Below are 56,679 nucleotides of genomic sequence, written 5' to 3'. Positions count from 1 at the left end.
GCACCGACGGCACGACGACCGTGGACGACGAGGGAGGCCTGCGCGTCACCGGCGCCTCGCACGTCCTGCTCACCCTCGCCAGCTCCACCGCGGCCCACCGCGACTGGAGCGGGGCCCCGGCCGTGGACCGCTCCGCCCATCCGGCCGAGGCCGCCGAACTCGCGGCGCGGGCCCTCGCACAGGGCGCCGACCGTCTCCTCAAGGACCACGAGGCAGACGTACGGGCTCTGTTGGGCGGCACGTCCCTGCGTGTCGGGCCGCGCCGCTCCGGCACCTACGACGTCGCCCGCGACATCCTCGGCGGCGACGACGAACTCCTCACCGCCACCGTGCTGTTCCAGCTCGGCCGCCATCTCCTGGCCACCGCCTCCCGCCCGCACACCGGCCCCCCGGCCAACCTCCAGGGCATCTGGAACGCCGAGCTGCGCCCCGCCTGGTCGTCCAACTACACGATCAACATCAACACCCAGATGAACTACTGGGGCGCGGAGACGGTCGGGCTCAGCGCCTGTCACGCGCCCCTCTTCGACCTGCTGGACCGCATGGCCGTCCAAGGCACGCGTGTGGCACGGGAGTTGTACGGTGCGCGCGGCTGGGTGGCCCACCACAACACCGATCCGTGGGGATGGGCGCTGCCGGTCGGCATGGGGCACGGCAACACCTCGTGGGCGCTGTGGATGATGGGCGGCGCGTGGCTGTCCCAACACCTGTGGGACCACTACGAGTTCACCCGCAACCTCGTCTTTCTGCGGGAGCGTGCCTGGCCGTTGCTCAGTGGCTGCGCCGAGTTCCTTATCGACTGGCTGGTCGACGACGGCACGGGTTACCTCGACACCCTGCCGTCGACCTCCCCGGAGAACCTGTTCCTGGCCGACGGCGTCCCAAGGTCCCTGACCCGCTCCGCCGCCATGGACCTGGCGCTGATCCGGGCCACCTTCCAACGGGCCCTGCTGGCAGCCGAGTTGCTCGATCTGGACACCCCACTGACCGGCGAGATACGCGCGGCGTTGCCCCGGCTGCGCCCACTGCCCGTCTCGCCGGAGGGCCGGCTCCAGGAGTGGGCCGAGGACCTCACCGAGGCCGACCCGCACCACCGTCATCTCTCGCACCTGATCGCCGTACACCCGCTGGGTCTGATCGATCCCGACTCGACCCCCGAACTGGCCGACGCCGCAAGGAAGTCGATGGACCGGCGCGGGCCCGGGGCGATGGGCTGGTCCTGGTCCTGGAAGATCGCTCTGCGGGCGTGGCTGCGCGATGCCCCCACCGCGCGCTCGCTGTTCCTCGAAGCCGTACGGCCACTTGACGGCGACTCCGGAGTGAACGCCCCGGTGGACGGCTCGCGTTGGGGCGGGCTGCTGCCCAACCTGTTCTCCACGCATCCGCCGTTCCAGATCGACGGCAACTACGGGCTGATGGCCGGCCTCGCCGAGATGGTGGTCCAGAGCCACACCGGCACGCTCCATCTGCTGCCCGCGCTGCCCGCGCAGTGGGCCGAGGGCGAGGCCCGCGACCTGCGCTGCCGGGGCGGTCTGGCCGTCGACTTCGCCTGGAACGAGGGCGAGTTGACCGGTGCGACCGTGCGCAGGCACGCGGGTGACGCCGGTGAGCCGGTACGGATCCGGTATCGCGACCGGACGGCCGAGCTGCTGCTTCCGGCCGGTCACCAGGTCGAGTTGGACACCGATCTGCGGCCCCGAGGGGAGCCGGTGCCGTGCTGACCGAACAGGACGTACCCGAGCTGTTCGCCTATCGCAGCGCCTACCGGGAGCCCGCCGACTTCGACACCTTCTGGAAGGGCACCCTCGCCGAGACCCGCGCCGGACAGGAGGCCACCCTCCAACTGACCGAGGTCGCCACCGGGTTGGAGACGGTCGACGTCTTCGACGCCGTACTGCCCGGCTTCGGCGGGCACCCCGTCCGCGCCTGGCTGCGGATGCCCCGGCAGCGGGGCGGCACGCTGCCCGCCGTGGTCCAGTTCCATGGCTACGGCAGTGGGCGCGGTGCCCCGATCGACGACCTGCTGTGGGCGTCCGCCGAGTACGCGCATCTGCTGGTGGACGCGCGCGGTCAGGGCGGCGCGTGGGCGGGCGGGGGCGCGACCCCCGACCCGGTCGGCAGCGGCCCGGCGCATCCCGGATTCCTCACCCGGGGCATCGAGGACAAGGAAACCTACGTCTACCGGCGGGTGTTCACCGACGCCGTCCGGGCCGTGGACGCGCTGCGCGCCCGTACCGATCTCGTCGACCCGGAGCGGGTCGCCGTGGTCGGCCCCAGCCAGGGCGGCGGCATCGCCCTCGCGGTCGCCGGACTGGTGCCCGACCTCGCCGCCGCCCACTTCCAGTCGCCGTTCCTCTGCGACATCCGGCACGCCACCCGGCTCACCTCCGCCGAGCCCTACGCCGAGATCATCGGCTATCTGGCGGCCCGCCGGGACCTGGTGGAGCAGACCTTCGACACCCTCGGCTACTTCGACGGACTCGCCTTCGCCCGCCGCGCGAACGCCCCGGCCTGGTTCTCCGCCGGGCTGCGCGACGAGGTGTGCCCGGCCGTCACCGCGATCGCCGCCTACCACGCCTACGCCGGCCCAAAGGAGCTGCGGCTCTGGGAGTTCAACGGCCACGACGCCGGCGGGCCCGAGGACCTGGCCATCGCACTGGGCGCCTTCGGCGCCCTCCTCAAGACGTCGTCCCATCCGCTGGTGCAGCCGTCCCCCGCACCGACCGCGTCATCCCGAGAGAAGGAACAATGAGAAGAATCAAGGGAGTTCGGAAGACGGTCGCGCTGGGCGCCACGCTCACGCTGGCCGCGCTGCTCTCCGCGTGCTCCAACGGCTCCTCCTCCGCCGGTGGTTCGAAGACCGTCAACTGGTGGACCTGGGACGACAAGCAGGCCGCCGCGTACAAGGTGTGCGCCACGGACTTCGAGAAGGCCAACCCCGGCACCAAGGTGAAGATCACGCAGTACAACGTGAACGACTACTTCACCAAGCTGACCGCCGGATTCGTGGCCGGCAACGCGCCCGACGCCTTCCAGAACAGCGTCCAGTTCTTCCAGGCGTACGCCTCCCAGCACCAACTGCTGGCGATGGACGACTACATCAAGAAGGACAACTTCGACCTGTCCCGGTTCTCGGTCGGCGTGGACGCCTGGAAGTTCACCGACGGCAAGCAGTACGCCCTGCCCCTGGACTGGGCGGCGTCCGGCGTCTACTTCAACGAGGACGCCATCAAGAAGGCCGGGTACACCGACCAGGACGTCAAGTCGCTGAACTGGAACCCCGACAACGGCGGCACGCTGGGCAAGATGATCGCCCACCTGACGATCGACACCAAGGGCCGGCGCGGCGATGCGAAGGGCTTCGACAAGTCGCACATCAAGACGTACGGCTACGGGGAGATCGCGTCGAAGGACTTCATCGGCCAGTTCACCTGGAACCCGCTGGTCAGCACCACGGGCTGGCGGCTGGGCGACAAGACCACCTGGCCGACGGTGTTCAACTACGCCGACCCGCGGTTCGTGAAGACCATGGACTGGATCCGCTCCCTGACCGACAAGGGCTACGCGCCGAAGATCGGGCAGTTCAACGACAGCGTCAGCGACGTCGACCTGCTGTCCTCCGGCAAGGTCGCGATGGAGACCGGTGGTTCGTGGGAGGCCTCGACCTTCGTGAAGATCCCCGGCGTCAAGGTCGGGATCGCCCCCACTCCCTACGGCCCCGACGGCAAGACCAGGTCCGTGCTGAGCAACTCCAACGGCAACAACATCTGGGCCGGCACCAAGAACCCCGACCTGGCCTGGAAGTGGGTCTCGTACATGGGCAGTGAGGCCTGCCAGTCCAAGGCCTCCCTGACGGGCACCTTCTTCCCGTCGATCCCGGCCTCCATGGACGCCTCGGCCGCGGCGCTGGCCAAGACGGGCGTCGACCTGTCCGTCTTCACGGACATGATCAAGGACAAGGTGCTCTACCCGTCCCCGGTCTACGGCAACGGCGCGGCGCTCCAGGACGCGTTCCAGCCCCTGTTCCAGGCCTACTTCGCCGGTCAGAAGAGCGACTCCGTCTTCACGGACATGCAGAACCAGAGCAAGCAGCTGCTCGCCAAGAAGTGACCCCACCCCTCCTCCGCACTCCCTGTCCGGCCGCCGGACGGGCCCACTGAGCCGGGCCCGTCCGGTGGCACCGGGCGCTCGGAAAGGACTGTTCATGCCGGACACCACGGCGCGGATCCACATCCTGCGCGCGGCGGGCACCGCCCTCGTCGTGGAGCTCACCGAGCCGGTGCCCAGGGTGCTGCACTGGGGGGCCGACCTGGGCGACCTCACGCAGGACGCCCTGGCCGCGCTCGCCCTGACCGGCGAACCCGCCGTGCTCAACAACTCCGTCGACATCCCGCGCCGGTTCACCGTCTGGCCCACCGAGGCCGACGCCTGGTCCGGCACCCCCGCCCAGGAGGGCCATGCCGCCGGCGCGTTCGCCGCGCCCCGCCTGACCCTGACCGACAGTTCGTACCAACCACGTTCTACGGGCGGGGAGTTGACCCTTCACCTTACCGACCCCGGCACCGGACTCGACGTCACGCTCTCCTACCGCCTGGAGCCCTCGGGGGTACTGGGCGCACGGACCACGCTCACCCGCCGGCCTGACGCCGACCCGGCGCCGTACGACCTGGCGGGCGTCACGACGCTGCTGCCGCTGCCGCGCCGGGCGTCCGAGGTCCTCGACTTCACCGGCAAGTGGAGCCGGGAGCGGTCACCTCAGCGGCGGCCGCTGGGCTTCGGCACCCATGCCCGTGAGGTGCGGCGGGGCAAGCCGGGAGTGGACTCGCCGTACGTCATGGCGGTGGGCGTGCCAGGATTCGGTTTCCGCGACGGGGAGATCTGGGCGGTCCATGTGGCCTGGAGCGGCGACCAGCGGTATCTGGCCGAGCAGTTGCCGGAGGGCGCGGGTGCCCATGCGGGGGTGCTCGGCGGCGGTGAACTCCTGCGGGCCGGGGAGATCCGGCTCGCGCCCGGTGAGTCGTACACCGCTCCGGTCTGTCACTTCGCCTGGTCCGAGCAGGGCCTGGACGGGCTCGCCGACCGCTTCCACACCCTCCTCCGGGCCCGCCCCACGCATCCGCGCGGCCCCCGCCCGGTGATCCTCAACAGCTGGGAGGCGGTGTACTTCGACCACGACCTGGAGCGGCTGCTACGGCTCGCCGACCGGGCCGCCGAGGTCGGTGTCGAGCGGTTCGTGCTGGACGACGGCTGGTTCCGGGGCCGTCGTTCGGACGACGCCGGCCTTGGCGACTGGACCGTCGACCCGGTGGTGTGGCCCGAGGGGCTGACCCCGCTGGTGGACCATGTGCGCTCGCTCGGCATGGAGTTCGGGTTGTGGGTGGAGCCAGAGATGATCAACCTGGACTCCGACCTGGCCCGCGAGCATCCCGACTGGGTGCTGGGCCCCGCCCGCGGGGTCGGCCCGGCGGCCCGCCACCAGCATGTGCTGGACCTGGTCAACCCGGATGCCTGGCAGTACCTGTTGGACGCGCTGGACGCACTCGTGGAGAAGTACGCCATCGCGTATCTCAAGTGGGACCACAACCGGGAACTCCACGAGACCGTGCACTCCGCCGCCGACCGTCCCGTGGCGCACGCCCAGGTGGTGGCCCTCTACCGGCTGATGGACGCCCTCAGGGAGCGCCACCCCGCCCTGGAGATCGAGAGCTGCGCCGCCGGTGGCGGACGGATCGACCTGGGCATCCTGGAGCGGACCGACCGGGTCTGGGCCTCGGACTGCAACGACCCGGTGGAACGCCAGACCATCCAGCGCTGGACCGCGCAACTACTGCCCCCGGAACTGGTCGGCACCCACGTGGGCCCGCGCACCAGCCACACCACGAACCGCGTCAGCTCCGACCAACTCCGCCTGACCACGGCCTTGTTCGGCCATGCGGGGATCGAACAGGACCTGACTCGCTGCTCCTCCGAGGAACTGGCCCGCCTCACCGCCTGGACCGCCCTCCACCGCGAACTCCGCCCCCTGCTCCACGGCGGCCGCACGATCCGCGCCGACCTCACCGACGAGTCGACCCTGCTCCACGGAGTCGTGGCCCACGACGGCTCGGCCGCGCTGTACTGCTGGGCACGGCTCACCACGTCCCCCGAGGGCCAGTACGGGCGAGTACAGCTGCCCGGCCTCACCCCCGAGGCAACGTACCGGGTACGGGTACGCACCGAACTGGGCCTCCCGTCGTTCCACGAGATCACGGAACCGGCCTGGCTGTCCGCGGCCCTCGCCGACGGCCTGTCCCTCCCCGGCTCACTGCTCACCGTCGCGGGCCTGCCCCTGCCGAACCTCAACCCCGAGCAGGCCCTGCTTCTCGAACTCACGAGGACGGCCCGCTGACCGGACGCGGCGAGGCGGGCGGTCAGCGGGGCCGTCTGCCCGCGGTGAGCAGATGACCGCTGGTGCCGAGCAGGGTGGGCTCGCGCTCGATGTGGCGGCTGGCCACCAGGACGGCCTCGCGGCGGTCCGGGTCGTCCAGCCAGTCCTCGATGCCACCCATCAGCCAGGCGACGCCTTCGAGGCCGTACTGACCGTCGACGGTGAGTGCGGCCTCCTCGAACTCCTCGGGGGCCTCGTGGGGTTGGGCGAAGTAGGCGGTCGTGAAGTGGCCGCCGTCCTCGGAGTCGTGGCGTCCCTCTTCCATCTCTCGGTCGACCAGCGCGCGGTGCGGGTCGGTGAAGTACAGCTCCTGCCTGAGCATGTCGTGCAGTCCCGCGAACCGGTTGATGGTCGCCGCGACCACCAGCCCACCCGGTCGCACGACACGACGCGCCTCCCCCAACGCCCGTACGCGGTCCGCCCGTTCGGGCAGGTGATAGAGCGGCCCGAGCAGCAGCACCACGTCGTACGACGCGTCTTCGGCGGGCAGCGCCCTGGCGTCCCCGGCACGGGCGGTGACCCCCGGCAGCCGGCCCGCCTGCTCCACATGGAGCGGTACGGGGTCGACGAGTTCGACCCCGTACCCGTCCCGTGCGAGCCACTCGGCGTGGATGCCGCTGCCGCCGCCGACGTCCAGCACCTTCGCGGGGGCATCGGGCAGCAGGCGCCGCAATACGTCCTGGGTCCGCCAGAACTCCAGCCGGTCGGAGCCCTGTCTGAGGCGGCCGTCCTCCTCGCCGCGGGCGTAGTAGGCGAGGATCTCCTCGCGGACGGCAGGGCCTTGTGCGCGTGTCGTCTCGGTCATCGCCCCAGACTGCGATCTGGTGTCTCCGCCCCGCAACGGGATTCCGTTGCGCGAGCCGTCACGAGGCCCGACTCGTAGGCGAACACGACGAGTTGGGCCCGGTCGCGGGCGCCGAGTTTGGTCATGGCTCGGCTGATGTGGGTCTTTGCCGTGAAGGGGCTGATGACCATGTGGGCGGCGATCTCCTCGTTGGTGAGGCCGCGGGCGGCCAGGGCGGTGACCTCGCGTTCGCGGCGGGTGAGGTGTTCGAGGCCGGTGGCGGTGGAGCGGTCGGGGGGCCGGGAGACGAACTCGCCGATGAGGGTGCGGGTGATCGACGGGGAGAGGAGGGCCTCGCCGGCGGCGACGATGTCGATCGCCTGGAGCAGGTCCGCGGGATCGGTGTCCTTCAGGAGGAAGCCGCTGGCGCCCGCGCGGAGCGCCTCGAAGACGTACTCGTCCAGGCCGTAGTTGGTGAGGATGACGACCCGGACCGCGGCGAGGGCGGGGTCGGCGGCGATGCGGCGGGTCGCCTCGATGCCCGTCATGACCGGCATCTGTACGTCTATGAGCGCGACGTCGGGCAGTTGCGCGCGGACGAGGGCCACGCCCTGTTCGCCGTCGGCCGCCTCGCCCACCACCTCGATGCCGTCCTCGGCTTCGAGGAGGGCGCGGAAGCCCGCGCGCATCAGTGCCTGGTCGTCGACGACCACGACCCGGATCATCCCGCCTCCCCCAGGGGCAGTTCGGCCCGGACCGCGAAGCCGCCCTCCGCGCGCGGGGCGGTGTGCAGGGTGCCGCCCAAGGCCGTGACGCGCTCGCGCATACCGGTGAGGCCGATGCCCGGCTTCGGCGGGCAGCCGGGGTCGGCCGCCCCGTCGTCCTCCACCCGTATCGTCAAGTCCTCGTCGCCGTAGTCGAGTTGGACGCTGACCTTGGCCGGGCCCGCGTGCCGGGCCGCGTTGGTCAGGGCCTCCTGGACGATGCGGTACACCGCGCGGTCGACCGTCGCCGCGAGGGGGCGCTCCTCGCCCGTCACCGCGAGTTCGACGGCGAGTCCGGCCGCGCAGGCCCGCTCGACGAGCAGCTCGGGGGTGCCGGTGGGCTCCTCGGTGGTGCGCAGGATCTCCAGGGTGGCCCGCAGTTCCCGCATCGCCTCGCCGCCCGCCTCCTGGATGGCGAGCAACGCGGGCGGCACCTCCTCGCCGCGCTTGCGGGCGAGGTGGACGGCGACGCCCGCCTGGAGCTTGACGATCGAGATGCTGTGGGTGAGGGAGTCGTGCAACTCCCGCGCTATGCGCAGGCGTTCCTCACCCGCGCGGCGCAACGCGACCTCCTCACGGGTGCGTTCGGCCTCCAGGGCGCGCTGTTCGGTCTGGCGCAGATACGCCTGCCAGTTGCGGTCGGCGAGGCCGGTGACCACCGCGCACAGGAACCAGCCGGCGATGAGCGCGGTCCGCTCGACCACCTGCTGGGTCGTGGGTCCCGTCGCGAAGTACGCGGCCAGGAACAGCCCGCCCGCCCCGGCCGCCCAGCCGCGGTGTCCCGCGCGGGCCGCCGTGTGCATGGCGGCGAGCACGGGCAGACCGGCGACCGGCCCCGGGTGGGCGTGCAGGACGTAGGCCGCCTCCGCCACCGTGGCCACGACGAGGACCGCGCGCGGAGCCGTCTGGTAGAACGCCAGGGCCGCCGAGGCCAGGGCGATCAGCGCGTAGTCGACGGCCGTGGTGTCCGCGTCGAAGGCGGCGAGGGTCATGACGAGGGCGCCGATCACGACCGCGAGGGAAGCGTCGGCGAGGCGCCTGCGTGGGGTCACATCGACCGGGTACCCGCTCATGACCGCACAGTAGACCGCCGCGCCGACACGGTCGTCAGCCCTGTGGACAACTCCTGGACTACTCCCCACGCAGTACTTTCCGGGTCCACGCCACCCGGCCGACGCAGCGTCAACTCCCTTCGACCGTACGACGACCGGAGGCACCCGGGCGGCGCACGCTACTGCCATGACCACACCCTTCCGCCACACCCGGCCCCCGTCGCCGAAGTCCGCCACCGGCCGCACCGCCGAGGTCTTCGACCAGATCGCCGTCGACTTCGGAATAGAGCGGCCCCCGACCTTCGTGGTCCTGTCCTCCGCGCCCGAACTCCTCGCGCCCGCCTGGGCGTTGATGCGGGAGTCCCTGATCGCGGGCGACGGCAGCCGTACCGGCAAGGAGCTGGCCGCCCTCGGTGTCTCGCTCGCCAACAAGTGCCCGTTCTGCGCGGACGCGCACACCGTCCTGCTGCACGCCACCGGCGACCACGCCCTCGCCGAGCACCTGGCGCGCGGCGGCACACCGGAGCACGAGGAGCACGCCCGTGTGCTCGACTGGGGCCGCCGCACCAGGATCCCGGGCGCCGCCCTGACGCCGTACCCGTTCCCGGCCGGGCAGGCGCCCGCCTACCTCGGCACCGCCCTCGCCTTCCACTTCATCAACCGCACCGTGTCGGCCCTGCTGACCGAGCAGCTCCTGCCGGGCAACGCCCAGCGGTTCCGGGCCGTACGGAGCCTGGCCGGCCGCAGCGTGGCCCGCACCGTGCGCCGCAGCGCCGTACCGGGAGCGGCACTCCCCCTCCTGGACACGCCGGGCCCCGGCCCGGACTGGGCGGCCGGAACCCCGGTGGGCCCGGCCTACGACGCCCTGCGCACGGCGGCGCTCGCGGGCGCGGACCTTCTCGACACGGACGACCTGACCCTCGTACGGGAGACGCTGTGGGCCTGGGACGGGGGACATCCGCCGGTCGTGCTGCGCGGCTTCCCGAACCGGCGGGAGCGGCCGGCGGCGCGGTTGGCGGTGCTGGCCGCGCTCGCGCCGTACCGGATAACGGAGGAGGACGTGGCCGCCTGGCGGGAGCCGTCGCGGAGTGACGCGAGTCTCGTGCGGCTCGTCGCGTACGGGGCGTTCGCCGCCGTCGAACGGATCGAGACGACGATGCGGGTGCCCGCCGCCCGCACCTGAGCGGTGGACATAAGAGGACACACAACGCGTCCACAGTCAGGCACTGTCACCGCACAGGCACGGAGCGAGTTCATACTTCCGCCTCACAGGGAGTCATGTGACACTGGCGTCCCCGTCCGCAGTGCGGACCCGCTCCGCACCCTTCCCCCACGAGAAGTGCGACTTGCGTTCTCTTCCTCTGCCGCTCGCTCTCACCGCGCGTCTGTCGCCGGTCGTCGTGCTCGCCGCGATGGGCTGGGCCCTGACGTCCGGTCCGTTCGCCGCGACGACGACCGCCGATCACAAGGCGACGCCCGAGTCCGACTCCTCGTCCGGGTCCTCGGCGCCTTCGACGGCGCCCGCGGTCAAGGCGTACTCCACGTCCCCCGCCCCGTGCGGGAGTGTGACGGCGGCGACGCTCAAGTCACTGGTGCCGGGCGCGAAGACGGCCGGCAAGGAGATCCCGTCGACGGACACGAAGGTGCGCCGCACCTGCTCGTGGAACGCGCTCAAGGGGTACGACTACCGCTGGCTCGACGTGTCGTACGAGATCACGGAATCGGACGAAGCGGCAAAAAAGTCGTACACCGAGACGACTACGGAGAAGAGCGGCGGCGGGGTGGTGCCCGGGCTCGGGGACGCGGCCTACTCCATCGTGAACCTCACCACAGAGGACAAGCAGCAGACGCGTGAGGGCACGGTCGTCGTCCGCGCGGGCAACGCGCTGGTGACCATCACGTACAACGGCAGCGACTTCGAGAACAAGAAGGCGCCGAGCACGGACGTCATCAACAAGGGCGCGATCAAGGCCGCGAAGGAAGCGGTGACCGCGCTGGAGGGCGCCAAGGCCAGTTAGCCCCGGCGCCCTCCGACCAGACGAGTCCTACGCCTCGACGGGCGTCGGCTCCTGCGGCGCCGGCTCCTTCCGGGTCAGCAGCGTCAGCCCCACATAGAGGACCATCGACGTGCCCAGGCCCACCGCCCAGCCGTAGTCGGCGAGGGAGGACAGGGCCGGGATGGGACGGCCGTCGATCAGCGGGTGGAAGTCGGCGCCGCCGACGGCGAGTACGCCACCGACCAGGAAGGCGACGACGGCCCGCCAGTTCCAGCCGCCGTCGTACCAGTAACGGCCGCCCGCCTTGTACAGGTCGGTGAGGTCGAGCTTGCCGCGGCGCAGGATCCAGTAGTCGGCGATGAGGATGCCGGCGACCGTGCCGAGCAGACCGCCGACCAGACCGAGCCAGGTGAAGATGTAGCCCTGCGGGTCGGAGTACAGCTTCCACGGGAAGATCAGCACGCCGAGGACGCTGGTGATCAGGGCGCCGGTGCGGAAGCTGATCTTCCGGGGCGCGATGTTGGAGAAGTCGAAGGCGGGCGAGACCAGGTTGGCCGCGATGTTCACGGAGAGGGTCGCCACCAGGACGGTCACCAGCGCGTAGAGCAGACCGACCACGTTGTCCGTCTTGGCGGCCAGCTGCACCGGGTCCCAGATCGCCTTGCCGTAGACGGCCTGCGAACCGGAGGTGACGAGCACCGACAGGAACGCGAACAGGGTCATGGTGGTCGGCAGACCAAGGGCCTGGCCCCAGGTCTGGGCCTTCTGGCTCTTGCCGTAGCGGGTGAAGTCGGGGATGTTCAGCGACAGCGTGGACCAGAAGCCGATCATGCCCATCAGCGAGGGCCAGAACAGCTTCCAGAAGCTGCCGCCCCAGCCGAGCTTGGAGGGCTGGTCGAAGAGCGGGCCGAGGCCGCCGGCCTTGCTGCTCATCCACCACAGCATCACGAACGCGCCGACGAGGACGAAGGGCGCCGCCCAGTTCTCGAAGCGGCGGATCGTCTCCATGCCCCGGTAGATGATGGCCACTTGGAGCGCCCAGAACAGCGCGAACGACAGCCACATCGTCCAGGCGTACCCGCCGATGTGCGAGGCGTTGGCCCAGCTGTCCCCGATCAGCTTGCCGGCGAGGAAGAAGATCGCCTCACCGCCGATCCAGGTCTGGATGCCGAACCAGCCGCAGGCCACCAACGCCCGTACGACAGCGGGGAGGTTGGCGCCGCGCACACCGAACGAGGCGCGCGCGAAGACCGGGAAGGGGATGCCGTACTTCGGTCCCGCGTGCCCGGTGAGCAGCATGGGCACGAGCACGATCAGGTTGGCCAGGGCGATGGTGAACACCGCCTGCTTCCAGTCCATGCCCACGGCGATGAGCCCCGAGGCCAGGGTCCAGGAAGCCGTGTTGTGGGCCATGCCGACCCACAGCGCGGAGAAGTTGTACGTGGTCCAGGTGCGCTTCTCGACGGGAACCGGGAGCAGATCGTCGTTGGCGTACGGCCCGCTGGGCTGCGGGGACCCGGGGGCGATCTCCACCCGCCCGTCGGCGAGGGTTACTTGAGCGGTCGGCTCTATGGCCGTGGGAGCGGTGTCGGTCATGGGCAGGCCAATCAATGAGGTGGGTCCGGAAAGGCCGTGCGGGGGCTTGGCGGGGCCGGGGAAGGGTGGGTGCGTGCTTGCCCTTCCCCGGCCCCGCCACCCCCTCCCCAGGACGGTGGGGAGGGGGAGAACTGGAGTGGGGGGACGGGGAGTTGAGCGGTGGCGCGGGTGTGCGTCAGGCGTTGACGGCCGGGATGATCGTCGCGCCGTATGCGTCGATCGTGGCCTCCTGCGCGTCGTGCATGTCGTAGACGGCGAACTGGTCGACGCCCAGCTCGCGCAGGGCGTTGAGCTTTTCGATCTGCTTCTCGGCCGATCCGATGATGCAGAACCGGTCGACGATCTCGTCGGGCACGAAGGCGGTGTCGGGGTTGTCGGCACGGCCGTGGTGCGAATAGTCGTACCCCTCACGGGCCTTGATGTAGTCCGTGAGTTCCTCGGGTACGGCGGCGGAGTGCTCGCCGTACTTGGAGACGAGGTCGGCGACGTGGTTGCCGACCATGCCGCCGAACCAGCGGCACTGGTCGCGCGCGTGGGCTAGCGCCTCCGGGGAGTCGTCCTCGGTGACATAGGCGGGCGCGGCGACGCAGATCTTGACCTCGGACGGGTCGCGTCCGACGGCGACGGCCGCGTCCTTGACCGCCTTCACCATGTACTCGGTGAGGTAGAGGTCGGAGAGCTGGAGGATGAAGCCGTCGGCCTCCTCGCCGGTCATCTTCAGGGCCTTGGGGCCGTACGCGGCCATCCAGACCGGGAGTTGGGCGTCCTCCTTGGCCCAGGGGAACTTGATGACCGTGCCGCCGAGGTCAGCCTCCCGGCCGGAGCCGAGCGCCCTGATGACCTTCATGGCCTCGCTGATCCGGGCCAGGGTGTTCGGGGTGCGGCCCGCGACGCGCATCGCGGAGTCGCCGCGGCCGATGCCGCAGACCGTGCGGTTGCCGAACATGTCGTTCAGGGTGGCGAAGGTGGAGGCGGTGACCTCCCAGGTGCGGGTGCCCGGGTTGGTGACCATCGGGCCGACCGTCAACTTCGTGGTGTTGGCCAGGATCTGACTGTAGATCACGAACGGCTCCTGCCACAGCACGGCGGAGTCGAAGGTCCAGCCGTAGGTGAAGCCGTTGCGCTCGGCGCGCTTCATCAGGCTGATGACCCGCGAGGCCGGCGGGTCGGTCTGCAGGACGAGTCCGAAGTCCATGTGCGCCACTCCTAGTTGAGGTACTGACTGGTGGAGCGCGGGGTGTAGACGCCGTGGCCCGCGTGCCCGGTGTACTCCCGCTCGGTGATGACGAGTTCGCCGCGCGAGAGGACGGTCTCGACGCGGCCGGTGAGGCGCTTGCCCTCGTAGGCCGAGTAGTCGACGTTCATGTGGTGGGTCTCGGCGGAGACGGTCTGCTCGGCGTGCGGGTCGTAGATGACGACGTCGGCGTCGGCGCCCGGGGCGATGGTGCCCTTCTTCGGGTAGAGGCCGAACATCCGCGCCGGGGAGGCGCAGGCGATCTCGATCCAGCGGCGGCGGCTGATGTGCCCGTCGACGACGCCCTGGTGGAGCAGGTCCATGCGGTTCTCGACGCCCGGCATGCCGTTGGGGATCTTCGAGAAGTCGCCCCGGCCCAGTTCCTTCTGGCCCACGAAGCAGAAGGGGCAGTGGTCGGTGGAGACCACCTGGAGGTCGTTGGTGCGCAGGCCCTGCCAGAGCTTGGCCTGGTGCTCCTTGGGGCGGAGCGGCGTGCTGCACACGTACTTCGCGCCCTCGAAGTCGGGCTCGGCGAGGTTGTCGGTGGAGAGGAACAGGTACTGCGGACAGGTCTCGCCGAAGACGGGCAGGCCCTCGTCGCGCGCCTTGGCCAACTCCGCGACCGCCTCCATCGCGGAGACGTGCACGACGTAGAGCGGGGCGCCGGCGACCTGCGCGAGCTTGATGGCGCGGTGGGTGGCCTCGGCTTCGAGGAGGGCCTTGCGGACCTCGCCGTGGTAGCGGGGGTCCCTCTCGCCGCGGGCCAGCGCCTGCTCGACCAGTACGTCGATGGCGATGCCGTTCTCGGCGTGCATCATGATCAACCCGCCGTTGTCGGCGGCGCGTTGCATGGCGCGCAGGATCTGGCCGTCGTCGCTGTAGAAGACGCCCGGGTAGGCCATGAACTGCTTGAAGGAGGTGACGCCCTCCTCGACCAGCAGGTCCATCTCCTTGAGGGTGTCCTCGTTGACGTCGGACACGATCATGTGGAAGCCGTAGTCGATGGCGCAGTTGCCCTCGGCCTTGGCGTGCCACGCGTCGAGGCCCTCGCGGAGGGCGCCGCCGACGCTCTGGATCGCGAAGTCCACGATGGTCGTCGTACCGCCCCAGGCGGCGGCCCGGGTGCCGGTCTCGAAGGTGTCGGCGGCCTTGGTGCCGCCGAACGGCATCTCCATGTGGGTGTGGGCGTCGACCCCGCCCGGGATGACGTACTTCCCGGTGGCGTCGATGACCCGGTCGGCGGTCCAGGCGTCGGCCGTCGGGGTGCCGGAGGTGGCCAGGGCTGCGATGCGGCCGTCTTCGATCAGGACGTCGGCGTGGAGTTCGTCGGACGCGGTGATTACTAGGCCGCCGCGGATGACGGTACGGGTGCTCATTTTGACTCCGCTGGGTTGTCGTCGGGTGCGGGTCGTTGGGTTGTCGGGTGCGGGTCCGTGGGGGCTGGTCGCGCAGTTCCCCGCGCCCCTCTGGAAGGGCTGCGCCCTCCAGAGGGGCGCGGGTTGCTTACGGTGCGGTCAGCGGGCCGTACGCGTCCGGGCGGCGGTCGCGGTAGAACTGCCAGCGGTCGCGGACTTCCCGCAGCTTGGCCAAGTCCAGGTCGCGGACGACCAGTTCGGGCTCCTTGTCGCTGGCCACCTCGCCGACGAACTGGGCCTCCGGGTCGACGAAGTAGGTCGTGCCGTAGAAGTCGTTGTCGCCGAGCTCCTCGACACCGACCCGGTTGATGGCGCCGACGAAGTACTCGTTGGCGGCGGCGGCAGCGGGCTGCTCCAGCTGCCACAGGTAGGCGGAGAGGCCGCGCGAGGTCGCCGACGGGTTGAAGACGATCTCCGCGCCCGCGAGGCCCAGCGCACGCCAGCCCTCCGGGAAGTGCCGGTCGTAGCAGATGTAGACACCGATCTTGCCGACCTTGGTGTCGAAGATCGGCCAGCCGCTGTTCCCCGGGCGGAAGTAGAACTTCTCCCAGAATCCGGGGACTTGGGGAATGTGGTGCTTGCGGTACTTGCCGAGGTAGGAGCCGTCCGCGTCGATCACGGCGGCCGTGTTGTAGAGGACGCCGGGCTGCTCCTCCTCGTACATCGGCAGGACCAGGACGATGCCGTGTTCCTTGGCGAGCGCCTGGAAGCGCTTGACGATCGGGCCGTCCGGGATCGCCTCGGCGTACTCGTAGAACGCCTTGTCCTGGACCTGGCAGAAGTACGGTCCGTAGAACAGCTCCTGGAAGCACAGGACTTGAGCACCCTGCGCGGCGGCGTCGCGCACCGCCTGCTCGTGGACCTGGATCATGGACTCCTTGTCGCCCGTCCAGGCTGTCTGGAACAGGGCGGCACGAATCACGGTGCTCATCGGGACCTCCGGTCGCTAGGTGTGCGAGGAGCCTAGGAAGTCCGGAACGTGTCTTTGAGTTGCACGGTGTCACGTCTGCGGGCGCGCGGCGTTCCACGGTGTCACCCTCGCTTGGCCGCATGTTTCACCGCCGTTTTCGCAGGTAGTCCCATGTTTCACCCCTGTTGCGCGTCGTGCGCGAGGAGCGCGATGTGCACCGACGCGGCCTGCTCGAAATCGTCGAGGTCCACCCCGAGCCGGCCCTCTATCGCCTCCAGCCGGCGGTACAGCGCGGGCCGTGAGACGTGGTGGAGCTGGGCCGTGCGCGACTTGTTGCGGCCGGTGGCCAGATATGTGCGCAGTACGGCGAGCAGGTCCTCGTCGGCCGTGCACAGCAGCCCGTCCAACTCCCGCTCGGCGAAGGACTGCACCTGCGGGTCGTCCCTGAGCAGCCTGATCAGGCCGCGCAGATGGACGTCCTTGAGGCGTACGACGGTGGGGAGTTCGAGGGCGTCGCTGGAGTCGGCCACGGCGTCGGCGACGTGCTGTGCCTCGCGCAGGCCGGCGGGCACGTCGTCCCAGACGGTGCGCTGCCCCGCGGCGGCCACGACCGCCTTCAACGCCCCGGACTCGGTGCGCAGCCGGCTCGCGAAGTGCGCGGCGAGGGCGTCCGCGTCCTGGTCGCGGGGCAGGCTGAGCAGCACGGCGGTGACGCCGTCGGCCAGTTCGGCGACGAGCCCGGGCAGGCCCAACAGCCTTAGCACCCGGTCCAGTTGGGCCGTGTCGCCGTCGCGTACGACCATCGGTACGAAGGTGCGCCGGTTGACCGGCAGGCCTGCGGCCCGCGCGCGGGGCAGGAGTTGGCGGGCCGGTACGACTCCGCTCGCCAGGTCGGTGAGCAGGCTCTGCGCGGACTGTTCCTCCCAGGTGTGGGAGGAACCGCCGAGCATGCGGTGCAGGACGAGGGCCTCGGCGGCGCGGTCGGCGAGGAGGCGGCCGGTGGCGGTGTCGCCGCGGTGGCCGCACAGCATGATCTGGCCCCAGCGCTCACCGCGTCCGCCCAGTTCGGCGCGGATCCAGCCGTCGCCCTCGCTGCCGCCGGCCTGGCGGGAGATGCGCTCCCAGTCGCGCAGCACGTCGTCCACCGCCGACCGCTCCCCCGCCGTGGCGAGGACGCGGTGGGCGAGGTTGGTGACGACCACGGGACAGGCGCTGTGCGCGGCGACCTCGTCGAGCAGGCTCTGCAGCGGGGCGCCGCCGGTGATGAGTGCGGTGAGCGCGGTCCGTACGGCCTCGGAGAGGCTGACGGCGGCGAACTTCCGCCGTACCAGGCGGGATTGGACCTCTTCCGTCAACTCCGCGAAGGGGAAGGGCCGGTGGAGCACCACCATGGGCAGCCCGCACCGCTCGGCCGCGCGGCGCATCACGTCCGGCGGGGCGGGGAAGGCGCGGCCGAGACCGAGTACGACGGCGGATGCCTCCGCGCGGTGGAGCGACTGGATGTACTCGGCCTGGGCGCCCTCGTCACCGGCGAGGAGCACTCCGGTGGTGAGGATCATCTCGCCGCCGCTGAGCATCACGCCGACGTCGGCGGCCTCGGCGACATGCACCCACCGCACGGCGCGGTCGAGCTGGCTCGCGCCGGCCACCACCTCGGGCTCCCCGGCCAGCACCCGTTCCAGGGCGAGGACCTGACGGACCGACAGAGCGGGTTCCAGGGGGTCGAGGGTGGTGGCCATAACGCGTTTCCCTTGCTCGTACTGCTGTTACTGCGTGCTCGCCAGAGCCCGTTCGAGGATGGCGGCGCCCTCTTCGGCCTCCGCGACGGTGAGGGACAGCGGCGGGGCGACGCGCAGGGCGCTGGTGTCGTGGCCACCGCCCTTGCCGAGCAGCAGCCCGCCCTCGCGGGCCGCTTCGAGCACGGCGGAGGCGGCCTGCGGATCGGCCTCGTCGGTGCCCGGTTTCACCAGCTCGACGCCGATCATCAGTCCGCGTCCGCGCACTTCCCGTACGCCGGGATGCTTCGCCGCGGCGGCCCGCAGCCGCTCGATGAGGAGGCCGCCGACGCGCCGGGCGTTGCCCTGGAGGTCGTGCTCCAGGAGGTAGGTGAGGTTGGCGAGGCCCGCCGCCATGGTGATCTGGGTGCCGCCGAAGGTCGAAATGCTGTTGGAGTCCAGGCAGTTCATGATGTCGGCGCGGGCGACGACACCGCCGATCGAGCTGCCGTTGCCGATGCCCTTGGCGAAGGTGAGGATGTCCGGCGGACCGTTCTGCGCGTGGGCCTGCCAGCCCCAGAAGTGGTCGCCGGTGCGGCCCCAGCCGGTCTGCACCTCGTCGGCGATCCACAACACGCCCCGCTCGGCGAGGACTTCGCGGAAGGCCGCGTACAGGCCGTCGGGCGGGGAGGTGAACCCGCCGACGCCCTGGACGGGTTCGGCGATGAGGGCGGCGGGCGGACGGACGTGACCGAGCAGGTCCTTCAGGTCGGCCACACAGGCGGCGATGAACTCGGCGTCGGACAGGTGGGCGTAGGGTCCGCGCGTGCGCACACCGCCGTGGACGTAGAGCGTTTGGAGCGGAGAGAGCGAGGTCGGGGACCAGCCGCTGTTGCCGGTGATGCCGACCGCGCTGAAGGAGCGGCCGTGGTAGCTGTTGCGCATGGCCAGGATCTGGTTGCTGCGCCGGTACGAGGTCGCGAGCAGCAGGGCGGTGTCGTTGGCCTCGGTGCCCGAGGTGGTGAAGAAGACGCGGGCGTCGGGGATGCCGGACAACTGGGCGACGCGCTCGGCGAGTTCGACCATCGGGCGGTTGAGGTAGAGCGTGGACGAGTGGAGGATCCGCCCGGCCTGCTCGCTGACCGCCTTGGTGACCTCGGGGAGCGCGTGCGCGGTCATCGTGGTGAGGATGCCGCCGAAGAAGTCGAGGTACTTGTTGCCCTCGGCGTCCCAGACGTGCCGGCCCTCGCCGTGCGTGATCTCGAGCGGGTTGTCGTAGTAGAGGGCGAGCCAGTCCGGGAGCACGGCCTTGTGCCGTCCCAGCAGATCCTTGGTCACGGTTGCACCAACCCTTCGTAGGCGTCGGGACGACGGTCGCGGTAGAACGCCCACTGCTGGCGGACTTCCTCGATCAACCCGAAGTCGAGGTCGCGGACGACGAGTTCCTCGTCCTTGTCGCTGGCGACGTCGCCGACGAACTGGCCTCGCGGGTTGACGAAGTACGACGTCCCGTAGAAGTCGTTGTCCCCGTACTCCTCCTGTCCAACCCGGTTGATCGCGGCGATGAAGTACTCGTTGGCCACGGCCGCGGCGGGCTGCTCCAGCTGCCAGAGGTAGGCGGAGAGGCCGCGCGAGGTGGCGGACGGGTTGTAGACCAACTGGGCGCCGTTGAGGCCGAGTTGGCGCCAGCCCTCGGGGAAGTGGCGGTCGTAGCAGATGTAGACGCCGACCTTGCCGACGGCGGTGTCGAAGACGGGCCAGCCGGCGTTGCCCGGCCTGAAGTAGTACTTCTCCCAGAAGCCCTTGACCTGCGGGATGTGGTGTTTGCGGTACTTGCCGAGGAAGGTGCCGTCGGCGTCGATCACGGCCGCGGTGTTGTAGTAGAAGCCGTCCTGCTCGATCTCGAAGACCGGGACGACGATCACCATGCCGGTCTCGCGCGCGAGCTGTTGCATACGACGCACGGTCGGCCCGTCGGGCACCGGCTCGGCCCAGTCGTAGTGCTCCGGTTCCTGGACCTGACAGAAGTAGGGGGCGTTGAACACTTCCTGGAACCCGATGATCTTGGCCCCTTGGCGGGCCGCCTCGCGGGCGTGTTCCTCGTGTTTCGCCACCATGGACTCGGTGTCGCCGGTCCAGGTGGCCTGGACCAGAGCGGCGCGTACGACGTTGGCCATGAGCTGCTCCTTCGACGGGGACGTCAGAGCCTCTACGCCCGTAGACAAAGGCCGTAGAGGCATGAACGTAAGCCTCCGGAGGAGCCTTGCCAAGACCATCGTCGTTAACCCGCGGAGTCGATCGCGTTTCACACTCCGGTGGGCGAGTCGATGGGCCGGTCAGGCAGTGAAGCCCGCGACCCGGAGGGCGTGGACCAGGTCCCAGTGACGTTCGTCCGAGACGCCCCGGGCCGCCTCCACCAGCAGCGGGACGAGTTGCTGGGGGTCGGCCGCGACGCTGCGGGCCGCCTCCTCGGGGGTGCGGACGCGGACGTAGGCGTCGAGCAGGGCCATGATCTCGCGGCGGCGGCCCTCGGCGACGAGCGCGAGCACCGCCTCGCCTATCTCCTCGGCCGGGCGGGCCACGCCCTGCCGCAGGATCTGCTCGCCGTCCGCCGTACGGCCCGCCGCGACCAGCGCGTCCGCCGCGCCGACCAGCCGGTCGGCGGGCAGCGAGGCGGCCTCCCACAGCAGGGTCGCCCAGTCCGCGCCGAGCCCGGCGCGCTGGAGCTCGGCCGCGAGCAGCGGGAAGCGCGCGGCGGGCCAGTACGCGGCCTCGGCGAGCAGCGCGTGCGCCTCGCCGCTACGGCCCTCCCGCCGCAGCCCCACGAGCCGCTGCACGGCCTCCACGGTGGCCTGCCGCGCCTCGGCGTCCAGCGCCTCCCGCTTCGGCTGCGTCCGCTCGGCCGGCCGCGCCGCCCCGGCGAAACGGGCCCCGCGCGGGGTGCGGCGGGCGGTGGACGCGGGGGTCGGCAGCTCCGGTACGGCCGCTGCGGGGTCCGGGGCCGGGGCGGCGGCAGCGGCGTCGTCCTCAGTCATGCCGGCGAAGCGGGCGCTGCCTCGGCGGCGCTTGCGTTGCTTGGGGGCGGGGGCCGCTTCGGGGTCGGGGGCGGGGTCGGTGGACTGCGTGGGCTCGGGGGCCTCGGGCTGTGCGGGGTCGAAGGCGGCGGAGCGCGTGGCCTCGGGTGCGGGCCAGTCGGCGGCGTCGGTCGCGGGCCAGTCGGAGGGCTCGGGCGCGGGAGCGGCGGCGGGGCTCGGGAAGTCGTCCCGCAGGGGGGCCGGGCTGCCGTAGCCGGGGTTGGCGCGCTCGAAGTCCTCGTAGCCGCGGCGCGCGTCGGGGGCGCTGTCGTCGCGGCGCGCGGGGTGGGATTCGGTGCGGTCGATGCCCGTCGGGTCGCCCGCCGGGCCGTAGCCGCGGCGCGCCTCACGGACGCCCTCGTCGTGACGCAGGGGATCGGGGCCGCCGTAGGCCCCTCCTCCGGAGTTGTCCGGGCCGCCGTAGCCGCCCTGCGGACCGCTGCCGGGACTCTGTTCGGTGTCGCGCTGGCGGGGCAGGCGATGGGGAGCCGGGCCGTTGCCGTACGAACCGTACGGATCCGCCCCGCCGGACCGGCCGTCCTGGGCCTGGTCCTGGAAGGTGTCGTCGACCCGGAACACGTTGCCGTGCCGGTCGCGGTGGATCGCACCGCCACCCCGGAGGTGGACGCGCTTGTCCAACTCCTCGATGCGGGCGCGGAGTTCGGTGCAGCGGGCGGTGGCGCGCTCGTGGTCGTCGTGGGCCCAGGCGAGGTCGAGGCGGAGGGCGTCGGCCTCCTCCTGCGTGGTGGCGGCGCCGAGCAACCGCCCCAGTTCCGCCTGCCGTTCGGCGGCGTACTTCTGCTCGCGGAGCATCACGTCGAGCCGGTCACCGAGGGCGTCCCGGCTGCCGGGCCGGGCGTCGAACGCGGCGAGCGCCGCCGCGTGCAGGGCGCGGGCCCGCTCCTTCTCCTGGGCGGCGACACCGGGGCCGTACTCGGCGGCGAGGTCCTGGAGCAGCGCCTCCACGACGTCCCAGGGCGGTATCTCACGTCCGCCCAGGCAGGCCTGCATACCATCGGGATCGCGCTGCCAGAACACCCCGCACCAGCCCCCGCCCTGGTCGAGGCGCGCCAGAAGCCGGTCGAGGTAGTTCGCGAACTCCCGCACCTGTCCGGGGAGTTGATCCACAGCCATGCTCCAACTCCCGCCAGACCGGAATGCTCCGGTCCGTAGAAAACACCATTTGTGTTACGACGCGGCTACGGAAGCTTTTCGAGCCGGGCGCAGAGAGTTCGGAGCCTACGCCTCCGCCCTGTGCGCCCGCCGGGTTCCACCGTATTCGCCGTGTCAGCCACCCGTTTCAGGCCGCCAACGGCGCACACCTGACCACGAGTTGATCCATGGACAGCCCGAGCGCGTCGGCGAGCGCGGCGACGGTGAAGAAGGCGGGTGTCGGCGCCCGGCCGGTCTCAATCTTGCGGAGGGTCTCCGCCGAGATGCCCGCGTGCGCCGCCACGTCGGTCATGCTCCGGCCGCCGCGGGCCTCGCGGAGCAGCCGGCCCAGTCGTTCGCCGCGTTCGCGCTCTTCGGGGGTGAGAGGGGTGCGTACCATGCCGTCATTCTAATACCGGTATAGTAATTGGCATGGTGGAACTCAAGACGGACACGTCTCTCGATGCGATGTACGAGGCGGGCCAGGTCGTGGCCCGCGCCCTCACGGCCGTGAAGAAGGCCGCCGACGTGGGCGTATCCCTGCTGGAACTGGACGAGTTGGCGCACGACGTACTGCGCGGGGCGGGCGCGACCTCGCCCTTCCTCGGCTACCGCCCCTCGTTCGCGCCCACCCCGTTCCCTGCGGTCGTCTGCGCCTCGGTGAACGACGCGATCGTGCACGGCATCCCGGACGGCTACCGGCTGCGCGACGGCGACCTGGTCTCGATCGACTTCGGCGCGAAGCTGGGCGGCTGGGCCGGCGACTCGGCGATCAGCTTCACCGTCGGCACACCGCGCCCCGCCGACGTCCGCCTGATCGACACCGCCGAGCGCGCCCTCGCGGCGGGCATCGCGGCGGCCGTCGTGGGCAACCGCATCGGCGACATCGCCCACGCGATCGGCACGGTGTGCCGTACGGCCGGCTACGGCATCCCCCAGGGCTTCGGCGGCCACGGCATCGGCCGCCAGATGCACGAGGACCCCGGCGTCCCGAACGAGGGCCGCCCCGGCCGCGGCCTCCCCCTCCGCCACGGAATGGCCCTCGCGATCGAGCCCATGCTGATCGCGAGCGGCAAGGACGGCTACCACGAGGCACCCGACGGCTGGACCCTCCGCACGAACGACGGCTCGAGGGCGGCCCACGTGGAACACACGGTGGCGATTACGGATGCAGGGCCCAGGGTGCTGACCGAGCGCCGGTAAGCGGTCCCACCCAGGGGCGCGGGGAACTGCGCGACCAGCCACAACGCACCCGCGCCCGCACAACAACCCAAACTTGCGCATGCCCCACGCAGTGGCCCGTGCCATGGTGGATTGATGACCAGCGGCTACATATCTCCCGAAAACGACCCTTTCGAAGATTTCTTCGCCCGGTTCTTCGGCGGAGCCGCCCGCGGAGCCGCCCGCCCCGGTCCACGCCAAGTGGACATAGGCCGACTCCTCAGCCAACCGGCCAGGGACCTCGTCCGAGGCGCAGCCCAGTACGCCGCGGAACACGGCAGCCACGACCTGGACACCCAGCACCTCCTCCGCGCAGCCCTCTCCGCGGAGCCCACCCGCGGCCTCCTCACCCGCGCCGGCGCGGACCCCGACTCCCTCGCGGCGGAGATCGACGAGCGCTCGGGACCGGTCCAACCCCCGGAGGGCACGTCCCTCAACCTCACCCCCGCCGTCAAACGCGCCCTCCTGGACGCGCACGACCTGGCGAGGGCGGGCGGCGCCGGCTACATCGGCCCCGAGCACGTGCTCGGGGCCCTCGCCGCGAACCCGGACTCCGCCGCCGGCCACATCCTGAACGCGGCCCGCTACGCCCCCACGGGCCTGCCGCCCGAGGCACCGGACGGCGCCCTGCCGCGCACCGACCAGCCCCGCCCCACCGGCACTCCGACCCTCGACAAGTACGGCCGCGATCTCACCGACCTGGCCCGGCACGGTCGTATCGATCCGGTGATCGGCCGCGACGAGGAGATCGAGCAGACCATCGAGGTGCTGTCCCGGCGCGGCAAGAACAACCCGGTGCTGATCGGCGACGCGGGCGTCGGCAAGACCGCGATCGTGGAGGGGCTCGCCCAGCGCATCACGGACGGCGACGTCCCGGACGTGCTGACCGGGCGGCGGGTGGTCGCCCTGGACCTGACGGGCGTGGTCGCGGGCACCCGTTTCCGGGGCGACTTCGAGGAGCGGCTGACGAACATCGTCGGCGAGATCCGCGCCCACTCGGACGAACTGATCGTGTTCATCGACGAGTTGCACACAGTGGTCGGCGCGGGCGGTGGCGGCGAGAGCGGTTCGATGGACGCCGGCAACATCCTCAAACCGGCGCTGGCCCGGGGCGAGTTGCACATCGTGGGCGCTACGACGTTGGAGGAGTACCGCCGGATCGAGAAGGACGCGGCACTGGCCCGCCGCTTCCAGCCGATCCTGGTGCCCGAGCCGACCGTCGCGGACGCGATCGAGATCCTGCGCGGACTGCGCGACCGCTACGAGGCACACCACCAAGTCCGCTACACCGACGAGGCGTTGGTGGCCGCCGTGGAACTCTCCGACCGCTATCTCACCGACCGCCGCCTGCCCGACAAGGCGATCGACCTGATCGACCAGGCGGGCGCCCGGGTACGGCTGCGGGCCCGCACGAAGGGCACGGACGTACGGGCCCTGGAGCGCGAGGTGGAACAGCTCTCCCGCGACAAGGACCAGGCAGCGGCCGACGAGGACTACGAGAAGGCGACCCAACTCCGGGACCGTATCGCCGAGTTGAAGGTACGGCTGACGGAGGCCGGCGGCGAGGACACGGGCGACGAGGGCCAGGACCTGGAGGTCACCGGCGAGGCGATCGCCGAAGTCGTGTCCCGGCAGACCGGTATCCCGGTGAGCAGTCTCACCGCGGAGGAGAAGGACCGGCTGCTCGGTCTTGAGGAGCATCTGCACCGGCGGGTCGTCGGCCAGGAGGAGGCGGTGCGGGTCGTGTCGGACGCGGTGCTGCGCTCCCGCGCGGGGCTGGCCAGCCCGGACCGGCCGATCGGCAGTTTCCTGTTCCTCGGCCCAACGGGCGTCGGCAAGACCGAACTTGCCCGCGCCCTCGCCGAAGCCCTGTTCGGCAGCGAGGACCGGATGGTCCGCCTCGACATGAGCGAGTACCAGGAGCGGCACACAGTGAGCCGTCTCGTCGGCGCCCCGCCCGGTTACGTCGGCCACGAGGAGGCCGGTCAGCTGACCGAGGTCGTACGCCGACACCCCTACTCGCTCCTCCTCCTCGACGAGGTCGAGAAGGCCCACCCGGACGTGTTCAACATCCTCCTCCAGGTCCTGGACGACGGCCGGTTGACCGACGCGCAGGGCCGCACGGTCGACTTCACCAACACGGTGATCGTGATGACCAGCAACCTCGGCTCCGAGGCGATCACCCGGCGCGGCGCCGGGATCGGCTTCGGGCCCGGCGGCGCCGACGCGGACGAGGAGGCCCGGCGCGAGCAGATCCTGCGCCCGCTGCGCGAGCACTTCCGCCCCGAGTTCCTCAACCGCATCGACGAGATCGTCGTCTTCCGCCAGCTCACCGCCGAGCAACTCCGGCTGATCACCGACCTGTTGCTGGAACGCACCCGCCGCCTCCTGCACGCGCAGGGCATCACGGTGGAGTTCACGGACCCGGCGGTCAACTGGCTGTCCCGGCAGGGCTTCCAGCCCGAGTACGGCGCCCGGCCGCTGCGCCGCACCATCCAGCGCGAGGTCGACAATCAGCTGTCCCGGCTGCTCCTCGACGGCCGCATCGCGAAGGGCGGCCGGGTGACGGTGGACGTGGAGGACGGGCGGCTCGCGTTCCGAACGGACACGACACCGCCCGCCGCGGATACGATCCCGCCCGCCTCCGACTCACCGTCTACGGCGCCGGATTGACCACCGCCGCCGAGCCGCCACCGCGCCGTACCTTCTCCGCGGCGGCCAACCACTCCCCGTTCGGCAGCCGCTGCACACCGGTCGCCGCCCCGATCTCCGGGTTCAAGGTGAAGGAGTGCCCGATAGCTTGCAACTGGGTCTTCAAGTCGCTGTTGTAGAGCGCCGGTTCGAGCTCCGTGTTGGCCGCGTTGCGCTGACTCGCGCGCGGCGCCGCGATCGCGTCGACCAGCGGAAGCCCCCGGTCCAGGAACTCCGTGAGGGTCTGCAGCACGGTCGTGATGATGGTCGCGCCACCGGGCGAACCGAGCGCCACGACGGGCTTGTTGTGCTTGTCGAGGACGATCGTCGGCGAGATCGACGAGCGCGGGCGCTTGCCCGGACCCGGGAGGTTCGGGTCGTGGACGGCCGGATTGGCCGGGGTGAAGGAGAAGTCGGTCAGCTCGTTGTTGAGCAGGAAGCCACGCCCGGGCACGGTCATCGCGCTGCCGCCGGTCTGCTCGATGGTGAGCGTGTAGGAGACGACGTTGCCCCACTTGTCGGCGACGGTGAGGTGAGTGGTGTTCTCGCCCTCGTAGGTCGTCGGGGCGGCCGTCCCGGTGGCGGTGCAGGCGGTCGGGTTGCGCGGGTCGGCGGGGGCCAGCGGGCTGGTGAGCACCGCGTCGTCCTTGATGAGGCAGGCGCGTGAGTCGGCGAACTTCTGCGAGAGGAGTTCCTTCGTCGGTACGTCCTCGAAGGCGGGGTCGCCGACCCAGCGCCCCCGGTCCGCGAACGCGATCCGGCTGGCCTCGATGTAGTGGTGCAGGTACTGGACCTCGCTGGCCTTCGAAAGGTCCGTCTTCTCAAGGATGTTGAGGGCCTCGCCGACGGTCGTGCCGCCGGAGGAGGAGGGCGCGATGGAGTAGACGCCGAGTCCGCGGTACGTCGTCTTCGTGGGCGCCTGGAGCTTGGCGCGGTAGGCCGCGAGGTCCTCGGCGGCCAGTTTGCCGGGGCGGGCGTTCCAGCCCGAACTCGCGTCCACCTTCGGGGTGTTGACCGTGGCGAGGATGTCCTTGCCGAGGGCACCGCGATAAATGTCTCCGATCCCCTTCTTGCCCAACTCCTTGTACGTGGCGGCGAGTTCGGGGTTCTTGAAGGTCGATCCGACGACCGGCAGCGCGCCGCCCGGCAGGAACAGCTTGGCGGTGTCCGGGAAGTAGCGGAAGCGGGTCTCGTTGGCCGCCGTCTGGGTGCGGAAGGTGTCGTCGACCGTGAAGCCGTCGCTGGCGATCCGCTCGGCGGGCTTGAGGACCGTACCGAGCTTCTTGCTCCCCCACTGGTCGAGGGCCGTCTGCCAGGTGGCGGGCGTGCCCGGGGTGCCGACGCTGAGGCCGCTGCTGACGGCGTCGGCGAAGGCGAGGGCCTTGCCGTTCTCCACGAAGAGGTTGGAGTCGGCGGTCAGCGGCGCGGTCTCGCGGCCGTCGATGGTGTGCACCGTACGGGACTTGGCGTCGTAGTAGACGAAGTAGCCGCCTCCGCCGATGCCGGAGGAGTAGGGCTCGGTGACGCCGAGCGCGGCGGCGGTGGCGACGGCCGCGTCGACCGCGTTGCCACCCTTCTTGAGGACCTCGATACCGGCGGCGGTGGCGTCCGCGTCGACGCTCGCCACGGCGCCGCCGTAGCCGACGGCGACCGGAACCTTCGTCGGTGTGCTGCTGCTCGTCGCGGCGGGTGGGGCCGCTGCCCCGACCGACACCACGGCGGCCGAGACCGCCAGGACCGACAGTTTCCGTGCCACAGGGCGACGCATCCGTACCTCCAGTCCAGAACCGTCCGCGCAGCGTATCCACCTGGCACGGGCCCCGACAGACCGCTTCCGGCCGCCGCCACACGAACGTCACACGTCGAACACCGGTACGTACCAGCCACATCGGGCCGCTAACATGCGCGCCCATGAATGACGACGTGCGCAACATCGTTCTGGGCGTGGTCGCCGCCGGCCTCAGTGCCGCGCTCGGCTGGCTCGCCCGCACCTACCTGTGGAAGCGCAGACTCCGGCGCAAGCAGGCGTTCTTCGGGCTGCCCGACAACTCCGAGTCGCTGCTCGTGGTCAACCGCGAGGCGGGCGGCCCCGAGCTCACGGTGATGCGGCACGACGTGTTCGCCCTCCTCGAACTCGCCGCCCTGATCAAGGACTGCAACGCGCACGCCCAGGTCGTCGCGCACGACGCGGCCCAGCAGGGCTTCGGCGAACGCACCGAGTTCTGCGTGGGCGGCCCGGCCTCCAACCGTCGGATGGCCGCGCATCTGGCGTCCCTGCTGCCCGGCATCCGCGTCAACGTCGACCCGGAGCCGGGGCCGGACCGGGGCGCGTTCCAAATAGGCAGCGAGCGCTACCGACTCGATCCCGGCAAGGGCGAGTACGTGCTTCTCGCCCGGCTCACCGCCGGCCAACTGGGCGGCGCGCGGCCGGTGTTCCTCTTCTGCGGCCAGCGCGCGATCACCAACCAGGCGGCGAGCCGCTATCTCGCCCGCAACCACGAGAAGCTGGCCCGCAAACACGGCGGCAACACCTTCGTCCTGCTCCTGAAGGTGGTCAACTCGCAGGCGTACGGCCCCGATGTGGTGGAGCTGGTGGCGGACGTGACTCGGGCCGCAGAAACGCCCCTGCCTGCACCGGCACCACGGAGTTCGCACCGCGCCTCCTGAAGTCACACACACGTCAACAATCGTTACTGGCACGTAACTTACCCACGGGTTACCTCAGGTAAAGGGTTGCGGTTACCGTCGGGTCACTTTGCATTGACACGTGTGAGGAGTGACCCGTGCGAAACCGTCGCCAGTCCCTGCGTACGACCGCCGCGGTCGCCGTCTCCGCGACTCTCGTCGCCGGAGGTGTCCTCGGGTTCGCCCCCGCCGCCCAGGCCGCCACCAGCGGCGTCCGCTTCGTCGACATCGCGGGCGACGGCGGTACGAAGCTCGCGGCGAACGTCGTCACGCCGGCGGACGCGGACGGCTCGCACCGCTACCCCCTCATCGTCCTGCCCACGAGCTGGGGCTTCCCCCAGGTCCAGTACCTCGCTCAGGCCGAGAAGCTCGCGAACTCCGGCTATGTCGTGGTGAGTTACAACGTCCGCGGCTTCTGGCAGTCCGGCGGCGGGATAGAGGTCGGCGGCCCGGCCGACGTGGCCGACGCGTCCAAGGTCATCGACTGGGCGCTCGCCAACACCCCGTCCGACGCGGGGCACATCGGCATGGCGGGCGTGTCGTACGGCGCCGGCATCAGCCTCCTCGCCGCCGCACACGACAAGCGGATCAAGGCAGTTGCCTCGCTCAGCGGCTGGGCGGACCTGATCGACTCGATCTACTCGGGCCGCACCGAACACTCCCAGGCTACCGCCCTGCTGGACGGCGTCGGCCTCGTCACCGGCCGGCCGAGCGCGGAGACGAGCCAGGTCTTCAAGGACTTCTTCGCCTCCGACCTGTCCAAGGAACAGGAGTTGATCGACTGGGGGAAGGAACGTTCCCCCGCGACCTATGTCGATCAGATCAACAAGAACGGCGCGGCGATCATGCTCGCCAACGCCTGGGGCGACACGATCTTCCCGCCCAACCAAATAGCCGACTTCTACGGCGAGTTGACCGGCCCCAAGCGGCTGGAACTCCGCCCCGGCGACCACGCCACCGCCGAGCTGACCGGCCTTTTCGGGCTGCCCAACGACGTGTGGACGGACACCGAGCGCTGGTTCGACCACTACCTCAAGGGCGAGGACAACGGGATCAACCGTGAGGACCCCGTGGAACTCAAGTCCCGTTCCACGGGCGGCTACGAGGGCTATCCGGACTGGAAGTCGGTCGGCGCGACCCGCAAGAAGATCGACCTCGCGGGCACGACCACCATCCACACCAACGTCGACTCGGGCGCGGACGGCGGCATCGTCTTCCTGTCCAGCATCCTCGACCAGGTCGCCCAGGTGCCACCGGTCGCATGGGTCCCGCTGCTGCCGCGCCGCTGGGCCGCCGTATGGCAGTCGGCGAAGTACCAGAGCGCCCAACAGGTGCGCGGTACCGTGAAGTTGCATACAACGGTCACGGACACCAAGGAGAGCGGCACCCTCGTCGCGTACCTCTACGACGTGGGCCCGCTCGGCCTCGGCAAGCTGGTCAGCAACGCGCCGTACACCTGGCACGGGCAGACGCCCGGCAAGCCGTTCGGTGTGGACCTGGAGTTGTTCTCCACGGCCTACGACGTCCCGGCAGGGCACCATCTCGCCCTGGTCGTCGACACGGTCGACCCTCTCTACATCGAGCACAACCCGACCGGCGCGCAGCTGACCTTCTCCTCGCCTGCGAACGACCCGTCGTACGTGTCGATCCCGCTGCGCGAGCAGTGATCTCCGGCTGCCGCCGGGCGGGCACGTGCCCTCTCTACTACTGCACCCGCGGCAGCAGCATCCCTGGTTCGGCCGGGGCCACGTCCACGGCCTCGGTCTTGGGACTGCGCTGCTCCCGGCGGGACACCCATCCGGCGAACCAGGAGAGCAGCATGCACATCCCGATGTAGATCGGCGAAATCACCATCACCACGGGGATGAACGGCAAATCGTAGTCGAGGTTCGACGCGATCAGCTTCCCGGCGTGGAGAAACTCCTCATAGGTGATCAGATAGCCCAGCGAGGTGTCCTTCAGGGCGACCACCAGCTGGCTGATGATCGCGGGCAGCATGGCCCGTACCGCCTGCGGCACGAGCACGTAGGACATCACCTGGGTCTTGCGCATGCCGAGTGCGAACGCGGCCTCCCGCTGGCCGCGTTCGACGCTGTTGACGCCGGAGCGGAAGACCTCGGCGAGCACCGAGCCGTTGTAGAGGGTGAGTCCGGCGACCAGTGCGGGCAGCGGCTGCACCTTGAGCGCCACGAAGATGAAGAAGATCATCACCAGGACGGGCATGGCGCGGAAGAACTCCACGAGCAGGGTGGACAGCCAGCGCACCGGGCGGTGGTCCGAAAGGCGTCCTACGGCCAGCAGGGTCCCAAGCGCCAGTGACAGTACGGCCGCCAGCCCGAAGGCCTTGAGGGTGTTGCCGAGGCCGCGCAGCAGGAGTTCCTGAATTCCCTTGTACTCGAAGGGCATCCACTTCGTGTACGTGAACTGGTCGGTGTCGAACAGGAGATAGAGGATCCAGGCGAGGAGGCCGAGGATGACGACGGTGGACGCGATGCCGTAAAGGCGGTGCCGTTTGCGGGTCTTGGGGCCGGGGACGTCGTAGAGGGCGTTGGCGGTGGTCATCGGGCGACTCCCCACTTCCTCTCCAGCGCGTTGAACAGCGCGCTGATGGCGAGGGTGATGATCAGGTAGCCGAGGGCGATCCAGACGAAGGTCCAGACGATGTTGTAGCCGAGCTCGCTCAACGTCCGGTAGGTGCCGAGGAGTTCGGTGACGCTGAAGGCGCCCGCGATCGCCGAGTTCTTGGCGAGGGCGATGAGGGTGGAGCCGACCGGCGGGATCACCGAGCGGAACGCCTGCGGCAGCACGACCAGGCCGAGGCTCTGCCCGAAGGACATCCCGAGGCTGCGGGCCGCCTCGCCCTGTCCTCTGGGCACGGTGTTGATGCCGGAGCGCAGCGCCTCGCAGATGAACGCCGAGGTGTAGCAGCCGAGCGCGAGGACCGCGAACACCTTGAAGGGCAGCACGAGTCCGAAGCGCGGCAGGCCGAGCAGCACCGCGAAGAACAGCAGGGTGAGCGGGGTGTTGCGCAGCACGGTCACCCACACGGTGCCGAACACGCGCAGCGAACCGACGGGGGCGACCCGGAAGGACGCCATCAGGAAGCCGAGGACGAGCGCCAACACCGAGGCGTAGACGGTGAGTTCGACGGTGCCGAGGAAGCCGTCGCCGAAGGTCGAGAAGTTGTCTGTCAGTACGTTCACATCGGCCTCGCTCAGCTCGCCGGGTAGCGGTCGATCGCGGGCGGGGTGGGCGCGGGCACTCCGGACAGGCCGAGCGTCGCCTCGTACGCCTTCTTCCAGTCGCCGTTCTTCTCACGGGCCTCCAACGCGTCGTCGAGGGCGAACCGCAGGGCGTTGTCGCCGTGCGGGACACCGATGCCGTACGGCTCCTTCGAGAAGGGCTTGCCGACGACCTTGAGCTGGTCGGGGACCTTCGCCGCGTAGCCGATGAGGATCGCGTCGTCGGTGGTGACGGCGTCGACCTGATAGGTGAGCAGGTTGTCGACACAGACCGAGTAGGTGTCGTAGGCGACGAGTTGGGCCTTGGGGTAGTCGTCCTTGATGCGCTGGTACGGCGTGGAGCCGGCCGCCGAGCAGACGCGTTTGCCGGCGAGGTCCTGCGGGCCGTGGATGTCGTGCTCGTCGCTGCGCACGAGGAGCGACTGGCCGGCCATGTAGTAGGGGCCGGCGAAGCCGACGAGCTTCTTGCGCATGTCGTTGATGGTGTAGGTGCCGACGTAGTAGTCGATCTGGCCGTTCTGCAGGGCGGTTTCGCGGTTGGCCGAGGCGATCGTCTTGAAGTGGACGGTCTTCGGGGCGAAGCCGAGGGAGGCCGACATCATTTTGGCGATCTCGATGTCGAAGCCGGAGTAGGTGCCGGTCGCGGGGTCCTTCTCGCCGAGGTAGGGCTGGTCCTCCTTGGCGCCGACGACGAAGTAGCCGCGCTTCTTCGCCCGCTTCCAGGTCTTGGAGTCGGGGAGCTGAAAGCCTTGCACCACTTGGTAGTTGGGGAGTTTCTCGGCGGCCGGGCCCTTCACGGGCGGGCTGCCCTCCTTGCCGCAGGCGGTCGCGAGCAGTGCGAGGAGCAGCACGAGGAGCACACGGGTCGTACGGAACACGGATCGCACTCCCCCGCTCAGTGCTTGAGGATCTTGGAAAGGAAGTCCTTGGCCCGGTCGCTGCGCGGGTTGGTGAAGAACTCCTCGGGGGTGCGGTCCTCGATGACGCGGCCGTCGGCCATGAACACGACGCGGTTGGCGGCTGAGCGGGCGAAGCCCATCTCGTGGGTGACGACGACCATGGTCATGCCGTCGTGGGCCAACTGCCGCATGACTTCGAGGACTTCGTTGATCATCTCGGGGTCGAGGGCCGAGGTCGGCTCGTCGAAGAGCAGCGCCTTGGGTTCCATGGCGAGGGCGCGGGCGATGGCCACGCGCTGCTGCTGGCCGCCGGAGAGCTGCGCGGGGAACTTGGGCGCCTGCGAGGCGAGTCCCACGCGGTCCAGGAGTTCCATCGACCGCTTGTCGGCGTCGTCCCGTTTGCGCTTGCGGACCTTGATCTGGGCCAACGAGACGTTCTGCAGCACCGTCTTGTGGGCGAAGAGGTTGAAGGACTGGAAGACCATGCCGACTTCGGCGCGGAGCTTCGCGAGGGCCTTGCCCTCCTCGGGCAGCGGCCGGCCGTCCAGCTCGATCGTCCCGGACTCGATGGTCTCCAGCCGGTTGATCGCCCGGCACAGCGTCGACTTTCCCGACCCCGAAGGGCCGATGACCACGACCACCTCCCCCTTGCCGACGGTGAGGTTGATGTCCTGGAGGACATGCAGCTCCCCGTAGTACTTGTTGACGTCCCGCAGTTCGATCAACGGATCGACGGCCATGCCCAGCCCTACTCACTCTCAGCTGTGTCGTGGTTGCCGCAAACTATCCAGACAAGAACGGAGTTAACGCACGACACGCACTTTTCGGGCATTAGCCGTATTTACGCCCTTCTTACTCTTCGGCGACCTCCGCGTACAGCTGCGAGAGCTCGGGCACACCGCTCGCGGCCCACTCGTGACCGGAGGCCACGACGTCGAACTCGCGCCCGGAGTCCAGCCGTACGACGGGCTGGCCGTCCGGCCGGATCTCCCAGGCGGCGCCCTCCACCGTGCGCACGATCACGGTGCCCAGATACAGACCGGCGTCGTTGCCGAGCCAGGACACGGTCTCCTCGTCGTCCCGCCAGCGCGGCACCAGCTGGTCGAGTGCCTCCAACGAGCTTGCGGAGTCGTCGAGTTGGATGCCCTCCCGGGCAGCGTGCGAGCGGAGCAGCTCGCACTCGGCGAGCAGCTCGGCGATGCCCTCGGCGTCGTGGATACGGTGCTTCTCGGCCCGGTCACCCAGGAAAGGGATGTTCATACATACAGCGTGTCATTCGCATCGCGGTACGCACCACAGGGCGTCGCCGGTGGCGTGTCAACACCCCGGCTGCGGCGGGGGAAAGCCCCTCCGCCGAGCGCGGGTTGGCCGGATGGTGGACGCGATGTCCGGTTCGTACCGTCGCAGTATGAATCGGACAGGCAGGATGATCGTGATGTCTTCGGTTGCCGCAGCCCTGGTGGTGAGCGGTTCGGTGTCCGCGGAGGCCGCGGGGGCGGGGGCGGTTCCGGCCGCGTCGGCGCAGGCCGTGCACGACGCGGGGCGGGGGCGTGTCGTGTCGGTGACGCATCTGCGGACGCTGTCCGCGCGGCAGGTGACCGCCGAGTTGAAGAGCGACGAGGACGGCCCGGACTGGTACACGGGAAGCGTCCGCCACGGCGTGGACACGTACCGCGTGGTCTACCGCACGGTGGACGCCAAGGGCCGGCCGACCACGGCGAGCGGGCTGCTGGCGTTCCCGCGCGGTGGCGAGCGGCGGCTGCGGACGGTGTCGTTCACGCACGGCACCGAACTCTTCAAGGGCGATGTCGCCTCCGTGTCGACGGAGGTGTGGGGCCAGGCGCCCGCCCTCACCTACGCGTCGGCCGGCTTCGCCGTCGTACTCCCCGACTACCTGGGGCTCGGCCTCGGCCCCGGGCTCCAGGCGTGGATGGACATACCGTCCGAGACGACGGCCGCGCTGGACCTGCTGCGGGCCGCCGCTTCCCTCGCGCCCACGGTGGGACGGCAGTTGGGGCACGAGGTGCTGGCCACCGGCTTCTCCCAGGGGGCGTCGGCGGCGCTCGGGCTGACCCGGGCCCTTCAGGAGGGGGCCGATCCGCGCTTCCGGGTCGCGGCGGTGGCGCCGGTGAGCGGCGCGTACGCCTTCCGGGACGTGGCGTTCCCGTCGTTGCTGGACGGGCGGGCGAACCCGAAGGCCGGCGTGATCTACACCGCGCTGGCCCTGGTCTCCTTCAACCGGCTCCATCACGTCTACCACAGCCCGGGCGAGGCCTTCCGGGCGCCGTACTCCCGCACGATCGAGCGCCTGCTGGACGGCACGCACACCGGGCAGGAGGTCGTGGCCAAGACGCCGAACACGATCGACGCCCTGCTCACCCGGCACGGGCGGGCGCTCATCGAGCACCCGACGGGCGGACTGGCCGCCGCGCTGCGGATCACCGACGGGGTGTGCACGGGCTGGACACCGAGGATGCCCATGCGGCTCTACTACGCCGAGGGCGACGAGCAGGCCGTGAACGGGAACAGCGAGCACTGCCAGGCGTCGTTCCGGGCCCGGGGTGTCGACGTACCGCTCGTCGACCTCGGCACTCCGGACTACGGCGGCTCCCGCCATCTGGGCTCCCAGCAGGCGGCGACGGGGGCCGTCGTACGGTGGTTCGCCTCGCTCGGGTGAGCGGGCGGCACGGGCCCGGTCAGACGTCCAGGTCGACGACGACCGGCGCGTGGTCCGAGGCGCCCTTGCCCTTGCGCTCCTCGCGGTCGACGTAGGAGTCGGTGACGGCCTTCGCGAAGGGCTCGTTGCCGTAGACCAGATCGATGCGCATGCCGCGGTTCTTCGGGAAGGCGAGCTGGCGGTAGTCCCAGTACGTGTACGGGTGGTCGTACTTGAGGGGGCGCGGGACGACGTCCGAGAGGCCCGCCTCGCGCAGGGCGGTGAGGGCGGCGCGCTCGGCCGGGGTGACGTGGGTGAGGCCCTCGAAGGCGGCCACGTCGAAGACGTCGTCGTCGGTCGGCGCCACGTTGTAGTCGCCCAGCACCGCGAACGGGCGGCTGCCGCGCGCGTCCTCCGCGACGGCCGCCCTGAGGGCCTCGAACCACTGGAGCTTGTACGCGTAGTGGGGGTGGTCCACCTCGCGGCCGTTCGGTACGTACACCGACCAGACGCGGACCGGGCCGCAGGTCGCCGCGACGGCGCGGGGCTCCTGGACGCCGTCGTAACCGGGGTCCCCGGGGAGGCCCTTGACCACGTCCTCGAGTCCTACGCGGGAGAGCACCGCCACGCCGTTCCACCGGCCGGTCGCGTTGACCGCCGCCTCGTAGCCCGCCGCGCGCAGTTCGTCGAACGGGAACTGCGCCTCGGCGAGCTTGGCCTCCTGGAGGCACAGCACGTCGGTGCCGCTGCTCTCCAGCCAGGCCAGGAGCCTCGGCAGACGGGCGGTGATCGAGTTCACGTTCCAGGTCGCGATGCGCATGCCTCACAACCTACCGAACGGCACTGACACTCAGACCGACGCGCTGTCCCCGGGCGCCAGCCGCAGGTGCTCCGCGCCCCCGAGCGCGCCGATCTGATGGTCGTAGATCGGGCGGGCGAGGTCGGTGAGCAGGGCGTCGTGGATGTCGTAGGCGCGCTGCGGCTTGACCTCGCGGACGTAGTCGATGACCTCGGAGATCTTGCTCCAGGGGGCCATGACCGGGAGCATCAGGGTCTCGACGGGGTGCTCGGGGACGGTGAGGGCGTCGCCGGGGTGGAAGACACGGCCGGCGTCGATGAGGTAACCGACGTTGGTGATGCGCGGGATGTCGGGGTGGATCACGGCGTGCAGTTCGCCGTGCACCTGGACGTCGAAGCCCGCCGCCGTGAAGGTGTCGCCGTGGCCGACGGTGTGCACGCGGCCCGGGAAGGCGGCGGAGAGCTGGTCCGCGACCGACTTCAGGGTCCAGATCTCGGCGGCCGGGTTGGCCTCCAGGCCGGCCCGCAGGCGGTCCTCGTTGAAGTGGTCGAGGTGCTCGTGCGTGACCAGGATCGCGTCCGCGCCGACCGCGGCGTCCTCCTCGGTGAAGGTGCCGGGGTCGATGACGAGCGTCCGGCCGTCCTTCTCCAGACGGATGCAGGCGTGCGACTTCTTGGTGAGCGTGGTGAGCGTCATGGGTCCATCCTGCCGCTGCCCGGCTCCGTGCGGGCAGCCGAGACTGGTGCTTTCGGTACCGGGCTGAAGATCACTCCGTGGGGGTCGTCTCCTCGCGGATGACCTGCTGGGCGACCTTGAAGGCGCTGTTCGCCGCGGGCACTCCGCAGTACACGGCCGCCTGCAGCAGCACCTCCTTGATCTCGACCGGGGTGAGGCCGTTGCGCAGCGCCGCCCGGGTGTGGAAGGCCAGTTCGTCCAGGTGACCGCCCGCGACCAGCGCGGTGAGCGTGACACAGCTGCGCGAACGCCGGTCGAGGCCGGGCCGGTCCCAGATCTCGCCCCACGCGTAGCGCGTGATGAACTCCTGGAAGTCCCCGGAGAACTCGTCCGCCTGTGCCAGCGCCCGGTCCACATGCGCGTCGCCGAGCACCTCCCGGCGGACCTTGATCCCGGCGTCGTAGGGATCCGGACGGCCCATGACCTGTGGCGGTGCGGGAGGCGGCGGCGCGATCTCGGCGATGGGCGCGACCTGCTGCGGCGCGGCGAGGACCGGCCTGACCGGGGGCGCCACGATGGCCATCTGCCCGGTGGACTGGTCGTAGGGCGGCTGCCAGGCGGTGGAGAAGTGCCGGACCAGGAGGTCGGTGACGGCGGCGGGCTGCTCGACCGGGACCAGGTGCGAGGCACCGGGTACGACCGCGAGGCGGGCGTCCGGGATGCCGGCGACCAGGGTGCGGGCCTCGGCAGGCCCTGTGACCTGGTCGTCCGAGCCGACCAGGACGAGGGTCGGCACACCGATACGGGCGAGTTCGGACCGTACGTCGAACGCGGCGAGCGCCTCGCACGCGGCGATGTAGCAGCCGGGGTCGGTGGTGCGCACCATCTGTACGGCCCACTCGGTGATCGCGGGCTGTGTGGCGGCGAAACCGCCGGTGAACCAGCGCTCGGGCGAGGTGCGGGCGATGGGGTCGAGCCCGTTGGTGCGCACGATCACCCCGCGCTGGCGGAACTCGTCCGCCGTGCCGAAGCGGGGCGAGGCGGCGATCAGCGCCAGCGAGGCCACCCGCTCCGGGTGGCGAAGGACCAGTTCGAGACCGACCGCGCCGCCGAGCGCGCAGCCCGCGTAGCCGAAGCGCTGCACGCCGAGCGCGTCGAGGGTGGCGAGCAGCCGGTCGGCCAGGTCGGAGACCGCGCCGGCCGGATGCGCGGGCGAGCCGCCGTGGCCCGGCAGGTCGAACCGGAAGACCCGCCACTGCTTCGCCAGCTCGGGCACCTGGCGGTCGAACATGTGCCACGTCGTCCCGAGCGAGGGGCCCAGGATGAGAACCGGGGCGTCCTCGGGGCCGTCGAAGCGGTACTGGAGGGCGGGGCTGTTGTTCATGTCGCTCACCGCTCCAACGTAACCGCCGTTTCTTACGGCCCGGCTGTGGGGCCCCCGGTCTCCGCACCCGGCTCCCACACTTCGGTGGGGACCCTCACATCGCCTTCACCGGACGTCGGGCGGGGCGTGGGCGGTGGGTGAGCTGCGGCTCAGAGGTCACCGGGGGCGCCCAGGCCCGTGAGCGCGCCGACCGGGTCGAGGTCGGGGGTGCCTCTGGGCCACCAGTCGTCGTGGCCCGGTTCGGACTCGTAGGCGTACCACAACCCGTCGCGGCCCAGGCGGAGTTGGACATGGCCGTGGGGGTGGGTGAGGTGGTTGTGCCAGGGCCTGAAAGCCGGGAGGTCGGCGGCGAGGAGCAGCGGGCGGGCCCGGTCGAAGCGGCCGGCCGGCGGATCCCAGGGCTCCTCCAGCACCGCGAGCCCCTCGATGCCGCCCTGCCGCCAGGCGGCGACCGCGCGCGCCAGGTCGCCCGGGGTGCGTCCGGTGGCCTTGGCGAGGGAGGCGTAGAGGGAGCGGGTGGTGGCGGTCAGCCCCGAACCCGGGCGGGCGGCGGCGAGCCGTACCGCGTCCTGCCACAGGGTCAGCTCCCCGACCGGATCGCGACCGGTGCTGAGCAGCGCGTGCGCTCGGGCGGCGGCGTCGGTCGCCAGCTGGTCGAGGGCGAAGGGGTCCGGGCCGCCGGGTGACGCCGGGTACACGGGAGGCTGCTCGGGGTGCGGGGGTGTGGGCAACGGGGGTGGGAGCGGCGGGAGTCGGCGTTCCGTCGCCAGGGCGTCCGTGGCCCGCACGCCGGGGAGCGGGGCCGGTTCCTGGTCCTGGGCGGCGCGGGCGGCCCGGGTCGCGTTGCGGCGGGACAACGCGTCGAGCAGCGGGCGTTCGCCCCGGCCGCGCAGCAGGAGCAGCACGAAGGGGTCGGCGTCGAGGAGGCGCGCGGTCTGATAGCAGAGGGCGGCGGCGTGCTTGCAGGGGTGTCCGACGTCAGGGCAACTGCAGTGCGGGTCCAGATCACCGGGCCCCGGCAGCAACGGAACCCCGCACTCGGCAAGGGACTTGGGCATCTCCTTGTCGAGCAGTGCGGCGATGTGCCCGGGCCGCTCGGCGGCGGCATCCAGGAACCGGTCCCAGTCGCCGTCGTCGAGCGTCCGCAACCGCACCTGTACGCGGTACGGGCGGGGGCGGCTGCCCTGCACATACGCGAGCACCAGCCCAGGCGTCACGGTGATCGCGTCGACGTGGCCCTTCTCGGCGTAACCCCGCCCGCGCGCAAGCCGCTTGGCGTCCAGCGCGCCTTCCTCCAACGCGGTGACCCAGGCGTTGCCCCACCAGGTCTCGGCGAAGCCGGCATCGTCTGAGGGCCTGGGCGGGAACGCGGGGAAGGTGCGGCGGAGGTCGCCGTCGCGGGTGGGGGCGGCCATGGAGGCGGGGGTTGTGGGGATGGGAGTTGTCGAGACGGGGTTGGGGGTTGCGGCCGTGGCTCGGAGCTCGGTGTGGTCCTGCGTCCGTTCGTTCCAACTCGCTTGGTCTTCGGGGGCGTTGTCGGTGGGCGGCACCGTGGCGGGGTCGTCGTCCTCAGGCATCCGGAAAGCGCCGGCGAGCATGTCCCGTACGGCGCGCGCTCGGTTGGCGTCGACAGCGCCGGGCACTTGGGCACGGGTTCGTGCGGTGCCGGTCGTGGTGGTGCGGGTGCTGGAGGGGGCGGATGTCCGGCGGGATGATCGGGGCGCGGGCTCAACCCCCTTGCTCCCTACGTCAGTCCGGGCCTGCTGACTCTCCCGCCGGGCAGCTCGCAGTGCCTCGCGGGCGAGGTCGGCGGGACGGGCGGACGGCTGATCGGGGGCGCGGTCGCCGAGGGCGGGAGCGGAGGCAGGAGGCGCCAGGGGGTCACCCGGCTGCTCCACGGGGTGGGGAGCCTCCGGTTCGGCACGGGTGTCCTCGGAGGCGGCGGCCGGTGCGGTTGCCTCGCGTCGGACCGGCAGGGCGGCGCGCAGCGCGGCGCGGGCTGCGTCACCGGGGCGTGGGGCGGGCGGTGCGGGATCGGCGGCCGGGGGTGCGGTGACCGTCGTGTCCTCGGCCCCGGTCACCACGGGAGCGGGGGACGCCGACGCCTCGGGATCGTTGGGCCCGGGCGCGCGGGACACCGACTCCCCAGAACCGGCCGACACAGGCGCACGCGACACCGACACCTCGGAACCAGACGACACAGACGCGCGGGACACCAACTCCCCGGGCTCGGCCGACACAGGCGCACGGAACACCGACGCCTCGGAACCAGACGACACAGACGCGCGCGACACCGGCTTCCCAGCACCGGTCGCCCGGGGCGCGCGGGACACCGACCCCTCAGAACCGGCCGGCACAGGCGTGTTGACCACCGGGTCCCCAGGAACCGCCGCATGCCCCGCGGACTTCTCCGCCCCCCGCTCACGCCGCTCACGCGCCGCCCGAAGTGCCTGTCGTGCCAGGTCGGCGGGGCGCGCGGTCGGCTGCTCGGGCTCTTCGCTCTCGCCCGGCGCGGGCCGCGTCGGCCCCGACTCGCTTTCGCCCACCGCGAGTTCTACGTCGCGTTCCGCTTCGCCCGTGCCCTGCGCACTCCCCTCCACTCCCGTCACGACTCCCTCCGCAACCGCACCAGGTCCGACAGCTCCCGGTCCGTCAGTTCGGTCAGGGACGACTCGCCGGAGCCGAGGATCGCGTCGGCCAACGCCCGCTTGGATTCAAGCATTTCGGCGATGCGGTCCTCGACCGTGCCCTCGGTGATGAGGCGGTGGACCTGGACCGGCTGGGTCTGGCCGATGCGGTACGCGCGGTCCGTGGCCTGTTCCTCGACCGCCGGGTTCCACCAGCGGTCGAAGTGGACGACGTGGCCCGCGCGGGTGAGGTTCAGGCCGGTGCCCGCGGCCTTCAGGGACAGGACCAGGACCGGGGTCGCGCCGTCCTGGAAGCGGTCCACCATGCGCTCCCGCTCCGGTACCGGTGTGCCGCCGTGGAGCAGCTCGACCGGGACCGCGCGGGCGGACAGATGGGCGGTGATCAGGCGGGCCATGCCGACGTACTGCGTGAAGACGATCGCGGAACCGTCCTCCGACAGCAGCGTGTCCAACAGCTCGTCCAGCAGGGCGAGTTTGCCGGAGCGGGCGGCGAGGCGGTCACCGCCCGCCTGTGCCGCCGTGTGCTCCTCCTTGAGGTACAGCGCCGGGTGGTCGCAGATCTGTTTGAGCGAGGTGAGGAGCTTGAGGACCAGGCCCCGGCGCGCGATGCCCTCGGTCGTCTCGATCGCCAGCATCGATTCGCGCACCACCGCCTCGTAGAGCGAGGCCTGTTCGCGGGTGAGCGGGACCGGGTGGTCGGTCTCCGTCTTGGGCGGCAGCTCGGGGACGATGCCGGGGTCGGACTTCTTGCGGCGCAGGAGGAACGGGCGGACCAGGCGGGCGAGTCGGGTCACCGCCTCCTCGTCCTCGCCGTTCTCCACCGCGCGCGCGTGCCGGGCACGGAAGGACTTCAGGGGGCCGAGGAGTCCGGGGGTCGTCCAGTCGAGCAGGGCCCAGAGCTCGGAGAGGTTGTTCTCGACCGGGGTGCCGGTCAGGGCCACGCGCGCGGGCGACGGGATCGTGCGCAGGGCCTTCGCGGTCGCCGAGTACGGGTTCTTGACGTGCTGTGCCTCGTCCGCGACGACCATGCCCCACGGCTGCTGGGCGAGCGTTGCCGCCGCCGAGCGCATCGTGCCGTACGTCGTGAGGACGAAGCCGCCGGTCAGGTCCTCCAGGGTGCGGTCCGCGCCGTGGAAGCGGCGGACGGGGACTCCGGGGGCGAAGCGGGTGATCTCCCGCTGCCAGTTGCCGAGGAGGGAGGCGGGGCAGATCACGAGGGTGGGGGCGCGGTGTGCGCGGCGCAGGTGGAGGGCGATGAGGGTGATGGTCTTGCCGAGGCCCATGTCGTCGGCGAGGCAGCCGCCGAGGCCGAGGGAGGTCATCAGGTCGAGCCAGGCCAGGCCCCGGAGTTGGTAGTCCCGGAGGGTGGCCTGGAGGCCGGCCGGTGGTTCGGCCGGCTGGATGCCCGCCGTCAGGCGGTCGCGCAGGACGGCCAGCGCGCCGACCGGGACGGCCTCCACCTGTTCGCCGTCCACCTCCGCCGTGCCCGTGAGCGCGGCGGACAGCGCGTCGACCGGGTCGAGCAGGCCGAGTTCGCGTTTGCGGGCCTTGCGGACGAGGGCCGGGTCGACGAGGACCCACTGGTCCCGCAGTCGTACGACCGGGCGGTGGGCCTCGGCGAGGGTGTCCATCTCGGCCTCGGTGAGCGGGTCGCCGCCGAGCGCCAACTGCCAGCGGAACTGGAGGAGTTCCTCGCTCTCGAAGAAGCCCGTGCCGTCGGTCGCCGAGCCCGGTGCGGACCGGACCACGGCGGACACCGTCAGGTCCTGCGCCAGGTCCCGGGGCCAGTGGACGGCGACCCCGGCCGCCGCGAGCCGGGTGGCCGCCATGCCGAGCAGATCGCCCAACTCCTCCTCGGAGAGGGCGAGTACGTCGGGCACGTCCTGCTCGGTGAGGCGGTCCAGCGGGGGCCAGACGCGGGCGGCCCGGCGTACGGCCAACGCGGCGTCCACGCGCGCGCGGGGGCCGAAGGCGCTGTCCGCCGTGCCCGCCCACAGGGCCGCCGCGTCGACCACGAGGGTGGGGTCGGCGAGGCTGTGCACCTGGACGATCGCCGCGCCCGCGCTGCGCACCCGGCCGCCGTCGTCGAACAGGTCGTAGGCCGAGAGGTCCAGGCGGAGCGAGATCCGCACGCCCGCGTCCATGCCGGCGGCGACCTCGGCGGCCCAGTCCTGGGCGTCGCGCAGGCGCTGCGGCGGGCGGGCCGCGAAGGGCATCCCGGAGGTGTACGGCGCGGCCGGGGTGCGGGGCAGAGTGTCCGCGACGGCGTCCAGGAAGGACCGCATCAGCGCTTCCGGCTCGGGCAGCCGGAGCGGGCCCGGGCCGGGCAGCGGGACGGCGTGCCCCTCGTACGGGAGGGCCGCCGCGACCGCGCGGACGTGTGCGATGTCCTCGGGCTCCAGGGGGCCGGCCCGCCAGGCGTCGTGGCCGGTCGCGGTGAGGCCGGGGAGCAGTCGGCCGCGGGCGGCGAGCCGCAGTGCGTGCAGGGCGGCGGCGCCCCAGCAGGCGGTGGCGGGATGGGCCGTGGGGTCGCGACGGGCGCGCACGAGGAGGGGCAGCGCGGCTTCGATCGGCAGGGTGAACGCGGGGGCGGACCTGCGGCGGACCGCTGCGCCCTGTCGTCGCACGACCGTCAACTCGGTCTGTTCCACGCCCTCTTCGGCCTCGGGGAGGGCGCGCTCGCCGTCGGGGTCCCAGAAGGCGACGCGGCCCTCGCGGGGGACGACGGGGGACGGCAGGAAGACCGCGGCCAGCCGTACGGAGATCTGCTCCATGAGTGCCGTGTCCGTCATACGTCCTGTCACCTCCCGCCCGTCAGTCGTGTCAGCTGTCTTCGACTCTACGGGCGGGGTCTGACAATCGGCCCCGGCGACCGGCCGGGGCGCCCCGCTAGGGAACGGTGCGGGAGACGACGTAGACCATGGGGAGGGCCGGATCGGACAGGTTCACCACGACGTCCTGGGTGGGGGCCGGGTCCTTCTGCTTGTTGACCACGCCCCACCAGGGGCCGGGGCGGGTGAACTTCCAGCCGGTGATCTTCTGGTCGCGGTCGCTGATGGTGATGTCGTTCTTCTTCAGCGTGTCCCGGTCGACCCCTATGCCCGCGAGGAAGGTGTCGAGGCCCGCCTCGGAGGTCTGGAACTGGACGTAGAGGCGGCTGGTCTTCCAGTTGTTGGTCTCGTAGAAGGCGACTTCCTCCGCCGGGTGCGGGACCGGTACCTGGTAGAGGCGGCGCTGGACCTTGGAGGGCCAGCCCACGGTGAGGCCGGTCGCCGAGTACTTGGCCTCCTTGTCCTTGCCGCTGTTGCGGCTCTGGTTCGCGGAGATCGCCAGATAGACGGCCGGTACGCCGATGAGCAGCACGATGATGAGCAGGGTGAGCGCTCGGCGGCGGGCCTTGTGGCGGGGGTCCTCGGGTGGCCGGGGCGGCTCGTCCCGGGAAGTGGTCTGGCGGGGCAGCGATGCGATCATGCGGTGTCCTGGGTGCCGCGCCGGGACTCGGCGAACCGCTCGTAGCGCTCGTACCGCTCGACCCGGCGGCGCTTGGCGCGGCGGAAGCGGCGGGCGACCAGGCGGGCGAGGTCGGCGGCGCCGACCATGCCGGCCTCGGGGCCGAGCTGGGCGCGCACTATGCGGGCCTCGGGGCGGTAGCCGCGGCCGGTGAGCTGCCGCTTGAAGGCGTCCCGCGCGGGGCCGATCAGCAGGTCGTCGGCGGCCGAGACACCGCCGCCGATCACGAAGCAGGAGGGGTCGAGGGCGGCGGCGAGGTTGGCGATGCCCACGCCGAGCCACTGGCCGATGTCCTGGAGCAGCTCGATGCACATCGCGTCGCCCTCGCGGGCCAGCTCGGTGATCATCGGCCCGGTGATCTCGCCGATGTTGCCCTTGACGTGCTCGATGATCCCGTACGCCACCGGGGAGTCCGCAGCGGCCAGTTCCCGCGCTTCTCTGACCAGCGCGTTGCCGGAGCTGTACTGCTCCCAGCAGCCGCGGTTGCCGCACGCGCAGCGGTGGCCGCCGGGCACGACCTGCATATGGCCGAACTCGCCGGCGACGCCCCACTTGCCGCGCTTGACCTGGCCGTCCTCCAGGATCGCGCCGCCGATGCCCGTGCCGAGCGTGATCATGACGAGGTGGTCCTCGCCTCGGCCGGCGCCGAAGCGCCACTCGGCCCAGGCGGCGGTGTTGGCGTCGTTGTCCACCAGGACGGGCACGGAGAGCCTGCTCGTGATGCGGTCCCTGAGGGGCTCGTTCCGCCACGACAGGTGGGGCGCGAACAGGACGCGGTTGCGCTCGGCGTCGACCCAGCCGGCCGCGCCGATGCCGACCGCGTGCACGTCGTGCCGGTCGGACAGGTCCAGGACCAGTTCGACGATGGTGTCCTCGACGACCTTGGGGCTCTTGGACTTGTCCGGGGTCTCCGTGCGGAGCTTCTCCAGGATGTTGCCGTCGGCGTCCACGACGCCCGCCATGACCTTGGTGCCGCCGATGTCGATACCGACCGTGGGCACGCGGGGGGCCGTCAGGTGCGACCTGCGCTCGCGCGTGCCGACAGTTCGGAGCGCCGGGGCGCGGCGGGAGCCTATGGGGGCGCTGAAATTGCCGTAGGTGCTCATCAAGGCCCGATTCTGCCTCACCGTGACCGTAGGTGCTGTGCGGGGGCATATAGGGGGTGCGGATCGTTGTCTTGTGCGGGTGCGTCGTGGCCGGTCGCGCCCCGCGGCGGAGCCGCAAATCGACACAGCCCCGCGCCTGAAGGGGCGCTACAGCGGGCGCCAGTCAAACTCGCACTGTCCGGACATTACGACAAACAACACGGGTGAAACCGTGGCACTCAAGGACGTACCAGTAGCTGGAACTCGAACGAATAGCGCGTCGGCCGATAGGTGTGGCTGCCGAATTCGACCGCTCTGCCCGTGTCGTCGAATGTGGTGCGCTGCATGGTGAGGAGTGGGGCGCCCTCCGTCTCGGCCAGCCGTTCCGCCTCCTCGGCCGTCGCGCCGCGGGCGCCGATGGACTGGCGGGCGCTGTGCAGGGTGATTCCGGCGGTGCGCATCATCCGGTAGAGGCCGGTGGCCTCCAGTTGCGCGGTGTCGAGGTTGAGCAGGCCGAGGGGGAGGTGGTTGGAGAGGTACGCCATCGGCTCGCCGTGGGCCAGGCGCAACCGGTCGATGCGGTGTACGTCGCTGCCCTCGGCGACGCCGAGTGCCGCCGCCACCTCGGCGGACGCCGGGACGACGCTGTTGACGAGGACCTTCGTGGCGGGGCGCTGTCCGGCCGCCTCCAGGTCGTCGAAGAGGCTGCTGAGTTCGAGCGGTCGCTTGACCTGGCTGTGCACGACCTGGGTGCCGACGCCCCGGCGGCGCACCAGGAGGCCCTTGTCGACGAGGGACTGGATGGCCTGGCGGACCGTGGGCCGGGACAGGCCGAGCCGGGCCGCCAGCTCGATCTCGTTGCCCAGCAGGCTGCCCGGGGTCAGCGAGCCGTGCTCGATCGCGGCCTCCAGCTGTTGGGACAGCTGGAAGTACAGCGGCACCGGGCTGCTCCGGTCCACGCTGAGCTCGAGCGGCACTGTCGGGTCCACATCTGGTTTCGGCACGGGCCGAGCGTAGCTCTGTGAATGGTTGACGGGAAGTGATGTAGTTCGATTGTCCGGACATACGCATTGACAGCGTGCCTGGTCGGCCCTCAGTTTGTTCCCATGCGCATCGGAGTCATCGGTACGGGCCGCATCGGGACCATCCATGCCAGGACGCTCAGCCGTCATCGTGAGGTCGGTTCGCTGATCCTCACCGACGTGGACCCGGTACGGGCCCAGGAGCTGGCGAACCGGCTGGGGGAAACGGCGGCACCGAGCACGGAGGAGATCTTCAAGTGGGGCGTGGACGCCGTGGTGATCACTACGGCGACGTCGGCGCACGCCGAATTAATCGGCAGGGCGGCACGCTCGGGGCTCCCGGTGTTCTGCGAGAAGCCCATAGCCCTCGATCTGCCCGGTTCGCTGGCGGCGATCGCCGAGGTCGAGACGGCGGGAACGATCCTTCAGATGGGGTTCCAGCGCCGGTTCGACACGGGTTACACGGGTGCCCGGGAGGCGGTGCGCTCGGGGCGGCTGGGACGGCTGCACACGGTCCGGGCGATGACCTCCGACCAGGCCCCGCCGCCGGCCGCCTATCTGCCGATCTCCGGCGGGCTGTACCGGGACACACTGATCCACGACTTCGACATGCTGCGCTGGGTGACCGGTCGCGAGGTGGTCGACGTGTTCGCGGCCGGTTCGGACGCCGGGCCGGCGATGTTCCGCGAGGCCGGTGACATCGACACGGCCGCCGCCGTCCTCACGCTGGACGACGGCACCCTGGCCACGGTGACGGCGACCCGGCTGAACGGGGCGGGCTACGACGTCCGGATGGAGCTGGCCGGGGAGCTGGACCAGATCGTGGTCGGCCTGGACGACCGCACCCCGATCGCGTCCACCGAGCCGTCCGGGCCGCCGGCCGCGACCAAGCCGTGGACCGGCTTCCTGGAGCGCTTCGGGCCCGCCTACGAGGCCGAGCTGATCGCCTTCGTCGAGGTCGTGGTCGGTCAGCGCACCAATCCGTGCGACGGGCGCGAGGCCCTCCAGGCGCTGCGGATCGCCGAGGCGTGCGAGGTGTCCCGGCGCGAGCGAAGACCGGTCAGGCTCGGTGAGATCGCGGGCGGCTACGCCCTCAGTTGAGCAGTCGTATCGCAGGGGTCGCCGCGTCCGTGGCGGCCCCGAAGTCGCAGTGGGGGCAACGCAGTTCGCGCGGCCGTCCCTGGTTGGTCTGGATGCTGTACGTGGCCGCCTCCTTCGCCTCGGGGCAGTAGGAGCGCAGGTGCAACCGCACCCAGGGGTGGCTGGTCGGGGCCATGGCGGGCCTGCTGTTCCTGGTGTCCTCGAAGGGCGCCCACCAGAAGTCGACCAGGGCCCGCAGGGCCAGCCGCCCGGGACCCGACGTCGTGTCGTACGCGGCGATCCGGCCGGCCGTGCGGTGGCGCTGGAGGCCGCTGCGGCTGCCGGAGCACAGGGCCCGCTCGGCACCGCACTCGAACACCTGCGTGCGGCCGGTCCGCTCGCAGACGAAGCAGTCGACGCTGAACTCGAGCTGTGAACTCCAGTGCAGATGGTGCCCGTTGTCCCCGGCGAGGGGCCCGGTCAGTTCGGCGGTGATCTCCGCGGTGCGCAGCATCTACGGCCCCTCTCAGGACGTACGGACCGACAGGACCGTGCCCTGGGCCACCGCGCAGAGCGTCTCCGTGCCGTCGTCGGCGACCGCGAGGACGTCGCAGCGGACCACGGCCTGGCGGCGGCCGGCCTGGACGACCTCGGCCCGGGCGCGCAAGGTGGCGCCGGTGGCCGGACGGACGTACTGGATGGTGAGGCCGCCGGTGAGGACCGCCGGACCGAGGACCGTGCCGCCCGCGAAGGTGAGCGCGTTGTCGGCGGCGTAGGAGAGGACTCCGCCGTGCACGAAGCCGTTCTGCTGGTGGAGGTCCTCCCTGATGTCGATCTCCAGCGTGGCGCCGCCGTCCCCGAAGGCACTCAGCCGGGCGCCGATCAGCCTGCTGAAGGGCTGGCTCTCCAGCGCCTTGCGGGCCATGGCCAGGTCGAACTCCACGAGTGCGGTCACGAGAGGGGGCCTCCTGGGGCTTCCACTACGGCTTTCGTCACACCTTGGACGGCTGCTACGGCCGTCCGGTGCGGCCGTTCTACCAGCGCACCGGCAGGCTGCGCATCCCGCGCATCAGCATGCCCGGGAGCCAGTCGCCGGGCGGGCCGTCCAGGGCGAGGCCGGGGGCACGCTCCAGCAGCGTCCGTATCGCCGTGCGTGCTTCGAGGCGGGCCAGCGGGGCGCCCAGGCAGTAGTGGATGCCGTGGCCGAAGGCGAGGTGACCTCGGGTTTCGCGGCGGATGTCGAAGCGGTCCGGGGCAGGGAAGCGGGCCGCGTCGCGGTCGGCGGCGGTCAGGCCGACCATGACCGCGTCGCCCTTCGCGACGTGGGTGCCGGCGATGTCCAGGGATTCCGCGGCGAAGCGGAACGTGCCGTTCTCCACCGGGCCCTCGTAGCGCAGCATCTCCTCGATCGCGCCGTCGAGGAGGGTCATGTCGGCGCGCAGGGCGACGAGTTGGTCCGGGTGCGTGAGCAGGGCGTGGACGCCGCTGGTGAGGAGGTTGACGGTGGTCTCGTGGCCGGCGATGAGCAGGATGAAGGCCATGCCCCGCAGTTCCTGCGGGGAGAGCCGGTCGCCGTCCTCGGCGGTGGTGCGGATCAGGTCGCTGAGCAGGTCGCCGCTCGGGCCGGCGCAGCGCTTGTCCTCGATCAGGTCGCCGAGGTACTCGGCGAGCCGCACGAACGCGTCGTACTCACTGCCCGAACTGGTGGGCGCCACCGCCTCCGTGGACAGCTTGCGGAACTCCGCGCGGTCCATGTCGGGCACGCCGAGCAGCTCGCAGATCACGGTGATGGGCAGCGGGTAGGAGAGCGACTCGACGAGGTCCGCGCGGCCCGACGGCAGCATCGCGTCGAGGAGTTCGTCGGTGATCTGCTGGACGCGCGGGCGCAGTTCCTCGACGCGGCGCATGGTGAAGGAGCGGGCGATGAGCCCGCGCAGGCGGGTGTGCTGCGGCGGGTCGGCGGTCAGCAGGTACTTGCCGATCAGCTCCTCGTCGAGGAACGTCACCCCGACCTTGGCGCCGTCCTTGGCCAGCCGGGGGTCGGCGAGCGCCGCGCGCGCCTCCTCGTACCCCACGATCAGCCAGGTCACGTGGTGCTCGTCCGGCTCCGGCAGGCGCACGAGGTGCACCGGCCCGCGCTCGCGCAGCCGGGCGTACACCGGATGCGGGTTCCTTCGGAACTCCGCGCCGAACTCCCCCAAGTCGATCAGCTTGGTCATGTGCTGCCCCCTCCGGACGATCCCCCGAGATCTCCCAGTGCAGTGGGAACGCGCGGCGGCAGCGGCTAGTGCCCGGCGTCGCCGTCCTCTTCGAGGAGGCCCGCGTCGTACGCCAACAGGGCGATCTGCACACGGTTGTTGAGGTCGAGCTTGGCCAGGACGCGGGAGACGTGGGTCTTGACGGTGGCGACGCTCATGAAGAGGCCGGCGGCGATCTCGGCGTTGGCGAGGCCCTGTCCGACGGCGACGGCGACCTCGCGTTCGCGGTCTCCCAGGACGGCGAGGCGGGCACGCGCGCGTGCGCGACGGGTGTCGGTGCCGGCGCCCGTGCCTGCCGCGTGCTCCATCAGCTGGCGGGTGACCGCGGGCGACAGGACGGGGTCGCCGGCCGCGACCCGGCGGACCGCGTCGAGGATCTCGGCGGGCGGGGTGTCCTTGAGGACGAAGCCGGCGGCTCCTGCGCGCAGGGCCCGCAGCACCTGTTCGTCGGCGTGGAAGGTGGTGAGGACCACGATCTGGGGCGCGTCGCCGCCGGCGCGCAGCCGCTCGGTGGCGGTCAGTCCGTCCACCGAGGGCATGCGGATGTCCATCAGGACGACGTCCGGGTGGACGCGGTCGACGAGTTCCTCGACCTCGCTGCCGTCGGCGGCCTCGCCGACGATCTCGATGTCGGCGGCGCCGCCCAGCATGAGGGACAGTCCGGCCCGCACCAGCGGGTCGTCGTCGACGAGGAGCAGTCTGATCGCAGTCATGGGGCTACGTAACCACGGCCCCGCGGGCAGAAGCCGGGTCACCCCCAGGGCAGCCAGGCCCGGACCCGGAATCCGCCGCCCTTCTCCGGGCCGTGTTCGAGCCGTCCCCCCGCCAGTGTCGCCCGCTCGGTCAGGCCGATCAGGCCCTGGCCCGAGCCGGGGACGTGCGGGACCGTCCCCTCCGGGGGCGGGTTGTGCACGGCGACCTCCAGGCCGTCGCCCGGAGTGCCGCCGACGGTCACGGTGACCTCGGTGCCGGGGGCGTGTTTGCGGGCGTTGGTGAGGCCCTCCTGGGCGATGCGGTAGGCGGTGCGGCCCACGGAGGCGGGCACCGCCGCGGGGTCGGTGACCCGGTTGACGAGGGTGACCTTCATGCCGGCCTCGCGGGACTCGGTGACCAGTGCGTCCAGGGCGCCGAGCGTGGGCTGCGGGCGGCCCGTGTCGTCGGGCTCGCCGGCGCGCAGGACGCCGATGATCTCGCGCAGGTCCTGGAGTGCCTCGTGGGCGCTCTCCCGGATGACGCCGGCCGCCCGCGCGACCTCCTCGCGGGGCGCGTCCGGCCGGAACTCCAGCGCTCCGGCGTGCACGCTGAGCAGGGTCAGCCGGTGGGCGAGCACGTCGTGCATCTCGCGGGCGATGGCCTCCCGGGCGAGCCGCTGGGCCTGCTCTGCGCGGAGCTCCGCCTCGGTCTCGGCGCGCCGGGCGCGGTCGCGCAGGCTGAGCATGAGCTGTCGCTTGGAGCGGACGAACATGCCCCAGCCGATGACGGTGAGGGTGAACAGTTCGGTGAACGCGACCGCTCCGGCGTACGGCAGGTCGGGGTCGGGGCGCAGCCAGAAGAAGATCGGGGTCAGGGCGAGCTGGACGCCGCCGATCCAGGCCACGTACCGGAAGGGGCGGTGCACGGCGAGGGTGAACAGGGCGACCAGACCGGCGCCGCCCGCCGTGGTCGAGACGAGGCCGACGGGGATCATCGCGATCGCCAGCCCGACCGGCCAGCGGCGGCGCAGCCACACCGAGAAGCAGGCCAGGACTCCGATCAGTTGGTCCACGACGGCCAGGGCGTGCGAGGTCGAGGTGTCGTCCCTGAGGCTCTGCGCGGCGATCAGCGCGATGATCACGGCCAGCAGGAAGCAGGAGGTGTCGACGACCCAGTCGCGTGCGGTACGGCGGGGCCGTCCCCGCCGTTCGACGTCGGGGTCGAGTTCGTCTGCCACGGCGGACGGCAGCAGCCAGCGGCGCCCCGCGAACGCCGGCGGTACCTGCGCGGTCCTGTCATCGGTCACGGTCGACAAATCTACGCACGGCCAGGGCCGGTCACCCCTCCCCGACGGGGATCGTCGACCAAAGTCGCGGCATCACAGACTTTCGGCGGACACGCCTCGCCCCGCGACCCACGGAGGTGTTCCCTGTCCGTGCGGGGACCGCGTGGAGACGGCGCGCGCCAAGTTAACTTCCCGAAAACTCATCGGACTTGACGGGAAAATCTCTGCGGTTGTCATTGACATGCCACTATCTACGCGCGTCATCATGAGCGCATGAGATTCCCCCCACGAATCACCGGCATCGGCGCGGCAGCCGCCGTCCTGTCCACTCTCCTCATCGGCGGCACCGTCGCCACCGCGACCCCGGCGGCCGCCGCGGTCGGCAGCATCTGCTACAGCGACCTGCCTTCGCAGGCGTACGACACGCTCGACCTGATCGCGACGAACGGGCCCTTCCCGTACTCGCAGGACGGCGTCGTCTTCCGCAACCAGGAGGGCGTCCTCCCCAGCCAGGCGTCCGGCTACTACCACGAGTACACGGTCAAGACTCCCGGCTCGTCCACGCGCGGAGCGCGGCGGATCGTCACCGGGAAGAAGACCCAGGAGGACTACTACACCTCGGACCACTACGTGACCTTCGACCTGATCAACTTCGGCTGCTGAGCCGATCCGTCAGGTCCGTTCCGTAGTCACCCGGGCGTCCGGATCCCACCGGCTGCACCATCGCTCACCCCTCGCCCCGCGGCTCCCCCCACGATCATGGGCCGCGGGGCGAGGCACGTCCTCAGGTCTCCCGCTCCGGTGCGTACGCCTCCGCGGCCAGGCCGAAGGTCCAGGACACTCCCGCTCTGGCCGTGCGCGTCGACGGAGGGACCCGCAGCCAGTACGTGCGGTGGGTACCGTCGGGCTCCGGTGTGGAGTTGAGGACCTCCACCATGACCACGGGCTCGTCGTCGGCCAGGTCGATCCGCCACAGCGTGCCCGTCTCGTCCCGGTGCAGGGGGCGGGCGCCCGAATCGGCCAGGTACCGGTCGTAGCCGTAGTACTCGAGCATCACGCGGCGCAGCTCGGCGTTCTCCTCGGCCCGGACGCGTTCGGGGGTCAGCGCGGGCAGTTCGGCCAGGAAGGCGGCCGGGACCGGCATGCCGCGCCAGGCGTGCAGGGCGAAGCCGTCCGGGTACGCGAGCGCCGGGCCGTCCCCGTGGTCCAGTCGTCCCGCCTCGTCGCGGTGGAGGGCCGAGGGGCGTTCCGACACCACCGCGACCCGCGCGAACGGCCACCACCAGCCGGCGCCTCGGCACACCGTGGACAGCGCGTCGATCGGGCCGTCGGCGGCGGGGAACGCCGCGAGCCACGGCGCGTCGTGCTGCCCGAGCACCGCGTCCAGGAGGAGCAGCCGGATCTCCGCGGCCTCCTTGCCGGTGTCGCTCCCGGCCAGGTCCTCGATCACGCCCGTACGGATCCGGTCCACCAGGGCCTGCGTCGACGGCCACAGCCGTCCGCCGGTCGCCGCCCAGTGCGCGGACCATCCGGCGGGCCCCAACTCGGCGTGCAGCAGCCGTCTCGCGGCCGCCCACGGCGCGCTGCGCACCGCGTCCCGTACGCTCGGGCCCCGGTCCGTCAGCTCCCGGAGGAGCGCGACCGCCGCGCGCGGTGAACCCGCCCAGACCACGCTCTCCGGTTCCGCGAGGCCTGCCAGCCGGTAGGCCCGCCGGACGCCCTCCTCGGCGCTCGCCCGGTCAGCGGGGCCGGTCGCCGAGGCCCACGCCCGCCACTGCGCGAGGTCGGCGGAGGGGCCGAACGGCGTTCCCCCATGGTCGAGTTGGGCCCCCTCGACGTCCTGCTCCACGATCGCCGTCATACTCCCCGCTCCCCCGCCCGGCTTCCGGTCCATCGCCCCGTCCACTCCCACGTCCGTCCCGCCCACGTGCCCCTCCTCCACACCTTGCCCGGCGCTTTCGTAGCGCCGGTGCGTCCCGGTCCCTCAGTCGGCCACGATCCGTACGGAACCGGGCACGTACTCCCGCTGTCTGACGACCCGGAACCACCCCTTGGGCAGCGTGATCGCCGCGTGCTCCTCGTGCACCACCCGGCCGCCCTGGGGCAGATGCAGCAGCAACGGGCCGTAGGGACCCGGCTCGCGCACCAACTCCCCCGGCCCGACGACCGCGTGGGCGTGGCCGGTCACCTCCCCCAGCGCCAGCACGAGCCGTCCGCGTCCGTCGCGCCGCTCGCGCGGGGCGTGCGCCGCGTGGGCGGGCACCGCCTCCTGCGCGACCGGCACGATCAGCACGTCTCCCTGTCGGTACATGGCTGTCCCCTCACCGCCGGGTGCTTCGCGCACCGGCCTCATGACCACGACGTTAGGCGGCACCACTGACAACGCCCGTGCCGCGCCCCGCCGATGGGCACTGTCAGTGCCGGTTGGTAGAAATGCGCATCACACACCACGCACTCTTCTTCTCAGGAGCGGCCGCATGACCATCGGTGAGCACCTCGACGCGCTGTACCGGCTGCCGTCGTTCACCTTTCCGGGGCCGGACGCCCCGGCCGACCGCCTGCCCGAGCCGGACTCGGTCGCCTGGCGCCTCGGCGGCAACGTGTACGACAACGACGAGGCGTGGACCGACGCGTTCGCCCGCTTCCGCGCGGCCGTCGACACGACCCGGGTGCGGGCCCTGATCATCGGTGGCTGGGAGGACGCCTACGACACCGCGCCCACGCCGATCGTCGAGGCGCTCGTGGCGGCCCGGGACGTCTTCCCCGCGCTGCGCGCGCTGTTCCTCGGCGATCTGGTGATGGAGGAGTGCGAGATCTCCTGGATCCACCAGTCCGACGTCAGCCCGCTGCTCAACGCGTACCCGGCGCTCGAGGAGTTCGGTGTGCGCGGCGGGACCGGCCTGGAATTCACCGCGCTGCGGCACGACGCGCTGCGCCGGCTGGTGGCGGAGACGGGCGGACTGCCCGTCGAGGTGGTGCGCGGCATCGGCGCCAGTGACCTGCCCGCGCTGGAGCACCTGGACCTGTGGCTCGGCACGCCGGACTACGGCGGTGACAGCGAGGCCGCCGATCTGGAGCCGATCCTGTCCGGTGCCCGGCTGCCGCGCCTGCGTCATCTGGCCCTGCGCAACAGCGAGATGCAGGACGCGGTGGCCGCCGCGGTCGCCGCCGCCCCGGTGGTGGAGCGCCTTGAGGTGCTGGACCTGTCGATGGGCGTGCTGACCGACGAGGGCGCGGTCGCGCTGCTGAGCGGGCAGCCGCTGACGCATCTCAAGAAGCTGGACCTGCACCACAACTACCTCAGCGAGGGCGTCGCGGAGCGGGTACGGGAGACGCTGGTGGCTGCGGGCGTGGAGGTCGACCTGGACCGTGACGACGCCGACGAGGACACGGAGGACGACGGCACGGTCTGGCGCTACGTCGCCGTCGGGGAGTGACCGCGTCCGCCGCGACGGGGCCGGCCGCCTTCACATCGTCCACCACGGCCGGTCCGGCCGTCGTCACGTCGCCGGCCCGCGCCGGCCTCCGGTTCGCGGTGGTCGGCAATCCCGAGAACCGCAGGGTGTCCCTCTTCGCGGAGGCCGTGCGCGCGGCCGGGCTGCCCGCGCCCCGTGTCGTCGCCTGGACGGACGTCCTGCGCGCGGGGGGCGCGGACTTCGCCGCCGACGAGTTCGTCCGGGTCGACTCCCCCGGTGAGAACCCCGAGGTCGACCGGCTGCTGCGGGGTGCCACGGAGCCGACCCGGGTGGAGGGTTCGGCCCGCTGGTACGCGCGGTTCACCGCCGCGCTGCGCACGCTGCGCGGCGGTGTCCCCCTCGCCGACCCGGACGACCTGGCGGTGCTGTTCGACAAGCGGACGTGTCACGCCGTACTGGACGCGGCCGGCGTGCCCGTCCCGGAGTCCCCGACATCGGGTCCGCTCGGCGCGCGCGTGCGCGGCTGGGACGACGTGCGGGCGCTGATGCGCGAGCACCGGATGCCCCGGCTGTTCGTCAAGCCCGCGCACGGCTCGTCCGCGTCGGGTGTCCTCGCGGTCGAGACGGCGGGCGGCGGCCGGATCAGGGCGACCACGTCCGTCGAGACCGGTCAGGACGGCGCACTGCACAACTCCCTCCGGGTACGGCGGTATCACGACGAGCGGGACGTCGCCCGCATCGTGGACGCGCTGGCGCCGGACGGGCTGCATCTCGAACGCTGGGTGCCGAAGGCCTCCCAGGCGGGCCGGGCCGCGGATCTCCGGGTGGTCGTCGTGGCCGGCCGGGCCACCCACGCGGTGGTGCGCACCAGTCGCGGGCCGCTGACCAATCTGCATCTGGGCGGCAGCCGCGGCGACCTCGACGGCGTCCGGCGGGCCGTCACCGCCGCGGGCGCCCGGTGGTCCGACCTCCTGGACGTGTGCGAGCGCGCCGCGTCCTGCTTCCCGCGCACGCTGTGCGTCGGCGTCGACCTGCTGCCGGCCGTGGACTGGCGGCGCGCCTTCGTCGGCGAGGTCAACGCCTTCGGCGACCTGCTGCCCCGCCTCACCGGCCTGCCCGGCAGCGGCGCGGAGGGTCTGGACACCTACGGCGCGCAGGTGGCGGCGGTCCTGCGCGCGCCGGCCGACAGGGCCTGTCCGGCAGATCAGGTCGCAGGAAAGTGAGAGCGCCTGATCAGCGCCGGCGAACCACGACAACGCCGCAAGCGGGCGAGCCGGACTCCGCGTGCCGGACAGGCCCCAGACCCCCGC

48 protein-coding genes (1 of these 48 only partly in view) are annotated in these 56,679 nt (G+C 71.4%); 15 read left to right on the top strand and 33 right to left on the bottom strand.

Features of this window, described 5'->3' with window-relative positions; genetic code table 11:
• From SSP08S_RS29540 to SSP08S_RS29525, 4 genes are all read left to right on the top strand, one after another.
• Positions 1-1,721, top strand: partial view of a glycoside hydrolase family 95 protein gene (locus tag SSP08S_RS29540; protein ID WP_019071260.1) — the 3' portion only. 697 nt of this gene lie to the left of the window's left edge; 1,721 of the gene's 2,418 nt are visible here — the last part of the coding sequence; its start codon lies off the left edge, out of view; the stop codon is at positions 1,719-1,721.
• Positions 1,715-2,752 carry an acetylxylan esterase gene (locus SSP08S_RS29535; RefSeq protein WP_019071259.1) on the top strand — a complete coding sequence of 346 codons (1,038 nt, stop codon included), beginning with the start codon at positions 1,715-1,717 and terminating at the stop codon, positions 2,750-2,752. The genes SSP08S_RS29540 and SSP08S_RS29535 overlap by 7 nt, the downstream gene beginning before the upstream one ends.
• The gene (locus SSP08S_RS29530) at positions 2,749-4,110 is read left to right on the top strand and encodes an ABC transporter substrate-binding protein (protein ID WP_019071258.1); all 1,362 of its coding nucleotides are present in this window, start codon (positions 2,749-2,751) and stop codon (positions 4,108-4,110) included. Before SSP08S_RS29535 ends, SSP08S_RS29530 begins: the two co-directional genes overlap by 4 nt.
• 94 nt (positions 4,111-4,204) lie before the next feature.
• Positions 4,205-6,388 (top strand): alpha-galactosidase, encoded by a 2,184-nt coding sequence (locus SSP08S_RS29525; RefSeq protein WP_019071257.1) that lies wholly within the window; start codon positions 4,205-4,207, stop codon positions 6,386-6,388.
• Positions 6,389-6,410: 22 nt separating this feature from the next.
• On the opposite strand, the gene SSP08S_RS29520 is transcribed toward SSP08S_RS29525, so the two are convergent.
• The 3 genes from SSP08S_RS29520 to SSP08S_RS29510 are packed head-to-tail and all read right to left on the bottom strand — an operon-like array spanning position 6,411 to position 9,048.
• Entirely contained in the window at positions 6,411-7,232 is an 822-nt protein-coding gene (locus tag SSP08S_RS29520) for a class I SAM-dependent methyltransferase (protein WP_019071256.1), read from the bottom strand.
• On the bottom strand, positions 7,229-7,936 hold the full coding sequence (locus SSP08S_RS56160; protein WP_019071255.1) for a response regulator: 708 nt from the start codon (positions 7,934-7,936) through the stop codon (positions 7,229-7,231). Before SSP08S_RS56160 ends, SSP08S_RS29520 begins: the two co-directional genes overlap by 4 nt.
• On the bottom strand, positions 7,933-9,048 hold the full coding sequence (locus SSP08S_RS29510; RefSeq protein ID WP_019071254.1) for a sensor histidine kinase: 1,116 nt from the start codon (positions 9,046-9,048) through the stop codon (positions 7,933-7,935). Before SSP08S_RS29510 ends, SSP08S_RS56160 begins: the two co-directional genes overlap by 4 nt.
• A 166-nt stretch (positions 9,049-9,214) precedes the next feature.
• Between SSP08S_RS29510 and SSP08S_RS29505 the strand changes: the two genes are divergently transcribed.
• Both SSP08S_RS29505 and SSP08S_RS29500 read left to right on the top strand, forming a co-directional pair.
• Positions 9,215-10,210: a carboxymuconolactone decarboxylase family protein gene (locus tag SSP08S_RS29505; protein WP_019071253.1), complete on the top strand. Its 996-nt coding sequence runs from the start codon at positions 9,215-9,217 to the stop codon at positions 10,208-10,210.
• Between the two features lie 163 nt (positions 10,211-10,373).
• On the top strand, positions 10,374-11,045 hold the full coding sequence (locus tag SSP08S_RS29500; protein ID WP_026178933.1) for a hypothetical protein: 672 nt from the start codon (positions 10,374-10,376) through the stop codon (positions 11,043-11,045).
• Positions 11,046-11,072: 27 nt separating this feature from the next.
• On the opposite strand, the gene SSP08S_RS29495 is transcribed toward SSP08S_RS29500, so the two are convergent.
• From SSP08S_RS29495 to SSP08S_RS29455, 9 genes are all read right to left on the bottom strand, one after another.
• Positions 11,073-12,620 (bottom strand): NCS1 family nucleobase:cation symporter-1, encoded by a 1,548-nt coding sequence (locus tag SSP08S_RS29495; protein ID WP_019071251.1) that lies wholly within the window; start codon positions 12,618-12,620, stop codon positions 11,073-11,075.
• 175 nt (positions 12,621-12,795) lie between these two features.
• Complete coding sequence (locus SSP08S_RS29490) at positions 12,796-13,815, bottom strand: TIGR03842 family LLM class F420-dependent oxidoreductase (protein WP_019071250.1); 1,020 nt, start codon at positions 13,813-13,815, stop codon at positions 12,796-12,798.
• 11 nt (positions 13,816-13,826) lie between these two features.
• Positions 13,827-15,230 (bottom strand): dihydropyrimidinase, encoded by a 1,404-nt coding sequence (gene hydA, locus SSP08S_RS29485; RefSeq protein ID WP_019071249.1) that lies wholly within the window; start codon positions 15,228-15,230, stop codon positions 13,827-13,829.
• Between the two features lie 127 nt (positions 15,231-15,357).
• Entirely contained in the window at positions 15,358-16,200 is an 843-nt protein-coding gene (locus tag SSP08S_RS29480; protein ID WP_019071248.1) for a nitrilase-related carbon-nitrogen hydrolase, read from the bottom strand.
• Positions 16,201-16,355: 155 nt separating this feature from the next.
• Positions 16,356-17,918 carry a PucR family transcriptional regulator gene (locus SSP08S_RS29475; RefSeq protein ID WP_019071247.1) on the bottom strand — a complete coding sequence of 521 codons (1,563 nt, stop codon included), beginning with the start codon at positions 17,916-17,918 and terminating at the stop codon, positions 16,356-16,358.
• A 27-nt stretch (positions 17,919-17,945) separates the two neighbouring features.
• On the bottom strand, positions 17,946-19,232 hold the full coding sequence (locus tag SSP08S_RS29470) for an aspartate aminotransferase family protein (RefSeq protein ID WP_019071246.1): 1,287 nt from the start codon (positions 19,230-19,232) through the stop codon (positions 17,946-17,948).
• Positions 19,229-20,071: a nitrilase-related carbon-nitrogen hydrolase gene (locus SSP08S_RS29465; protein ID WP_019071245.1), complete on the bottom strand. Its 843-nt coding sequence runs from the start codon at positions 20,069-20,071 to the stop codon at positions 19,229-19,231. Before SSP08S_RS29465 ends, SSP08S_RS29470 begins: the two co-directional genes overlap by 4 nt.
• 159 nt (positions 20,072-20,230) lie before the next feature.
• Positions 20,231-22,102, bottom strand: coding sequence for a hypothetical protein (locus SSP08S_RS29460; RefSeq protein WP_026178931.1), 1,872 nt, complete (start codon positions 22,100-22,102; stop codon positions 20,231-20,233).
• Between the two features lie 166 nt (positions 22,103-22,268).
• Entirely contained in the window at positions 22,269-22,520 is a 252-nt protein-coding gene (locus tag SSP08S_RS29455; RefSeq protein WP_019071243.1) for a helix-turn-helix domain-containing protein, read from the bottom strand.
• 32 nt (positions 22,521-22,552) lie between these two features.
• On the opposite strand from SSP08S_RS29455, the gene map reads away from it, so the two are divergent.
• Together map and SSP08S_RS56155 are read left to right on the top strand one after the other, a co-directional pair.
• Positions 22,553-23,323, top strand: a complete 771-nt coding sequence (map, locus tag SSP08S_RS29450; RefSeq protein WP_019071242.1) for a type I methionyl aminopeptidase — start codon at positions 22,553-22,555, stop codon at positions 23,321-23,323.
• A 114-nt stretch (positions 23,324-23,437) separates the two neighbouring features.
• Entirely contained in the window at positions 23,438-26,014 is a 2,577-nt protein-coding gene (locus tag SSP08S_RS56155; protein WP_043259770.1) for an ATP-dependent Clp protease ATP-binding subunit, read from the top strand.
• Here the strand turns inward: SSP08S_RS56155 and ggt are convergent.
• Entirely contained in the window at positions 25,998-27,800 is a 1,803-nt protein-coding gene (gene ggt, locus SSP08S_RS29440; RefSeq protein WP_026178930.1) for a gamma-glutamyltransferase, read from the bottom strand. The two genes, SSP08S_RS56155 and ggt, sit on opposite strands and share 17 nt — an antisense overlap.
• Before the next feature lie 143 nt (positions 27,801-27,943).
• Here ggt and SSP08S_RS29435 point away from each other — a divergent pair, with 143 nt between their 5' ends.
• Both SSP08S_RS29435 and SSP08S_RS29430 read left to right on the top strand, forming a co-directional pair.
• Entirely contained in the window at positions 27,944-28,699 is a 756-nt protein-coding gene (locus tag SSP08S_RS29435; protein ID WP_169400756.1) for a hypothetical protein, read from the top strand.
• A gap of 116 nt (positions 28,700-28,815) precedes the next feature.
• Positions 28,816-30,384 (top strand): CocE/NonD family hydrolase, encoded by a 1,569-nt coding sequence (locus SSP08S_RS29430; RefSeq protein WP_019071238.1) that lies wholly within the window; start codon positions 28,816-28,818, stop codon positions 30,382-30,384.
• Positions 30,385-30,421: 37 nt separating this feature from the next.
• Here the strand turns inward: SSP08S_RS29430 and SSP08S_RS29425 are convergent, their stop codons facing one another.
• From SSP08S_RS29425 to SSP08S_RS29405, 5 genes are all read right to left on the bottom strand, one after another.
• A complete protein-coding gene (locus SSP08S_RS29425) occupies positions 30,422-31,279 on the bottom strand; it encodes an amino acid ABC transporter permease (protein ID WP_019071237.1) in 858 nt (285 codons plus the stop codon).
• Positions 31,276-31,920 carry an amino acid ABC transporter permease gene (locus tag SSP08S_RS29420; protein ID WP_019071236.1) on the bottom strand — a complete coding sequence of 215 codons (645 nt, stop codon included), beginning with the start codon at positions 31,918-31,920 and terminating at the stop codon, positions 31,276-31,278. The genes SSP08S_RS29425 and SSP08S_RS29420 overlap by 4 nt, the downstream gene beginning before the upstream one ends.
• A gap of 11 nt (positions 31,921-31,931) precedes the next feature.
• Entirely contained in the window at positions 31,932-32,837 is a 906-nt protein-coding gene (locus SSP08S_RS29415) for a glutamate ABC transporter substrate-binding protein (protein WP_019071235.1), read from the bottom strand.
• Between the two features lie 17 nt (positions 32,838-32,854).
• Positions 32,855-33,598, bottom strand: a complete 744-nt coding sequence (locus SSP08S_RS29410) for an amino acid ABC transporter ATP-binding protein (RefSeq protein WP_019071234.1) — start codon at positions 33,596-33,598, stop codon at positions 32,855-32,857.
• A 112-nt stretch (positions 33,599-33,710) separates the two neighbouring features.
• The gene (locus SSP08S_RS29405; protein WP_019071233.1) at positions 33,711-34,118 is read right to left on the bottom strand and encodes a DUF6278 family protein; all 408 of its coding nucleotides are present in this window, start codon (positions 34,116-34,118) and stop codon (positions 33,711-33,713) included.
• Between the two features lie 175 nt (positions 34,119-34,293).
• Here SSP08S_RS29405 and SSP08S_RS29400 point away from each other — a divergent pair, with 175 nt between their 5' ends.
• A complete protein-coding gene (locus tag SSP08S_RS29400) occupies positions 34,294-35,535 on the top strand; it encodes a lipase (RefSeq protein WP_245607979.1) in 1,242 nt (413 codons plus the stop codon).
• A gap of 19 nt (positions 35,536-35,554) precedes the next feature.
• Here the strand turns inward: SSP08S_RS29400 and SSP08S_RS29395 are convergent, their stop codons facing one another.
• From SSP08S_RS29395 to SSP08S_RS29360, 8 genes are all read right to left on the bottom strand, one after another.
• A complete protein-coding gene (locus SSP08S_RS29395) occupies positions 35,555-36,334 on the bottom strand; it encodes an exodeoxyribonuclease III (RefSeq protein WP_019071231.1) in 780 nt (259 codons plus the stop codon).
• Between the two features lie 30 nt (positions 36,335-36,364).
• The gene (locus SSP08S_RS29390) at positions 36,365-37,009 is read right to left on the bottom strand and encodes an MBL fold metallo-hydrolase (RefSeq protein ID WP_019071230.1); all 645 of its coding nucleotides are present in this window, start codon (positions 37,007-37,009) and stop codon (positions 36,365-36,367) included.
• 70 nt (positions 37,010-37,079) lie between these two features.
• On the bottom strand, positions 37,080-38,372 hold the full coding sequence (gene pcaDC / locus SSP08S_RS29385) for a bifunctional 3-oxoadipate enol-lactonase/4-carboxymuconolactone decarboxylase PcaDC (protein WP_019071229.1): 1,293 nt from the start codon (positions 38,370-38,372) through the stop codon (positions 37,080-37,082).
• A 149-nt stretch (positions 38,373-38,521) separates the two neighbouring features.
• Complete coding sequence (locus SSP08S_RS56150) at positions 38,522-40,510, bottom strand: SWIM zinc finger family protein (RefSeq protein WP_174479419.1); 1,989 nt, start codon at positions 40,508-40,510, stop codon at positions 38,522-38,524.
• Between the two features lie 467 nt (positions 40,511-40,977).
• Positions 40,978-43,812 carry an SCO1167/SCO6262 family helicase gene (locus SSP08S_RS29375; RefSeq protein WP_019071227.1) on the bottom strand — a complete coding sequence of 945 codons (2,835 nt, stop codon included), beginning with the start codon at positions 43,810-43,812 and terminating at the stop codon, positions 40,978-40,980.
• A gap of 97 nt (positions 43,813-43,909) precedes the next feature.
• On the bottom strand, positions 43,910-44,491 hold the full coding sequence (locus SSP08S_RS29370; protein WP_019071226.1) for a hypothetical protein: 582 nt from the start codon (positions 44,489-44,491) through the stop codon (positions 43,910-43,912).
• Positions 44,488-45,636, bottom strand: a complete 1,149-nt coding sequence (locus tag SSP08S_RS29365) for an ROK family glucokinase (RefSeq protein ID WP_026178929.1) — start codon at positions 45,634-45,636, stop codon at positions 44,488-44,490. Before SSP08S_RS29365 ends, SSP08S_RS29370 begins: the two co-directional genes overlap by 4 nt.
• A gap of 218 nt (positions 45,637-45,854) precedes the next feature.
• A complete protein-coding gene (locus SSP08S_RS29360; protein ID WP_019071224.1) occupies positions 45,855-46,592 on the bottom strand; it encodes a GntR family transcriptional regulator in 738 nt (245 codons plus the stop codon).
• 129 nt (positions 46,593-46,721) lie between these two features.
• Here SSP08S_RS29360 and SSP08S_RS29355 point away from each other — a divergent pair, with 129 nt between their 5' ends.
• Positions 46,722-47,738 carry a Gfo/Idh/MocA family protein gene (locus SSP08S_RS29355; protein ID WP_019071223.1) on the top strand — a complete coding sequence of 339 codons (1,017 nt, stop codon included), beginning with the start codon at positions 46,722-46,724 and terminating at the stop codon, positions 47,736-47,738.
• Here SSP08S_RS29355 and SSP08S_RS29350 read toward each other — a convergent pair.
• From SSP08S_RS29350 to SSP08S_RS29330, 5 genes are all read right to left on the bottom strand, one after another.
• The gene (locus SSP08S_RS29350; RefSeq protein WP_019071222.1) at positions 47,731-48,231 is read right to left on the bottom strand and encodes a hypothetical protein; all 501 of its coding nucleotides are present in this window, start codon (positions 48,229-48,231) and stop codon (positions 47,731-47,733) included. The genes SSP08S_RS29355 and SSP08S_RS29350 overlap by 8 nt on opposite strands.
• 12 nt (positions 48,232-48,243) lie before the next feature.
• Entirely contained in the window at positions 48,244-48,642 is a 399-nt protein-coding gene (locus SSP08S_RS29345) for a PaaI family thioesterase (RefSeq protein WP_051106007.1), read from the bottom strand.
• 109 nt (positions 48,643-48,751) lie between these two features.
• Entirely contained in the window at positions 48,752-49,936 is a 1,185-nt protein-coding gene (locus SSP08S_RS29340; RefSeq protein ID WP_019071220.1) for a cytochrome P450 family protein, read from the bottom strand.
• A gap of 65 nt (positions 49,937-50,001) precedes the next feature.
• On the bottom strand, positions 50,002-50,688 hold the full coding sequence (locus tag SSP08S_RS29335; RefSeq protein WP_019071219.1) for a response regulator: 687 nt from the start codon (positions 50,686-50,688) through the stop codon (positions 50,002-50,004).
• Positions 50,689-50,726: 38 nt separating this feature from the next.
• Positions 50,727-51,983, bottom strand: a complete 1,257-nt coding sequence (locus SSP08S_RS29330; protein WP_019071218.1) for a sensor histidine kinase — start codon at positions 51,981-51,983, stop codon at positions 50,727-50,729.
• Positions 51,984-52,226: 243 nt separating this feature from the next.
• Here SSP08S_RS29330 and SSP08S_RS29325 point away from each other — a divergent pair, with 243 nt between their 5' ends.
• Positions 52,227-52,616 (top strand): ribonuclease, encoded by a 390-nt coding sequence (locus SSP08S_RS29325; protein ID WP_019071217.1) that lies wholly within the window; start codon positions 52,227-52,229, stop codon positions 52,614-52,616.
• 121 nt (positions 52,617-52,737) lie between these two features.
• Here SSP08S_RS29325 and SSP08S_RS29320 read toward each other — a convergent pair whose 3' ends face one another.
• Together SSP08S_RS29320 and SSP08S_RS29315 are read right to left on the bottom strand one after the other, a co-directional pair.
• The gene (locus tag SSP08S_RS29320; protein WP_019071216.1) at positions 52,738-53,814 is read right to left on the bottom strand and encodes a DUF6745 domain-containing protein; all 1,077 of its coding nucleotides are present in this window, start codon (positions 53,812-53,814) and stop codon (positions 52,738-52,740) included.
• Between the two features lie 123 nt (positions 53,815-53,937).
• Positions 53,938-54,264 (bottom strand): DUF8820 family protein, encoded by a 327-nt coding sequence (locus SSP08S_RS29315; RefSeq protein WP_019071215.1) that lies wholly within the window; start codon positions 54,262-54,264, stop codon positions 53,938-53,940.
• Positions 54,265-54,430: 166 nt separating this feature from the next.
• Here SSP08S_RS29315 and SSP08S_RS29310 point away from each other — a divergent pair, with 166 nt between their 5' ends.
• Positions 54,431-55,390, top strand: a complete 960-nt coding sequence (locus tag SSP08S_RS29310) for an STM4015 family protein (protein WP_019071214.1) — start codon at positions 54,431-54,433, stop codon at positions 55,388-55,390.
• Positions 55,387-56,592 (top strand): STM4014 family protein, encoded by a 1,206-nt coding sequence (locus tag SSP08S_RS29305; RefSeq protein WP_019071213.1) that lies wholly within the window; start codon positions 55,387-55,389, stop codon positions 56,590-56,592. The genes SSP08S_RS29310 and SSP08S_RS29305 overlap by 4 nt, the downstream gene beginning before the upstream one ends.
• The last annotated feature ends 87 nt before the right edge of the window (positions 56,593-56,679 follow it).

Origin of the sequence: Streptomyces hokutonensis, from assembly GCF_000376565.1 — a bacterium.
Classification (GTDB): Bacteria; Actinomycetota; Actinomycetes; order Streptomycetales; family Streptomycetaceae; genus Streptomyces; species Streptomyces hokutonensis.
Note: the sequence above shows the minus strand (reverse complement) of the source record. Positions and strands in the feature narration are given on the sequence as shown.

Excerpts from the sequence above, each read along its gene's own strand:
- SSP08S_RS29530 (WP_019071258.1), top strand. The coding sequence starts at position 2,749 with ATGAGAAGAATCAAGGGAGTTCGGAAGACGGTCGCGCTGGGCGCCACG.
- SSP08S_RS29525 (WP_019071257.1), top strand. The coding sequence starts at position 4,205 with ATGCCGGACACCACGGCGCGGATCCACATCCTGCGCGCGGCGGGCACC.
- SSP08S_RS29520 (WP_019071256.1), bottom strand. The coding sequence starts at position 7,232 with ATGACCGAGACGACACGCGCACAAGGCCCTGCCGTCCGCGAGGAGATC.
- SSP08S_RS56160 (WP_019071255.1), bottom strand. The coding sequence starts at position 7,936 with ATGATCCGGGTCGTGGTCGTCGACGACCAGGCACTGATGCGCGCGGGC.
- SSP08S_RS29510 (WP_019071254.1), bottom strand. The coding sequence starts at position 9,048 with ATGAGCGGGTACCCGGTCGATGTGACCCCACGCAGGCGCCTCGCCGAC.
- SSP08S_RS29505 (WP_019071253.1), top strand. The coding sequence starts at position 9,215 with ATGACCACACCCTTCCGCCACACCCGGCCCCCGTCGCCGAAGTCCGCC.
- SSP08S_RS29495 (WP_019071251.1), bottom strand. The coding sequence starts at position 12,620 with ATGACCGACACCGCTCCCACGGCCATAGAGCCGACCGCTCAAGTAACC.
- SSP08S_RS29490 (WP_019071250.1), bottom strand. The coding sequence starts at position 13,815 with ATGGACTTCGGACTCGTCCTGCAGACCGACCCGCCGGCCTCGCGGGTC.
- hydA (WP_019071249.1), bottom strand. The coding sequence starts at position 15,230 with ATGAGCACCCGTACCGTCATCCGCGGCGGCCTAGTAATCACCGCGTCC.
- SSP08S_RS29480 (WP_019071248.1), bottom strand. The coding sequence starts at position 16,200 with ATGAGCACCGTGATTCGTGCCGCCCTGTTCCAGACAGCCTGGACGGGC.
- SSP08S_RS29475 (WP_019071247.1), bottom strand. The coding sequence starts at position 17,918 with ATGGCCACCACCCTCGACCCCCTGGAACCCGCTCTGTCGGTCCGTCAG.
- SSP08S_RS29465 (WP_019071245.1), bottom strand. The coding sequence starts at position 20,071 with ATGGCCAACGTCGTACGCGCCGCTCTGGTCCAGGCCACCTGGACCGGC.
- SSP08S_RS29460 (WP_026178931.1), bottom strand. The coding sequence starts at position 22,102 with ATGGCTGTGGATCAACTCCCCGGACAGGTGCGGGAGTTCGCGAACTAC.
- SSP08S_RS29455 (WP_019071243.1), bottom strand. The coding sequence starts at position 22,520 with ATGGTACGCACCCCTCTCACCCCCGAAGAGCGCGAACGCGGCGAACGA.
- map (WP_019071242.1), top strand. The coding sequence starts at position 22,553 with ATGGTGGAACTCAAGACGGACACGTCTCTCGATGCGATGTACGAGGCG.
- SSP08S_RS56155 (WP_043259770.1), top strand. The coding sequence starts at position 23,438 with ATGACCAGCGGCTACATATCTCCCGAAAACGACCCTTTCGAAGATTTC.
- ggt (WP_026178930.1), bottom strand. The coding sequence starts at position 27,800 with ATGCGTCGCCCTGTGGCACGGAAACTGTCGGTCCTGGCGGTCTCGGCC.
- SSP08S_RS29435 (WP_169400756.1), top strand. The coding sequence starts at position 27,944 with ATGAATGACGACGTGCGCAACATCGTTCTGGGCGTGGTCGCCGCCGGC.
- SSP08S_RS29425 (WP_019071237.1), bottom strand. The coding sequence starts at position 31,279 with ATGACCACCGCCAACGCCCTCTACGACGTCCCCGGCCCCAAGACCCGC.
- SSP08S_RS29410 (WP_019071234.1), bottom strand. The coding sequence starts at position 33,598 with ATGGCCGTCGATCCGTTGATCGAACTGCGGGACGTCAACAAGTACTAC.
- SSP08S_RS29405 (WP_019071233.1), bottom strand. The coding sequence starts at position 34,118 with ATGAACATCCCTTTCCTGGGTGACCGGGCCGAGAAGCACCGTATCCAC.
- SSP08S_RS29400 (WP_245607979.1), top strand. The coding sequence starts at position 34,294 with ATGTCTTCGGTTGCCGCAGCCCTGGTGGTGAGCGGTTCGGTGTCCGCG.
- SSP08S_RS29395 (WP_019071231.1), bottom strand. The coding sequence starts at position 36,334 with ATGCGCATCGCGACCTGGAACGTGAACTCGATCACCGCCCGTCTGCCG.
- SSP08S_RS29390 (WP_019071230.1), bottom strand. The coding sequence starts at position 37,009 with ATGACGCTCACCACGCTCACCAAGAAGTCGCACGCCTGCATCCGTCTG.
- pcaDC (WP_019071229.1), bottom strand. The coding sequence starts at position 38,372 with ATGAACAACAGCCCCGCCCTCCAGTACCGCTTCGACGGCCCCGAGGAC.
- SSP08S_RS29375 (WP_019071227.1), bottom strand. The coding sequence starts at position 43,812 with ATGACGGACACGGCACTCATGGAGCAGATCTCCGTACGGCTGGCCGCG.
- SSP08S_RS29370 (WP_019071226.1), bottom strand. The coding sequence starts at position 44,491 with ATGATCGCATCGCTGCCCCGCCAGACCACTTCCCGGGACGAGCCGCCC.
- SSP08S_RS29365 (WP_026178929.1), bottom strand. The coding sequence starts at position 45,636 with ATGAGCACCTACGGCAATTTCAGCGCCCCCATAGGCTCCCGCCGCGCC.
- SSP08S_RS29355 (WP_019071223.1), top strand. The coding sequence starts at position 46,722 with ATGCGCATCGGAGTCATCGGTACGGGCCGCATCGGGACCATCCATGCC.
- SSP08S_RS29350 (WP_019071222.1), bottom strand. The coding sequence starts at position 48,231 with ATGCTGCGCACCGCGGAGATCACCGCCGAACTGACCGGGCCCCTCGCC.
- SSP08S_RS29345 (WP_051106007.1), bottom strand. The coding sequence starts at position 48,642 with ATGGCCCGCAAGGCGCTGGAGAGCCAGCCCTTCAGCAGGCTGATCGGC.
- SSP08S_RS29340 (WP_019071220.1), bottom strand. The coding sequence starts at position 49,936 with ATGACCAAGCTGATCGACTTGGGGGAGTTCGGCGCGGAGTTCCGAAGG.
- SSP08S_RS29335 (WP_019071219.1), bottom strand. The coding sequence starts at position 50,688 with ATGACTGCGATCAGACTGCTCCTCGTCGACGACGACCCGCTGGTGCGG.
- SSP08S_RS29325 (WP_019071217.1), top strand. The coding sequence starts at position 52,227 with ATGAGATTCCCCCCACGAATCACCGGCATCGGCGCGGCAGCCGCCGTC.
- SSP08S_RS29320 (WP_019071216.1), bottom strand. The coding sequence starts at position 53,814 with ATGACGGCGATCGTGGAGCAGGACGTCGAGGGGGCCCAACTCGACCAT.
- SSP08S_RS29315 (WP_019071215.1), bottom strand. The coding sequence starts at position 54,264 with ATGTACCGACAGGGAGACGTGCTGATCGTGCCGGTCGCGCAGGAGGCG.
- SSP08S_RS29310 (WP_019071214.1), top strand. The coding sequence starts at position 54,431 with ATGACCATCGGTGAGCACCTCGACGCGCTGTACCGGCTGCCGTCGTTC.